This window comes from Rhizobium sp. P40RR-XXII, assembly GCF_012641405.1.
Classification (GTDB): Bacteria; Pseudomonadota; Alphaproteobacteria; order Rhizobiales; family Rhizobiaceae; genus Rhizobium.
The window spans coordinates 57187-114857 of sequence record NZ_JABAII010000018.1 but is presented as its reverse complement, the minus strand read 5'-3'; the positions used below and the strand labels follow the sequence as shown (position 1 = coordinate 114857).

Annotated in this window: 43 protein-coding genes and 3 pseudogenes (2 of these 46 only partly in view); 19 read left to right on the top strand and 27 right to left on the bottom strand. The window is 60.0% G+C overall.

Annotated elements, in window-relative coordinates:
• The 4 genes from HGP16_RS27045 to HGP16_RS27030 all read right to left on the bottom strand — a co-directional run.
• A protein-coding gene (locus HGP16_RS27045; protein WP_168843051.1) for a cellulose biosynthesis cyclic di-GMP-binding regulatory protein BcsB crosses the window boundary here: on the bottom strand, positions 1–1311 show its 5' portion. The gene continues 1215 nt to the left of window position 1, outside the view; the window shows 1311 of its 2526 coding nt (coding positions 1–1311); it begins with the start codon at positions 1309–1311; the stop codon falls past the left edge of the window.
• Positions 1311–3500, bottom strand: coding sequence for a UDP-forming cellulose synthase catalytic subunit (bcsA, locus tag HGP16_RS27040; protein WP_168843079.1), 2190 nt, complete (start codon positions 3498–3500; stop codon positions 1311–1313). The genes HGP16_RS27045 and bcsA overlap by 1 nt, the downstream gene beginning before the upstream one ends.
• Before the next feature lie 60 nt (positions 3501–3560).
• Positions 3561–4517, bottom strand: a complete 957-nt coding sequence (gene bcsN / locus HGP16_RS27035) for a cellulose biosynthesis protein BcsN (protein ID WP_409526866.1) — start codon at positions 4515–4517, stop codon at positions 3561–3563.
• Between the two features lie 277 nt (positions 4518–4794).
• Positions 4795–5697, bottom strand: coding sequence for an alpha/beta hydrolase (locus tag HGP16_RS27030; RefSeq protein WP_168843049.1), 903 nt, complete (start codon positions 5695–5697; stop codon positions 4795–4797).
• 300 nt (positions 5698–5997) lie between these two features.
• Between HGP16_RS27030 and HGP16_RS27025 the strand changes: the two genes are divergently transcribed.
• Complete coding sequence (locus tag HGP16_RS27025) at positions 5998–8181, top strand: TonB-dependent siderophore receptor (protein WP_168843048.1); 2184 nt, start codon at positions 5998–6000, stop codon at positions 8179–8181.
• Positions 8182–8559: 378 nt separating this feature from the next.
• Here HGP16_RS27025 and fhuB read toward each other — a convergent pair whose 3' ends face one another.
• The 8 genes from fhuB to HGP16_RS26985 form a co-directional block, all read right to left on the bottom strand.
• The gene (fhuB, locus tag HGP16_RS27020) at positions 8560–10545 is read right to left on the bottom strand and encodes a Fe(3+)-hydroxamate ABC transporter permease FhuB (protein WP_168843047.1); all 1986 of its coding nucleotides are present in this window, start codon (positions 10543–10545) and stop codon (positions 8560–8562) included.
• Positions 10542–11447: an iron-siderophore ABC transporter substrate-binding protein gene (locus tag HGP16_RS27015; protein WP_168843046.1), complete on the bottom strand. Its 906-nt coding sequence runs from the start codon at positions 11445–11447 to the stop codon at positions 10542–10544. The genes fhuB and HGP16_RS27015 overlap by 4 nt, the downstream gene beginning before the upstream one ends.
• Positions 11437–12249, bottom strand: coding sequence for an ATP-binding cassette domain-containing protein (locus tag HGP16_RS27010; RefSeq protein WP_168843045.1), 813 nt, complete (start codon positions 12247–12249; stop codon positions 11437–11439). The genes HGP16_RS27015 and HGP16_RS27010 overlap by 11 nt, the downstream gene beginning before the upstream one ends.
• 61 nt (positions 12250–12310) lie before the next feature.
• Positions 12311–12784: an N-acetyltransferase gene (locus HGP16_RS27005; RefSeq protein ID WP_168843078.1), complete on the bottom strand. Its 474-nt coding sequence runs from the start codon at positions 12782–12784 to the stop codon at positions 12311–12313.
• Positions 12785–12843: 59 nt separating this feature from the next.
• Positions 12844–13434: a sigma-70 family RNA polymerase sigma factor gene (locus tag HGP16_RS27000; RefSeq protein WP_168843044.1), complete on the bottom strand. Its 591-nt coding sequence runs from the start codon at positions 13432–13434 to the stop codon at positions 12844–12846.
• A gap of 165 nt (positions 13435–13599) precedes the next feature.
• On the bottom strand, positions 13600–14319 hold the full coding sequence (locus HGP16_RS26995) for a 4'-phosphopantetheinyl transferase superfamily protein (protein WP_312862952.1): 720 nt from the start codon (positions 14317–14319) through the stop codon (positions 13600–13602).
• Between the two features lies 1 nt (position 14320).
• The gene (locus HGP16_RS26990; RefSeq protein ID WP_168843043.1) at positions 14321–15640 is read right to left on the bottom strand and encodes a lysine N(6)-hydroxylase/L-ornithine N(5)-oxygenase family protein; all 1320 of its coding nucleotides are present in this window, start codon (positions 15638–15640) and stop codon (positions 14321–14323) included.
• A 32-nt stretch (positions 15641–15672) separates the two neighbouring features.
• Entirely contained in the window at positions 15673–19641 is a 3969-nt protein-coding gene (locus HGP16_RS26985) for an amino acid adenylation domain-containing protein (protein ID WP_246705598.1), read from the bottom strand.
• A 346-nt stretch (positions 19642–19987) separates the two neighbouring features.
• Here HGP16_RS26985 and HGP16_RS26980 point away from each other — a divergent pair, with 346 nt between their 5' ends.
• From HGP16_RS26980 to lysA, 4 genes are all read left to right on the top strand, one after another.
• Positions 19988–21145: a GNAT family N-acetyltransferase gene (locus tag HGP16_RS26980; protein WP_168843041.1), complete on the top strand. Its 1158-nt coding sequence runs from the start codon at positions 19988–19990 to the stop codon at positions 21143–21145.
• Positions 21142–22509: an MATE family efflux transporter gene (locus tag HGP16_RS26975; protein ID WP_168843040.1), complete on the top strand. Its 1368-nt coding sequence runs from the start codon at positions 21142–21144 to the stop codon at positions 22507–22509. The genes HGP16_RS26980 and HGP16_RS26975 overlap by 4 nt, the downstream gene beginning before the upstream one ends.
• Before the next feature lie 14 nt (positions 22510–22523).
• Positions 22524–23705: a PLP-dependent transferase gene (locus tag HGP16_RS26970; protein WP_168843039.1), complete on the top strand. Its 1182-nt coding sequence runs from the start codon at positions 22524–22526 to the stop codon at positions 23703–23705.
• A 106-nt stretch (positions 23706–23811) separates the two neighbouring features.
• Complete coding sequence (gene lysA / locus HGP16_RS26965; RefSeq protein WP_168843038.1) at positions 23812–25056, top strand: diaminopimelate decarboxylase; 1245 nt, start codon at positions 23812–23814, stop codon at positions 25054–25056.
• An 815-nt stretch (positions 25057–25871) separates the two neighbouring features.
• On the opposite strand, the gene HGP16_RS26960 is transcribed toward lysA, so the two are convergent.
• Both HGP16_RS26960 and HGP16_RS26955 read right to left on the bottom strand, forming a co-directional pair.
• A complete protein-coding gene (locus tag HGP16_RS26960; RefSeq protein ID WP_168843037.1) occupies positions 25872–26882 on the bottom strand; it encodes a zinc-binding alcohol dehydrogenase family protein in 1011 nt (336 codons plus the stop codon).
• Between the two features lie 144 nt (positions 26883–27026).
• Entirely contained in the window at positions 27027–28163 is a 1137-nt protein-coding gene (locus HGP16_RS26955) for a mannitol dehydrogenase family protein (RefSeq protein WP_168843036.1), read from the bottom strand.
• A 278-nt stretch (positions 28164–28441) separates the two neighbouring features.
• On the opposite strand from HGP16_RS26955, the pseudogene HGP16_RS26950 reads away from it, so the two are divergent.
• Positions 28442–29050: pseudogene (locus tag HGP16_RS26950) on the top strand (class II fructose-bisphosphate aldolase); the annotation flags it as partial.
• Between the two features lie 11 nt (positions 29051–29061).
• Here HGP16_RS26950 and HGP16_RS26945 read toward each other — a convergent pair.
• The 8 genes from HGP16_RS26945 to HGP16_RS26910 form a co-directional block, all read right to left on the bottom strand.
• On the bottom strand, positions 29062–30804 hold the full coding sequence (locus tag HGP16_RS26945) for a glycerol-3-phosphate dehydrogenase/oxidase (RefSeq protein ID WP_168843035.1): 1743 nt from the start codon (positions 30802–30804) through the stop codon (positions 29062–29064).
• Positions 30805–30863: 59 nt separating this feature from the next.
• The gene (locus tag HGP16_RS26940) at positions 30864–32393 is read right to left on the bottom strand and encodes an FGGY-family carbohydrate kinase (protein ID WP_168843034.1); all 1530 of its coding nucleotides are present in this window, start codon (positions 32391–32393) and stop codon (positions 30864–30866) included.
• A gap of 53 nt (positions 32394–32446) precedes the next feature.
• Positions 32447–33289, bottom strand: a complete 843-nt coding sequence (locus HGP16_RS26935) for a DeoR/GlpR family DNA-binding transcription regulator (protein WP_168843033.1) — start codon at positions 33287–33289, stop codon at positions 32447–32449.
• A 181-nt stretch (positions 33290–33470) separates the two neighbouring features.
• The gene (locus HGP16_RS26930; protein ID WP_168843032.1) at positions 33471–34418 is read right to left on the bottom strand and encodes a D-ribose ABC transporter substrate-binding protein; all 948 of its coding nucleotides are present in this window, start codon (positions 34416–34418) and stop codon (positions 33471–33473) included.
• 100 nt (positions 34419–34518) lie between these two features.
• Positions 34519–35571: an ABC transporter permease gene (locus tag HGP16_RS26925; protein ID WP_168843031.1), complete on the bottom strand. Its 1053-nt coding sequence runs from the start codon at positions 35569–35571 to the stop codon at positions 34519–34521.
• Positions 35572–35593: 22 nt separating this feature from the next.
• The gene (locus HGP16_RS26920) at positions 35594–37138 is read right to left on the bottom strand and encodes a sugar ABC transporter ATP-binding protein (protein WP_168843030.1); all 1545 of its coding nucleotides are present in this window, start codon (positions 37136–37138) and stop codon (positions 35594–35596) included.
• Positions 37135–37791, bottom strand: a complete 657-nt coding sequence (locus HGP16_RS26915; RefSeq protein ID WP_168843029.1) for a DUF2291 domain-containing protein — start codon at positions 37789–37791, stop codon at positions 37135–37137. The genes HGP16_RS26920 and HGP16_RS26915 overlap by 4 nt, the downstream gene beginning before the upstream one ends.
• Before the next feature lie 70 nt (positions 37792–37861).
• Positions 37862–38020 (bottom strand): hypothetical protein, encoded by a 159-nt coding sequence (locus HGP16_RS26910; RefSeq protein WP_168843028.1) that lies wholly within the window; start codon positions 38018–38020, stop codon positions 37862–37864.
• A 650-nt stretch (positions 38021–38670) separates the two neighbouring features.
• On the opposite strand from HGP16_RS26910, the gene HGP16_RS26905 reads away from it, so the two are divergent.
• The 7 genes from HGP16_RS26905 to HGP16_RS26875 all read left to right on the top strand — a co-directional run bounded on the left by HGP16_RS26905 (position 38671) and on the right by HGP16_RS26875 (position 45979).
• Positions 38671–40221: an FGGY-family carbohydrate kinase gene (locus HGP16_RS26905; protein WP_168843027.1), complete on the top strand. Its 1551-nt coding sequence runs from the start codon at positions 38671–38673 to the stop codon at positions 40219–40221.
• Between the two features lie 88 nt (positions 40222–40309).
• Positions 40310–41821: a glycerol-3-phosphate dehydrogenase gene (locus tag HGP16_RS26900; protein WP_168843076.1), complete on the top strand. Its 1512-nt coding sequence runs from the start codon at positions 40310–40312 to the stop codon at positions 41819–41821.
• 27 nt (positions 41822–41848) lie between these two features.
• Positions 41849–42781 (top strand): sugar phosphate isomerase/epimerase family protein, encoded by a 933-nt coding sequence (locus HGP16_RS26895; RefSeq protein ID WP_168843026.1) that lies wholly within the window; start codon positions 41849–41851, stop codon positions 42779–42781.
• A gap of 126 nt (positions 42782–42907) precedes the next feature.
• Positions 42908–43846: a sugar-binding transcriptional regulator gene (locus HGP16_RS26890; RefSeq protein WP_168843025.1), complete on the top strand. Its 939-nt coding sequence runs from the start codon at positions 42908–42910 to the stop codon at positions 43844–43846.
• 122 nt (positions 43847–43968) lie between these two features.
• A complete protein-coding gene (locus tag HGP16_RS26885; RefSeq protein ID WP_168843024.1) occupies positions 43969–44733 on the top strand; it encodes a DeoR/GlpR family DNA-binding transcription regulator in 765 nt (254 codons plus the stop codon).
• 8 nt (positions 44734–44741) lie between these two features.
• Positions 44742–45512 carry a triose-phosphate isomerase gene (locus HGP16_RS26880; protein WP_168843023.1) on the top strand — a complete coding sequence of 257 codons (771 nt, stop codon included), beginning with the start codon at positions 44742–44744 and terminating at the stop codon, positions 45510–45512.
• A gap of 11 nt (positions 45513–45523) precedes the next feature.
• Positions 45524–45979 (top strand): RpiB/LacA/LacB family sugar-phosphate isomerase, encoded by a 456-nt coding sequence (locus HGP16_RS26875; RefSeq protein WP_168843022.1) that lies wholly within the window; start codon positions 45524–45526, stop codon positions 45977–45979.
• Positions 45980–46055: 76 nt separating this feature from the next.
• On the opposite strand, the gene HGP16_RS26870 is transcribed toward HGP16_RS26875, so the two are convergent.
• Complete coding sequence (locus HGP16_RS26870; protein WP_168843021.1) at positions 46056–46547, bottom strand: MarR family winged helix-turn-helix transcriptional regulator; 492 nt, start codon at positions 46545–46547, stop codon at positions 46056–46058.
• A 55-nt stretch (positions 46548–46602) separates the two neighbouring features.
• Here HGP16_RS26870 and HGP16_RS26865 point away from each other — a divergent pair, with 55 nt between their 5' ends.
• Positions 46603–48117 carry an FAD-dependent oxidoreductase gene (locus HGP16_RS26865; protein ID WP_168843020.1) on the top strand — a complete coding sequence of 505 codons (1515 nt, stop codon included), beginning with the start codon at positions 46603–46605 and terminating at the stop codon, positions 48115–48117.
• Positions 48118–48138: 21 nt separating this feature from the next.
• Here HGP16_RS26865 and HGP16_RS26860 read toward each other — a convergent pair whose 3' ends face one another.
• A complete protein-coding gene (locus HGP16_RS26860) occupies positions 48139–48996 on the bottom strand; it encodes a glycerophosphodiester phosphodiesterase family protein (RefSeq protein ID WP_168843019.1) in 858 nt (285 codons plus the stop codon).
• Between the two features lie 241 nt (positions 48997–49237).
• Here HGP16_RS26860 and HGP16_RS26855 point away from each other — a divergent pair, with 241 nt between their 5' ends.
• Positions 49238–50365: an ROK family protein gene (locus HGP16_RS26855; RefSeq protein ID WP_168843018.1), complete on the top strand. Its 1128-nt coding sequence runs from the start codon at positions 49238–49240 to the stop codon at positions 50363–50365.
• A gap of 33 nt (positions 50366–50398) precedes the next feature.
• On the opposite strand, the gene HGP16_RS26850 is transcribed toward HGP16_RS26855, so the two are convergent.
• Entirely contained in the window at positions 50399–50773 is a 375-nt protein-coding gene (locus HGP16_RS26850; RefSeq protein WP_168843017.1) for a winged helix-turn-helix transcriptional regulator, read from the bottom strand.
• A gap of 84 nt (positions 50774–50857) precedes the next feature.
• Here HGP16_RS26850 and HGP16_RS26845 point away from each other — a divergent pair, with 84 nt between their 5' ends.
• Together HGP16_RS26845 and HGP16_RS26840 are read left to right on the top strand one after the other, a co-directional pair.
• Positions 50858–51475: an FMN-dependent NADH-azoreductase gene (locus HGP16_RS26845; RefSeq protein ID WP_168843016.1), complete on the top strand. Its 618-nt coding sequence runs from the start codon at positions 50858–50860 to the stop codon at positions 51473–51475.
• Between the two features lie 172 nt (positions 51476–51647).
• Complete coding sequence (locus HGP16_RS26840; protein WP_168843015.1) at positions 51648–52265, top strand: hypothetical protein; 618 nt, start codon at positions 51648–51650, stop codon at positions 52263–52265.
• 48 nt (positions 52266–52313) lie between these two features.
• Here the strand turns inward: HGP16_RS26840 and HGP16_RS26835 are convergent, their stop codons facing one another.
• The gene (locus HGP16_RS26835; RefSeq protein ID WP_168843075.1) at positions 52314–53282 is read right to left on the bottom strand and encodes a DUF1402 family protein; all 969 of its coding nucleotides are present in this window, start codon (positions 53280–53282) and stop codon (positions 52314–52316) included.
• A gap of 472 nt (positions 53283–53754) precedes the next feature.
• Here HGP16_RS26835 and HGP16_RS26830 point away from each other — a divergent pair.
• A pseudogene (locus HGP16_RS26830) lies at positions 53755–54663 on the top strand (glycoside hydrolase family 3 protein); the annotation flags it as partial.
• A gap of 299 nt (positions 54664–54962) precedes the next feature.
• Here HGP16_RS26830 and HGP16_RS26825 read toward each other — a convergent pair.
• Positions 54963–56081 (bottom strand): IS110 family transposase, encoded by a 1119-nt coding sequence (locus tag HGP16_RS26825; RefSeq protein WP_168843014.1) that lies wholly within the window; start codon positions 56079–56081, stop codon positions 54963–54965.
• A 66-nt stretch (positions 56082–56147) separates the two neighbouring features.
• Here HGP16_RS26825 and HGP16_RS26820 point away from each other — a divergent pair.
• Positions 56148–57671: pseudogene (locus HGP16_RS26820) on the top strand (glycoside hydrolase family 3 C-terminal domain-containing protein); its annotated part runs 84 nt beyond the window's last position; the annotation flags it as partial.

Below are 57671 nucleotides of genomic sequence, written 5' to 3'. Positions count from 1 at the left end.
GCGCCGCCCGGAGAATTCGGTGGTTTTGACCCCCAGCTGATCGAAGGAGAGGCTGGTATCGGAGTAGATCAGCGGCGCATCCGGGGCCGTCCAGCGCTGTGTCACCAGCAGATCGCGGCGGGTATTAGGGTCGCGGTCGGTCGGAGAAACCACCATATCGATTGCAGAGGAAATCGCCTGCCAGGATGGACCGCTGATAAGCAAGAGCTGCTGACCGCTACGCGGATCGGTCGCAAACGTTGCCAGAGCTCCATTTTGCGCCGCGGCCGGAACGGCAAAGACGGGTTGCAATTCCGCCGGCGTGCCGACGATAACGGCCATTTTGCCAGGACCTGGCAAGGGCAGCGCGTCCGTGTCGAACGAGAAGGTTTCGTTGGGCATTCCGCTGAGCAGGGCAAGGCCCTGCGCGAGGCGCAGGATCGGCTTGGTCGTCCCGGGTTGGGCAAGCGCCGGCACCACAAGATTGAACTGTGTCTTTCCGGCTCCGTCGACACCGATCGCGCGGATTGCATCGGTGGTCGATAGTCTTTCCGCCTCACTGCTGGCGAAGCTCAGATAGGTTTTCGCGGGATCGATGTCCGACCAGAGCTCGTAGGTCGAGGGGATATCGCAATCGACGCGGTGGCGTTGCGCTACCTCGAAGGTCAGCAGATTGGCGCCGGGTTGCAGAAGCCCGCGCGGCACGTCGAAAGTGACATCCGATTCGTTATCGGAGGAGCCGATCTGCTGCTGGTGCACGACGCGGTCGTTCAATAGGACGGTAAGCTGCGATGTTTCCGGAGCAACGACGACAGCGTTCTGATAGGCAAAGCTCAATTTCGCCGGTGCCGCTGCCTGTTCGGGCGTCAGATAGATCGACCAGGACCTGCGATCGGCCTCACCCTCCAATCGCAATTTGGCGAAAGGAACGACATAACGCCGAAACGCGGGAGTGGATGCAATGGCGGTCGCCGGTTTTGCCTTCGGCGTTGCCTGCGGACTTGCCTGAGCTGGGGCGACGGGTGTTGTGGCCTGCGGGGCAGCGGTTTGCGGCGTGCCGGCTGGCGGCGTTGTGACCAGAGGCGGGGTAACCTGTGGAGTAATGGTCTTAGGTGCAATGGCCTGGGGAATTGCGGCTGAAGGCGCCGTCGTCTTGGGTGGTTCGACCTGTGGTGTCGTCGTCTGCGGTATGATGGTCTGCGGTACTGTCGGCGATGCGCCCTTCGGCCGCTCGCCCGACATGTCGAAAGGTGCTGTCTGCGCCTGCGCGGCCGCAGCGCCAAGAAGAATAATAAGAGTAAGAAGAATATGGGTAGGCAGGATACGGTTCATCAGCTTCTCGCCTTCGCCTCCCGCCGCTGCTGGGGGCGATCCGAGCCCACGCCCCTGAAGAGATAGATCAAACCGCGGCTGGTCTGATAGAACGACAGGCTCAGGAACCAGATCGTTCCCCGGATGATGCCTGGGTTGCGCCGTCGCGCTTGCTGGAACTTCGTCCATTGATCGGAATTGGCGAAGACGAGATCGGCAATCAGGCGATGGTCGGCAGCGCCCTTCGGGATATACTGGCACCCAATGGCTGTGATGTCGCCCATATGCTCGATATTGCGGATCGCGACCGACAAGGTCACCATGTCGGCACCACTATAGGGCTGGAAGCGAATGGTGGCTTCCGAACCGACCTTGATCGATGCCATCCCCCTGTTGAAGACGTTCAGCCTGGCGCCATGGACGGAAACATCCTCGATGGATGCGGAGTTCCAGTTGCCGTCGGTCCCGAATTCGCTGCGCCGATCCACCCTGACGCGCCGAGAGGATGCCCGCTCCCCGCGTTCCGAGACGACGCCAAGTGCGCAGCCGGATAGGATGAGATTGATGAGGTTCCAGCCCCCGACGACGAGCGTCACATCCGCCTTATAGGGTTCCGCATAGACGCGGTATATGGTGACCGCCAGCGCAATGACCTGAACGGCGAAGATGACGAAGAACGGACGGCTGATCTCCGAGAGCCGGCTGACGGCGATCGATTCGTCCTTGGCGGTGACCTTGAAGGTCGGCTTACGCGGATTGAGCATGACCGAAACGACGGCGGGCAATAGATGCACCGTCTGGACATATTCATAGAGCTCGGAAATCCACGGCCAGCGGAACGAGCCATAGAGGTAATTCTGCATCATCAGGTTCACGAGCATGTAGGCAAGCGTGTAGGCGAGGAATTCGCTGCCCGACGCCGTAAAGATCTCGAGGTCGAAGAACAGATAGAAAAGCGGCGCGAACAGGAAAATGACGCGCGGGAATGGAAAGAGCCAAAAGAGCGTCGAAGACATGTAGCAGAGGCGCTGCGGCAGCGTCAGGCCGCGCTTCAGGAGAGGAAAGCGGAAGCGCAGGATCTGCATCATGCCCTGCGCCCAGCGGCTGCGCTGGCCGATGAAGCTGGCAAAGGTCGCCGGCTGCAGGCCGGCAATCAGCGGCTTGTCGACATAGATGCTGTTCCAGCCGGCTCCGTGCAGCGCAAGCGCGGTTTCGCAATCCTCAGTGATGCTGATGCCGCTGAAGCCGTTTTGCGATTCCAATGCCCGACGGCTGAGTACCGCGGCAGACCCGCAGAAAAAGGCCGCGTTCCATTTGTCCAGGCCGCGCTGAATGATGCCGTAGAACATCTCGTTCTCGCTCGGCATGCTGTCGAAGGTGCGCAGGTTGCGCTCCAGCGGATCAGGATTGATGAAGAAATGCGGCGTCTGCACGAGGAAGAGCTTTGGATCGTCCTCGAAATATCCGACCGTTTCGAGTAGAAAATCGCGCGCAGGCGCATGGTCGGCGTCGAAGACGGCAATCAACTCGCCGCTCGAATGCTCCAGCCCGTTGTTGAGGTTGCCGGCCTTTGCATGTTCGTTGCGCTCGCGCGTCAGATATTCGACGTCCAGATCGGCGCAAAGCTGCTTGAGTTCATTGTGGCGTGCGATCGCAGCCTGTGATTCCAGAACCTTCGTCGAGTTGCGCTTTTGCGCGGTGCCACCGTCGTCCAACAGCCAAACCCTGAGCTTATCGGCCGGATAGTCCATCGCCTTGGCCGAGGCGAGCGTATTGGCAAGCAGATTGGTATCTTCATTATAGGATGGTACGAATACGTCCACCGTCGGGAAATTCTGTGTCTTTGTCGCGCGTGCGGTGCGTGGAGGCAGGGGTGTTGCGACGATGAACAGGCTGAGCATCAGCATCGCGACATTGTACATTTCGGCGAGATAGAGCAGCAGGCCCGGGATGAAGTTTTCCGGCTGGTTGATCGGCGGCAGCGTGTAGGAGGTGCGCCAATAGACATAGCGCAGCACGATGGCGGTGCCGAAGGCCAGGGCGATCAGCCGCCAGGTACCCTGGCGCTTGAGGACCTTGATGACCGCCATGATGGTAACGACAACCGTGCCGGCAATCAGCTGGGTTTGAAGGTTGACCGGCAATGTGATCAGCACGATGCCGCATAGCGCTATCACGGCCCATATAAAGATGCTGCGTGCTGTGTGCATCGGTGTCCCTTCAAAGGTATTGCCAGACGCCATCCTGGCGTCTCCAAGCCGTTCCGCTTGCTAGCGGCACGCCTGGGATATGCCAGCTTCTGCGTTACAGTCCGGTAAAGGCACGATGATATTGCTTGCCGTATTTGTGGGTGGTGGCTGTACCATCGAGCTTGGCCCGCTTGCGCCATTCGTCTGTGGCTCCTTGCTCTGCCCCAACGGCAAGGGTACGCGTGGCCCGATCATTGGCGGCAAAGTCGGCTGGATCTGTGGCTTCGGCTGTGAAACGGCCGGGCGATGAATGACAACGGGACGCACTGCCGGAGGGCTGTTTTGATAGCCAACGCTGATCGGCGGTGTACGATAGGCCGTTGTGTCGGGATAGACCAGCTGGCCGGGCTTGCCGAGGACTGCATCGGCGCCGCGAGGCTCGCCGAAGGGGCTCAGTGCGGCACCGGTGAAATGGCCGGCGATTGTGTAACCATAGACCGTGCTCAGGAGCTGGCGTTCCGTCGCATGGGCGTCGCAGAGCCGGATGCGCACCTGCACCATGCCGAAATTGCGTTGCTCCTGCGATGGGGCTAAGCCGGCCTTCACCTGCTGCCAGGCATAGAGGCAGGTATCGCCGGCCCTGCTTTGGCCGGAGGCATAGCCAAAGGGTCCGTAGCCGTTCTGGACGAATATCGCCGAGCGAGCGAGCCGCACACCGGGGATCGCCGCCGCCATTTCACGAGCGATTGCACGCTCGCTGACCGTATCGAACGGCCTGCTTCCGAGCCCAGGATTCGAGCCGGTTATACCGAGAAACTGCACCTTGAGAAAATTCTGGCCGGGAACGGAAGAGGACGTGAAAAGAGAGATTGTCTGCTCGACGTCCTTGGCATGCCTGCGTTCTACGACATTGATGATCGCCGGGCCACCTGGGGGCGGGAAGGCCAGCGCCTTGTCGGCAGCAACAGTTTCCACGCCGATCGACTGGCGAACCTGGCCGGTTGTGGAGCATCCGACACCAAGACAGGCCAATATCATCAACGCTATTGCTTTTGAAAAATGCATCTCGGGATCGCGGCAATCGTGTGGTCACATTCATCGCAAATTGCGCGACGCTCTTTAGAATCAAGCCCTTGTATTCAGTATAGCAAAGAAAGGCGATTATGGTTAATCGAGGGTTAATTTCGCTTGATTGACTCTCCGAAGCGGCCGGAAATCCGCGCCGAATACAGCCTGTCGCGCCGACTGCGCGAGCAGGCGACACGTTGCGAAGAATGCGGTAGAGCCGCAAGCGGCAAGCGGATGAATTTTCTAACTATTTCATCCCGCGAAATGCGATCTGTACAGCCCGGTTCAAGGCGACCGGCAGCACCGACATATGGTTCTCTCCGGCATATTCCTCGAAGGTTACCGTTTCTGTGGACGAAGTCAGCTTAGCCCATCTGCGCGCCATCTCGCGGGCGAGCTGCACCGTGCGGGTTTCCTTTGCGCGTTCCAGTCGCTTTTGTTCCTCCGGCGTACCCTTGTGAAAGGGCGCAAGGGTCTCGCCTTCATATTGGCCGGCGGAAAGATGCAGTTCAATATCGAGAGTGTCCTGAAGTCCGTCGAGAAATGCACTCTCGGTCGACAGAATAGCGGCGTCTTCCCAGTAGATCGCCGGGCTTGCCGAAATCCAGCGGTTGAAGGCCGCGGGTTTCGTCAGCAGTGCGTAAAGCACGAAAAGGCCGCCGAACGAATGGCCGAAGAGCGTCTGACGCGATCGGTCGATCGGAACCTGCTCTTCGACCCAGGGCTTCAATTCGTTTTCGATCAGCGCCAGGAAATGCTCCCCGCCGCCTGTCCTCACATCGGGCGTGTCCGGAAAGAACGGTGGATAGACCCGGCCCGGCGGTGGGCTCAGGTCCCAGGAACGGCGAAGCGGATCATACGGCTCGTCCGTGGGATAGCCGATGGCGACGACGACGCCTTCGCCGACATTGGTTCCGTTCGGGTAGCTTGCCTGCACCTTCAGCGCATCGACGGCAGTGGCAAAGCAGGCGTTGCCATCCGTCAAATAGAGGACCGGCCATCCCTCCGGCGGAACCGGCTTGCTGGGGCGATAAAGAAAAATCCTGTGCGGCTGATCGGCATTCTCAAATTTCAGATCGGCGAACGTGCAGCCGGCAAGCGCGACGGACGCCGGGACTTCGGCTGCTTCAGGTAATGACGGTTGGGGCATGATATCTCCGGCTGACCGAATATTGGGAACGCCGGATTGCGTGGCGTCCCCAATGAAAAAGATGACGGGTTTCCTCATATTATCGGAGGTGCAATCTGACAAGCCGCTCAAATGAAGCGGTAATGCAAGGTATGGCTGTGCAATTTTGGCAGGCCCTGGATTAAGCAAGCCATTTTGCAACAAGGGTTCGGAATTCAACAAAAAAAAGATGATTTAAATACTCATGTATTCTTGACGCCGGCTGCACCCGCGAACTAATTTGCGCCATCTTTTTCAGGAACGGGTAGGCGAAAAGGGAATATGAAGCAGGGATCACATAATTATATCAATAACTTGATGCGTAAGAGGTTCCGCCTTGCGAGCAGTGCCACCGCACTTGCCACGGTCTTTGCGCTGAGCGGAAATGCTTTTGCGCAGGATTCTAATGCAAACAGCGGCAACGCGACCCAGCTCGCGCCGATCGTCGTCAGTGGTCAGTCGAGCGACGCAAGCGACAATACGACGATAGCGGCAAAGAAAAGCCAAGGCGCCACCAAGATCAGCACGCCTCTGGTTGAAACGCCTCGCTCCGTTTCAGTCATAACCAAAAAGGAAATGGAGGAGCGTGGTGCGCAGGATATCATCGAAGCCGTTCGTTATTCCGCCGGCGTTCAGACCGGCTCCTACGGCTTCGATCCACGCTTCGACCAGATCTATATTCGTGGCAATGACGTCACCACTAATGGCGACTATCGCGACGGATTGCGCCAGCCCTATATGAATTACGGGATGTTCCGGACCGATTCCTATGCGCTCGACAGGGTCGAGGTGATCAAGGGGCCGGTATCGGTGCTTTATGGCGCCGGCTCGCCGGGCGGTATCGTCAACAAGATATCGAAGCTGCCGACGGAGGAAACGATCAGCGAGGTTGGAGTTCTCTACGGAACATCGGATCGCGCCCAGACGATGTTCGATTTCGGCGGCCCGGTCAGCAAGGACGACGACACGATGCTGTACCGGATCGTCGGCCTGGCACGAAAGGGCGATACCAATTTCGATATTGCTGACGACCGCTATTTCATCCAGCCGTCCTTCACCTGGAAGCCTGACGACGCGACGAAATTTACCGTCTACGGATCGGCGCAGTCCACCGAGGTCGACGCCAATGTCGGCGCGCTGACCAGCCCCGATGGCAACGTCCTCAAGCTGCGCGAAAGCGATCCCGACTACGATTACCAGAAGACCCGCCAGCAGCAGGTAGGCTACCAGTTCGAGCACGAATTCGACGGCGGCTTCACCTTCCGCCAGAATCTTCGTTTCTCCCACCTGGACCTGAAAGCGCGCTATCTCGGTACCTACGGCTGGACCGGAAATGTCGCCCATCGCGGAGCGACTGCGATCAGCGATGCTATCAATGTCTTCCAGGTCGACAACCAGCTGGAATCCAAATTCGATACTGGGCCGGCCGCCCACACCATGCTGTTCGGCCTGGACTACACCCATATGAACGATTCCTTCGCATATGGGATGGATGCGACGGCCAACCCCGCCTACGATTTCGATATTGATAATCCGACCTATGGCGTATCAGGCCCAACGCCGGAGTACAATTTAAGCCGGGTCGATGCCAGCCTGCAGCAAATCGGCGCCTATGCGCTCGATCAGATCGAGCTCGACAAATGGCGCTTCACGCTCGGCGGGCGCCAGACCTGGGTCAAACAGTCGACCGACACGACTTTCGTTTCTTCCGGAACGACCACGGACGACAAACTCAGCAAGAACGCATTTTCCTATCAGGCTGGTGCGCTCTATCTCTTCGACAACGGCATTGCGCCCTTCACCAGCTATTCGACCTCCTTCAATCCGGTTACCCAGCGATCCGCATCCGGCAGCATCCTGGATCCCACCAAGGGCGAACAGTACGAACTGGGCGTGAAATACCAGCCGCCAGGCACCGACATTCTGCTCTCGGCCGTCGCCTATCATCTCGTCGAGAAGAACAAGCCCGTGCTGGTCGATCCACTGACGGGTATCTATGCCTCGCTCGGAGAGGTGACCAACAAAGGCATCGAACTGGAAGCCAGGGCAAATATTACCGATGGCTGGGATGTGATTGCCGCTTACTCCTACAACCATTCCGAAATCACCCGTGGCGACAACGCCGGCAATGCGCCTGCCGTGACGCCCAAGAGCATCGCCAGCCTGTGGTCGAATTATACCTTCCAGGATGATTCGGCAGCAAAAGGCCTCACCGTCGGCGCCGGCATCCGCTACACGGGCGAAACCTACACCAGCACGGCCAACACCGCCAAGAATGACGCAAGCTTCTATCTGGACGCGGCGCTCTCCTACGACTTCGGTGCGATCGACCAGAAATACAAAGGCCTCACCGCCTCCGTCGACCTCCGCAACATCGCCAACCGCCGCCTGGCGGTCTGCAATGAGGGTTATTGCTACCTCGGCCAGGGGCGCAATGTCACGGCGTCGCTGAAGTATCGGTGGTAGGTGTATGGCGGGCGTCTCGTTGTGGGGGCGGTCCTGATGTATCTCCAAACTCGGCGAGATCTGCTTCGTAGCTTACTGCTAACTGTATTGTGTAGGAACGGCCAAGATTATGGGCATCCACTCTCCTTTTTCGCCGTGCTCCAGCGGCTCCGGAGTGGGCACGGATGGTGGTGGAAGCGATTGATAACCCAGTCAAGGTCGGCTTTCTGCGCCAACGTGGTTAGAGCTTTCCGGTGCTTCTCGAAGCGGGATGGCTGCCAGCTTTCAATTTGCAAATCGGTTGCGTTGGACAATGGCAATGGCACACCTAATGCAAAGCGTCATTAGTGTACCATATTCACGATCTTACAAAGTGTACATATGGCAAAGGTGAAGGGGTCATTTCGATCGATTTATCAGCATCACCAGCAGCACTGGCGCCCCCACGAGTGCTGAGACGAGGCCGGCGGGCATTTGATATGGGAACGCGATCATTCTGCCGAACCAGTCCGCAAGCACCATCAGGCCACCGCCTGCCAGCGCTGCGCCGGCGAGTTGGGGCGCGGCGCCTTGCAATCCGAGCTCTCTTGCCAGATGCGGGCCCATGAGGCCGATGAAGCTCAAGGGGCCGAGGATGAGTGTGGCGGCGGCGGTCATGGTTGCGGCCAGCGCAAAGAGGCAGGCGCGGGCGAGATTGACGCGGATGCCGATCGCTTGCGCTGCTTGTGGACCGAGCGGTAAAAGATCGAGCCATCGATGGGCGAGGAATGCAAGTGCAAGGCCTGCCGCCGCTGCGGTTGTCGCGGCAATTGCCTTTGGTGTATCAACAAGATAGGTCGAGCCGCTCATCCATTGCATGACGATCATTGTACGAGGATCGCCGCCGGCGGCGAGCACGCTGATGAAGGCATCCAGCATGGCCCCGAGTGCGATACCTGTTAGAAGCACACGCTCGGGCGCGAAGCCCGATCGGACGCCGAAAAGGAAAATGGCGACGAGGACGGCGAAAGCGCCGAGACCGCCGAAGCCGAGCTGCGCGACAATGCCTGGAGCAGGCAGCAGAAAAAGCGCGGCGGTGACGCCCAGGGTCGCGCCCGCGGAAATGCCCAGCACCTCGGGGCTCGCCATCTCGTTGCCGCTCAGCCGTTGCAGGATGGCGCCGACAACGCCCAGCATCATGCCGGCGGCAAAGGCGCCGGCGATGCGTGGCAGCCGATAGGGCAGCACGTCGGGCCAATGCATATAGGTGAGGAACGTCCACGCGCCGTCCGGTGCGCGCCCGAAGAAGACCGCACCGGCTAGCAGAAGGGCGAGCGCCGGAATTGAGGCAACCAGCAGCGCTTTCGGTGTTCGCATGGCGCGGTTCGCATCCTGCGACGGGTTCGCAACATTGCGCTGCACCGTCTTCAGGCGCGGCAGCATCAGAAGCAGAAGCGGTGCGCCGAGCAAGGCTGTAATGGCTCCTGTCGGAAGGAAGGTCGAAGATGCGCCGGAAAGGAGCACCAATGCTTCATCCGTCAGAAGCAATAGTCCTGCGCCGATGAGGGGAGACCAGACGAGTTGGCTCTTCATCTGCCGGGCGCCGGCAATCTGGGTGACGCGCGGCGCGATCAAACCGATAAAGCCGATGACGCCGACGGCACTGGTGACGATGGCAGCAAGCGCAATCGCGATGCAGACGGCAGCGATACGTGTTCGTTTCACCGATAGCCCAAGTCCGCTGGCGCCGCTGTCGCCTAGCTCCATGAGCGAGAGCGGCCGCGCCATCAGCAGGGCTGCGGCGAAGAGGATGACGATCTTGGGAAGGAGAGAAAGTGGAATGGTCCAGCTTTGCTGCGCCAGCGATCCGGCGCCCCAGATGAAGAGGCCGGAAAGGTAGCGATCGTTCATCAGGACGAGAATGGCGGCGAGCGCGCCGCTCCAGACGCCGACGATCAATCCGGCAAGGACGAGCGCCAGGGGCGAGAAGCCGCGTCTTGCGCCGATGAGGAAAACAACGGCCGCGGCTGCGGCACTCCCGAACAGGGCGACCGCATCGCGGCTAAGGCCTTGTACGGCGGGGAAGGCGAGCATGACGGCCACCAGCGCAAGGTTGGCACCCGCGGAAATGCCGAGCGTCGAGGGAGAGGCCAGCGGATTGCGCAGCACCTGCTGCAACAGGCTTCCTGACAGCGAGAGCGCGGCACCGGCCAGCAACGCCGTCATAATTCTCGGCAGCGTCGAATAGAGCAGCAGCAGACGCTGCGGATCGTAACCGGCTTCCTGCGTCATCAGACGTGAAAAATCAGGGGCCAATTGATGCCAGGAGAGGAGACCGGCGAGTGCCAGCAGCGTCAGCGCCACGGCCGGAGCACCTAGGGGATTGTTTGCTTCGATGCGGGTCATGCGAATTTTTCCAGATGATCGAGCAGGATGCGCGCAAAGCGTTCCGCTTCCTGTACCATGCCGAACATCAAGGTGCCCGGCAGCACCGATACGCGCCCGGCCCGCACGAAGGGGAGGCTGGTCCACAACGGACTATCCCGCAGGTTGTCGAGGACGTTGGGTGGGAGCAGAGGTTCGAATGCGATCAGGCGCAGGCTTTGATCGAGCGTTGCCAATTGCTCCAGCCCGATTGTCTCGAAGCCCCAATAGTCGCCAGGCCCGGTCCACGCATTCTTCAGGCCGATCCTGGTCATGACGTTCTGGTAGAGGCCGGCACCGCAATAGATACGGGCGTGGCGGGTGTCGACAAAATTGATGAGCGCCAATGGCGGAGGGTTGAGCTTCTTCACCCGCATTGCGCAATCGTCGAAGAATTGCTCGGACCGGGCAAGGAAATCTTCCGCGTGGGACCGTCGCCCGATGGCGTCGGCAAGCAACCGTGTCGCCGTGATGGAACGCTGCAGTGCCTCGCCGCCATCGGCATAGATTGTCAGTTCCAAGACCGGCGAGATCGCTTCCAGCCGCGGCTTCAGGGGAGCGAGATAGGGCGTCGTCAGGATCAGTGCCGGCTTCACGCTGGCCAGAACCTCGAGATTGATCTCGCTGGTGGTGCCGAGATCGATGACGCCATCAGGCATTTTCGGTTCGACGACCCATGTGTTCCAATCGGCAAGGGAGGCGATTGCCGCCGGCGTGACGCCGAGTGCAAGCAGCGTCGAGGCCAGGCCATAGTCCAGCGAGACGATCGGGCCTGATATCGGCCCGGCTGCCATTCCCGCCCGTGGAACGGCACAAAGCGCTGCGGCGGCAAGAAGCGCGCGGCGGGATAACTTCAGGGTTTCGAAGCTGCGTTCAGATGACATAGGCAAGCGGCGTCCCATGCACAGGGTGGGCCGTGACGCCCATGTTGGCGCCGTAGATCGTATGCAGCGTCTCGGCTTTCATGAGGCTTGGTGAGGGGCCGGTTGCAATCAGGCGACCTTGCTTCAGCGCATGCAGATGATCGCAGAAATGCGCCGCGACGTTGATGTCGTGCAGGACGAGGATAACACTCAAGTCCTTTGTTCGGCAAAGCTCCCGCACAAGCCCGAGAATTTCCATCTGATGGGCGATGTCGAGCGCCGAAGTCGGCTCGTCGAGCAGCAGGCAGCGGCTGTCCTGGGCGACCAGCATCGCGATCCAGACGCGCTGGCGCTCGCCGCCGGAAAGCGTATCCACCATCCGGCCCGCAAGGGTATCGACATGCGTCAGCTTCATGGCCGTCTCTACCTTTTCGCGGTCGAGATCGGTGAAGCGACCGAGCGCTCCATGCCAGGGATAGCGCCCGCACGCGACAAGCTCCTCGACCTTCATGCCGGCAGCCGATGTGGTGTCTTGCGGCAAATAGGCGACGGCGCGCGCGAAAGCACGCGTGTCATAGGCGCTGACTGCTGCGCCGTCGAACAGGATGCGACCGCCCGTCGGCTGAATCTGCCGCGCCAGCAATTTGATCAGCGTGGATTTGCCGGAGCCGTTATGGCCGATCAGGCCGGAAATTTCGCCGGCTTTGAAGCTGATATCGAGCGGGTGAAGAATGGTTTTGCCATCGACCTCGAAACGCAAGCCTTCCGTCGTGAAAGCCGTTGCATGCTGCTGATCGTTTCGGGCAGTCGTTTCGTCTTTCATTATCGTTCCTGCTGAAGCGCTCCGGCTTCCCGAGATGTTGATTGCCGGCGAATCGGCTTTGTTAATTGATTGAAATCAATGGCTTGACGAAGAAAAGACAGGGGTCGCTCTCGCGCCAAAGCGTCGGAAAGATCTCCGCGCGGATGAAGCCGTTCCTGTCATAAAAGGCGCGCGTCTTTTCATATTGCGGCTCGTCTTTGCCACGCGGAGCGAGCGTCTTCACCGTCAACAGCTTGCAATTGGAGGATCGCGCGAATGTCTCGGCGGCGGCCAGCAATCGCTTGCCGACACCGCTGCGATGATATTGGCGCCGCGTTGCGATCACCAGGATTTCCATGGCCGCCGGCGGATGCGCGCGCAGCGAAACGAAGCCGGAGACGGTGTCTGCCTCGATGCAGCCGAACATCGGCAGGGTTTCGACTGCGCCTGCGCAGGCTTCGACGACATCGGGGTCGGTGAACCACTCCGTAAGTTCCGACATGATCGCACGACAGATCGTGCCTTTGAATTCGGTTATCTCGACAGCTTCCTGCATCTGCTTTTCCTTATCCTGTCGGTTGAGCGCCGTTTGCAGAGGATGGCGATGTACTCCCATCAGGCTCGCATCTCCCGTGCCCGCGCGGAGCGGTTTCGCCGGTGGTCGCTGCCGGCAGCACAATTATGATCGGCTTCAAGCGAGATGGCGGCGAGGCAACGCGAATGCGCCTCCCGCAGGAGGCCGCAAACAAGGGCACAGGACACGCCGGCTTCCTTGGCGATGATGTTCTGGGGAATGTCGTCGAAATAGTGCTCCTCGTAGAACTTGCGGGTTCTGGCGGGCATGGCTTCGACCGTGCAGCGAAAGGCCTTGTAGGCCTCGGCTTCATGGAGGTGTTCTTCAGGACTTCCATAGGCGGAGGTGTTGCCGCCGATCTCTTCTTCGACGAACAGGCCGCGTTCATATTGCAGGCGCCGCACATGGTCGGTGGCCAGATTGCGCACCATGCGCATCACATAGGATGCGGGTGCGGCTATGTCTTCCCCAAGCGGCTTGGAGACCAGCTGCAGGAGAACCTCCTGCACGACATCTTCGGCCAAAGTCATGTTACCCGTGATCCTGCGCGCGACGGAGAGAAGTTTCGGATAGGCGTGAAGTGCTGTCTGGAGTTGCTCATTGGAAGTCGACTGCGAATGGTTGGCAATCATGTCGGGCTCTCGCTGAAATCCAAAGTTGCATTTCGTCGTACCCCTCTTTTTGAGAGGGAACCTATAAAACATGATAATGAGAGTCAAGATAGTGAGGCGGAAAAGTGTAGCATCTCCTAAATCATGGCTTATCCGCCTGATTTTATTTTAACTTTTACATGCGATCTATAAGGAAATCCCGCCTATGTGATGCCGCCATTGCGGCTCTGTCGCGGCCCTTGATGTCGCGATAGCCCATTGAAAATCCGTGGTTTCTCCATCACCCATCCGGCCGGATCGGATGAAAATCGGTTCGTCAGACGCTTGGCAATTGATGCTGTAGGTTGTGTCGCCGGGCACGAGTATCACGCTTTGCGGGTCGGCAAGAAAGCCCTGGCCAAGGCATTTCAGCACAGCCTCTTTTTGAACCCAGCAGGCGACAAAGGCATCGTGGCGATCAAGTGCATCCAATTGATGCATTTGATCGAGCTCATGTTCGGAAAGGATCATCGGCATGATCTCGCGGGCCTCCGTCTCCGAAAATGCATCGAGACGTTCGATATCGATGCCGATAAGACCGCCGCGACAGATCGCAAGCGCCACTCGATCGCGCACATGGGAAATATTGAAGTCGATATCGGGATGGTCGGACAGGTAGGGTCTGCCCGACAGCGCAATCGCAATGGATAGCGCCTGCGGCGCGCAGCCGAGCAGATTGCCGAGGACGCGCCGACAAAGGAACCGTCCGGCAACAAAAAGACGCCGCGCTTCGGCCGATCGAAATGCCGCCGCGCGGTGTCTTTCCTGTTCGCTCAACATTCCGTCCGGGATATCAAGTCCGTCGCGCAGATGCAGGCTATGGAGCTCGACCTGCGCGACGCCATCTCCCTCTCGGAGAATGGCCACTTTATTCGGCCGCCTGTCCCATATGCGAAGAGATGTCCGACAAATGTCCGTGGGTTTCCCATTGAACGATGGGGTCAAGCTGGCCGATATTGAAATGCTCACGTCCGAGCAGGGCGTTGGCGATGACGGCGCTGCGCCACGCGGCCAGGCTGAGTTGCGGTTCCGCAATGCCGTGGCTATGGCGGCCGGCATTGAGAACGAAGATGCGGTTTTCACGCGGGCCGTCCCATGCCAGCGAGAAGTCGCTTTCCAGCACCGGCTCGCCGATGGAGCTCAGTTCGATGCGGTTTTCGAGCGAATGCAGGAATTCCGGAAGCACAAAGCGATAGCCGGTTGCAAGGACGATCATGTCGACCGCCAGCGTTTCGATACTGTCATCGAAGCCGTTGCGCATGGTCAGCCGGATTTCGGGACCATCCTGCTCGGCCGCGATGACGTTGCGGAAAGGGCGTAGCGATATGCCGTGATCCGGGGTGCCCGCAGTTTCGAGCTTGCGCTCATAAAGCCGGCGATAGAGCTTTTTCAAGGTGGAGGCGGAAACACCGTCGCTCGCCAGCACCTGCCGGCGCATATGGGTGAGGCGAAGTTCCTCCGGCAGCCCATGGAAGCGTTCCATATAGCCCGGCGTGAACAGTTCGTTGGTAAAGGGCGTGGCATCGAGCGGCTCGAAATTCGGCCGGCGGCTGATCCAGTGAAGGGTCGAGACGGCGTTCAGATCCAGGAGAGCATCGACGATCTCGGCGCCGCTCTGGCCGCCGCCGATAACGGCGACGCGCGGAGCCTTCACATCGCCGAGACGCTGTGTTGCCTCGCTGCTATGGAAAGTCATCGATTTCGGCAGCTGCTCGGCCCAGGCCGGGCGAGCCGGGATCTTGCCGACACCGACGGAAAGATTGCGGGCGTTGGCTAAGCCATCGTCGGTGGCGATGGAGAAGAAGCCGTCATTGGCGTGAACCTCGTGCACGCTTGCGCCGAAGCGAAGCGAGGTCAGCCCGCGTGCGACCCATCCGAGATAATCGGCGAATTCCTTGCGCGGAACGGCTTCATATTCCGCATTAAGAAACTGATAAAAACGTTTGTGAGCAACAAGATAGGAAAGAAAGCTCCAGGGGCTCGTCGGGTTGGTCGCGGTCACCAGATCCTTGAGGATGGAGGTTTGCATCTCGGCACCAGGCAGCATCATCCCCGGATGCCAGGCGAAGGATGGGCGCCGTTCGAAGAAGTGAACCGATAGTTCCGGGACGGAGTCGAGCTGGGCGGCAAGGCTAAGGTTGAACGGACCAATTCCGGCCCCGGCGAGGTCGAGCACGTGCGATGTCATGATGCAGCTCCAGATGATATCGAAGGAGGGGGTTACTTGATGATGCCGGCGGACAGAGAGCCCGGTGCAAAAGCGTGATCGAGCCGTCGCGCGAAACGCTGATGGAAGGGCGTCTTGCCGATGATCGTCAGATGATTGGTGCCGGTGACGATCTCCGAGGCGGTGGCGTTTTGCGAATAGCGCCGCCAGTCGATAACGTTGAGGGCACGTGTGAGGGAATCCTCGGCCGCAAAAGCGTGGATGCGGAAATCGGACTGCTCAAGGCGGTAGTTTCGGAAGATCATCGCATTGTCGATGAGGATCCAGAACGTGTGCTCCTCGGAGCCGATGTCCGGACCGTCTGTTGGCAGCTTGACGTTGTGCTTGACGACATGGTGGAGGAACTGCTCGTAGACTTCCTCGTTCATGGCGGCGAAAAGTCTCTTCCAGTCCTCGCGCATCGGTGTGGTTTCCAACCAGCGTTGAACGGCGGCATGGGTGAGGTCGCGGACCCCATCTTCAAAGCGTGGCATGATGCCGACGGTGAATTCCTCGTCCATGTCGCAGACATCGACCATGCCGATCATGCGCAGGTCGATGTCGCTGCCGAGCTGCTTCGCGGCCTCATAGGCAAGCAGCCCGCCCCACGACCAGCCGAGGAAGGCGCAAGGCCGACCCTTGGCTTTTCTGCGCACGGCCTCGGCGTAGCGCGCCGTGATATCTTCGACGCGGCTGCTGAGCGTCTTGGTTTCGGTCAGTGAATAGCAGATGAAACCCGTTGCCGGTTGTTCCGGGCCGAGATAGTCGACCAGGCGCATATATTCGCGCGTGCTGACGAGGAGACCGGGGAAGCAATAGAGCACGGGCCGATCGCCGTTTCGTCGAAGATAGACCACGTCGACACCGGCCTCATCGCGGTTGCCGTCGATCGCAAGCGCCAGATCGCGCACGGTCGGGTGATTGAACATGTCGGCGATTGTCAGCGGCCATTCGGGATGACGCATCTTCAGGCGCGAGACGATGCGCACGGCCGCCAGCGATTGGCCGCCGATATCGAAGAAATTCTCCGTGACTCCGATGTCGCCGATGTCGAGGATTTCCTTCCAGGCGTCGAGGATCGCCTTTTCCTTGTCATTGGCAGGTGCTGCCATCTCGCGTTCGATACGCGGCGCCGGCAAGGCGGCGCGGTCCAGCTTGCTGTTCGGTCCCATCGGCAGCTTGTCGATCAGCATGATCGTCTGCGGCACCATATAGTCGGGCAGGTCCGTCATGGCGGCGCGGCGCAGCTCGGTAATACCAAGGCTTTCGCCTTCGCGCGGTACCACATAGGCGACAAGCGCGCTGCGCCCGCCTTCATTGTGCAGCAGCACGACCGCTTCGGCCACGCGCTGATCGGAGCGCAGTACGGCTTCGATTTCACCCGGTTCGATGCGGAAGCCGCGCAATTTGATCTGGTGGTCGACGCGGCCGGCGAATTCGACAATGCCGTCCTCCCGCCAGCGGCCGAGATCGCCGGATTTGTAGAGCCGTCCGTTGGGTGAGAACGGATCCGGGATGAAGCGATCCGCCGTCAGCTCCGGCTGGCCGAGATAGCCGCGCGCAAGGCCGCTGCCGCCGATGTAAATCTCGCCGATCACACCGACCGGAACGGGCGCAAGATCGGCATCGAGCACATAGATGCGCCGATCGCCCACGCCGCGGCCGATCGGCGCGACTGTTCCCTCGAAGCGGGTTCCCGCGGGGATTTTCCAGATCATCGGGGTCATGATCGTTTCGGTCGGACCATAGCCGTTGATCAGCAGCCGCGCCTTCAGGTTTTCCGTGATCATATCGAACACCGCCTGCGACAGGGCTTCGCCGCCGAAGGAATAGAGCCGCAGCCGCGGTATCTCGCTGTTCTCGCCGGCATATTCGGCAAGGCCGCGTACATAGCTCGTGGGAAGGCTGGCATTGTTGACGCCGTGGCACTTCATCATCGCGAAGGCATCGTCGGGCGTGGCAAGCTTGTCCTGGGTCAGCACCACTCCGCCGCCGGCCATCAGCGGTACCATCCAGCGCTCATGGCCGCCGTCGGATGTGAAGGGAAGAACAGGATACTCGCAGGACTCCTCGCTCATCTCGTAGATGCGCAGGGTCGCCTTGCAATGATGCGCCAGCGGGTCGTGCTCGACGGCGACGCCTTTCGGCACGCCTGTCGAGCCGGAGGTATAGATGACGTAGGCAAGCTGCTGCGGCGCGATCACGGTCGCAGGCGCTTCGCTGCTTTCCGACGAAAGGTCGACGGTGTCGAGATTGAGGAAGGGCGTTGCAATATCGCTTGGAAGGTTTGCGATGTTCCGTGCGCGGGAAATGACCAGCGAGAGGCCTGGCGCCGCCAGAATATGGCGATTGCGCGCTTCAGGGTGATCGGGCTCGACCGGTGTGAATGCGCCGCCCGATTTCAGAACGGCTAGAATGGCGATGATGGCGTCGATCGATTTTTCGAGTGCGATGGCGACGCGCTTTTCTGGTCCGAGACCCAGCGCGATCAGACGATGCGCCAGCCGATTGGCGGCCGCTTCGAGCTCGCCATGCGTTACCGATTTCTCGCCCTGGGCCACAGCGAAGGCATTCGGCCGTCGTCTCGCCTGCGCGGAGATGACCTCATGGATTGGCGTGCCATCGTCCGGTTCCGGCGTGTCGGGATAGGGCGCGGAAAGCTTGTCCAGCTCTTCAGGCGAAACGAACGGAACTTGCTTGATCTGCTCGCCGGGATTGGTGTTCTGCCGCGCGAGCGCGATGGCGAGATCATCGGCAAAGCGAAGGATCTGCTTCCCGTCATGTTTTAGCGGATCGAAACCGAAGCCGATACGAAGCCTGTCACCGGAAACTGGAGAAACGGTGATGACCAGTTCGGCATCACGGCGTGCCTGGGGCTCGACGACGCTTCGGCTTGCTGCGCCATCGGGTATCTCTTCCGTGAAACGTAGAGCATGTCGCACATCGAGAAGCGTCTTGACGAGGCCGGTCGTGTCGAACAGCTCATCCCGGCGCAGCAGCGCATCGGCAAGCACCTCAAAGGGCAGGGCCTGCCGGGCGGCCGTCTCGATTTCCTCTGCGAATGCCGTGCGGACGTCGGCCAGCGTCATGGCGCCGCTGAGTTCCGTCGTCAGGATCAGCACATCCTCGCTGCGTGCGGCGACCGTCTGACTTTCCGGCCGAGTGACCAGGCCGATCCTTTGCGTACTGTGGCCGGAATGCCGGCGAAGGACGATCCCGAGTGCTGCGAGAAGGTCGCGGGACGTTTCTGCAGTCGCCGACGTCTGGAAAGACCGCCCCGTAACAGGCACTTCAAGCACATGCTCGAACCAGGCCTCGTCGACGATGTCTTTTCCCGCCGACGTCTGTGGCGGCAGCGATGCGACATTCTCTTGCGCTGTCAGCCGCTGGAACCAGAAATCGACCAGCTCCGGTGCCGGATTGCGCGGTGCGCCGTTGCCGGTCATCCAGGACGCTGCGTCGGCTAACGTGGTTTCGGCAATGCCGGCCGACCCGCTGCTGTCGATATTGCGAAGAAAATCCGTTGCCAGCAAATCCAGCGTCACCGCATCGGCAAGGATGGCATGCAGGGAAAACACGGCGCCGACGGCCTGACCGTTCTGCGTAGCGAGAATGAAGCGCGCCGGATTGCCGTTCGTCAGGTCGATCGAGCGGGCCTGTTCGGTGGCGGCGGCTGCGGTCAGTGCCGTGCTCAGATCGCCACCACCAGCCAGTTCCGTCTCGATGATATCGACCGTGCGATCATTTCTCAGGATCTGTTGAACGGTGCCACCCGGCCAGGCCTCGAATTCCGATGTGATGAGGGGATGCTGGCGCGAAAGCATCACAAGGGCCTGGTGCGCCATAGCAGGTGAGACAGGAGGGAAGGTGACGGCGAGTATTTGTCGGCCATAGACGGCTTCGTTACCCGTCTCGGACAGGAGCCAGATGCGCGATTGTGCCGGTGACAGCGAGCATTTGGCGACGTAATCGGAGTCATTCATAGCCTTGGCGTTCCGATCATGGATAGTCATTTCTTCGCCGATCTCCATCAATATTTCTGAATGCATGTTCGGTTTATCAGAATACAATAGGATATGCTTCACAATGCCTATAAATAGACATTGAGTTGAACTAGCCGATTATGCTGACTTTCCTATGCCGACAAATTCCGATGTTTTGGAAATTACCTGGATGTAGCTGCATGACGAATGGCTCCGCGCGAAATTCAGCGGAATCTCAAAAATTATTTTTGGAAAATATTTTGAATTTTTCCTGACGCCGTTCGTCACTGCAGAATTAGCGCCTTGTATTCTGGAGGGCGCGCGGTTTCGAAATATGGAGAAAAAGATGGATGCTTCCGCGGCGTTGAGGGGTGAAAGGACGACGGAGCGATCGTTTGATTTGCGCCTGCCGGCATCAGGTTTTGCAAGCCACGCACTCGCCTGTGTTCAGCCGCTCATCGTGTCGGCGGGGCAGGCATCGGGCAGTTTCCGCGTCCAGCAAAATGGCATTGAGGTTGCCTCGGGCTTTCTCTCAGGCCGCGCCGCCAAGCAGCTGGTCTTTGACACCATATCTTCAGCCGCTTCGCCTGCTTCCGGTGAGGATATCGTCAATGCCGTCTCGGAAGCCGTTCTGGCGTGCAATCCGCACGTGGATTGCCTCGAGATCGAGTTTGCAGACGATGGCCTTGCGAAGCGTCTGGTGGAAACGGGCGCGATCGAGCGCCGGGGTGATCGCTTGATCGTGCGCCCCGAATCCTTCTTTCAGCAGGCAAAATCCTGGGTTGGAAGCCTGCCCCCTGCCTTTCCGGAAGTGCCGGTCCTCACGAACAATGTTCTTCATCCGCAAAGGTCGCCGAAGCCTATTGGCGCCATATACAACCGCTTCATTCCCTGGCTGAACACGCAGCTTGGCTTCCACGTCGCCGATATCGAGGCTGATCTTGCGCATTTCCATCGCTGGATGAACAATCCCAGGGTGGCCGCCATATGGGAGGACAGCGGCGATCTTTCCTATCACCGTGATTTCATTGCAGTCCGCCTGGCTGATCCGCGGACGTTGCCGCTGATCGGAACGTTCGGTGGCGTGCCCTTCGGCTATTTCGAACTCTATTGGGCCAAGGAAGATCGGATCGGCCCGCACTACGAAGCCGAAGGTTACGACCGCGGCTGGCACGTGGCGATTGGCGAAGACGATTTCCGCGGAAAAGCCTTCGTCAGCGCGTGGCTGCCGTCACTGATGCACTACATGTTCCTGGCCGATCCGCGCACCAGACGCATCGTCGGCGAGCCGATCCATCATCATGCCCAGCAGATCCGCAATCTCGACCGCTCGGGTTTCGCCAAGGTCAAGCACATCCAGTTTCCGCACAAAAAGGCGCTTTTGGTCATGCTGTTGCGCGAGCGCTTCTTCATGGACCGACTGCTGTCGCCGGATCTCACCGGGCTGTTCGGTGAGGACGGCCTGCCCGTTCTGGGTTCACTGCCGCGAGATGCAGCGCGATGAAGGCAGCCGTCGACATGAACGATCCGCGCATCATGCGGCTCGTTCTGACGGTCGCGCTGCCGGCGGTGGCGGGATTGGCCGCCAGCGCCGGGCATCATGCGGTCAATGCGATCTTTCTCGGCGCTCTGGGGCCGAATGTGCTGGCCGGCATCAGCCTGGTCATGCCGCTTTTTCTGTTGGTCGCGGCGGCAGGTCAGGGGCTCGGCATCGGCCTTGCCACGTTTTTGGCACGCCATCTCGGCGAGGGTGATCTGAAAGCCGCGTCCTCCGTTGCCGCGACGGCGCTGGCGGCAACGATCCCGCTCGGCATCCTCCTCTCCGTACTGATCTATCTCGGACTGCCTGATTTCGTCGGAGCACTCGGCGCAAGCGACAATCTTCTTACCCCGGGACTGGACTACGGGCGGCTGTTCGCTTTCGGCGTAACGCTTGGACTTCTGCAGGCAGTCTGCGACTTCATCGCGATTGCCGAGGGGAATTCACGCTTCTCGATGATCGTGCTGATCGCCACCTTCGCCCTGAACGCCGTCCTCGATCCCGTTTTCATTTTCCTCTTCAAGCTCGGCGCATCAGGCGCGGCGCTGTCGACCATCATTTCCTCCATCGCGGCACTGGTCTGCTATTTTGTCTACTTTATTCGCAAGTGGGGAATGGTCAGCATCACCGGCGGCCTGATACGTTGGCGGTTGTTGCGGCCAATCGCGAGGGTCGGCATTCCCGCCGCCGCGACCAGCATCGTGAGCGGCTTCGGATTTCTCATCCTGATGCGGGAGGCCGCGGTTCATGGCGGCGATACGGGTGTGGCCGCGACAGCGATCGCCATCCGTCTGATGACTTTGGGGCAGCTTCCCTTGTTCGGGTTTTGCCTTGGCGCACAGAGCGTCGTCAGCCATGCCTTCGGTGCGGGCGATGCTCAGCGGTTGAAGGCCGTCATCCGCTTCATGCTCGCGGTGACCGTACCGGCGGCTTTGCTTTATTCCGTCCTGCTGTTCCTGGCGGCGGTACCGATCGCGCGCCTGTTCACCGATAGTCCGCAAGTTGTCGGCGAAGCGGTGCCCTGGCTGCGCGCGCTTTTTCCGGTCTTCCCGCTGGCAGCTTTTCAATTCGTACTGCTGGTGATGCTGCAATCACGGGGCAGGGCTGGCCTATCCGCCCTGGTCGGGCTCGCGCCGCAAGGCTATCTGCTGATCCCGCTTCTTCTTCTGCTGCCACTGTGGATGGGCTTTGGCGGCATTTCGGCAGCACCCGCGGTCGCTGCCATCCTCGCCGCAATTCTTGGCCTTTTCGTCGCTCGGCGGGAATGGCTCGCCATTTTGCCGGCGGATGCACCAAGCCTGGCCGGCCAATCGACACTTCACCCCTGACCATGAGGAACGTCATGAACGAGACCCCGAGATTCGATGCTTACAGACACGCCATTCCGGATGCGTTGATGCCGCCTCGCGACGATCCTTTTGATGCGGCGGTGCCGCCGATCTACCAGACATCTCTCTTTCTGTTCGATAGCTACAAGGAACTGGAGGATGTTTTTGCCGGCCGCTCGAAGAAGCCGATCTATTCACGTGGCGACAATCCGACGGTGCGGCTTCTGGAGCGCAAGATCGCCCAGATGGAGGGCGCCGAAGAAGCGCGCGCCTTTTCGAGCGGCATGGGCGCTATCGCAGCGGCGATCCTCGCTTTCGTCGGCCCGGGCGACCGCATCGTCACCGTGCGGCATGTCTATAGCGACGCTTTCCGCTTCTTCGAAAAGGTTCTGAAGCGCTTCGGTGTCGTCGTCGACTATATCGACGGCACGGATACAGAGGCGATGATCGAGGCACTTCCCGGCGCCAAGCTTGCCTATCTCGAAAACCCGACATCGATGGTTTTCGAGTTGCAGGATCTGCCAGCCATCGCCGAGGCGGCGCGCCGTCATGGGGTCGTGACGATGGTCGACAATTCCTGGGCAACGCCGCTCTACCAAAAGCCGCTCTCCGTCGGGGTCGATATCGTCATTCACGCCGCCTCGAAATATCTCGGCGGGCAGAGCGATACCGTGGCCGGCCTCGTTGCCGGCTCAAAGGTGCATATCGATCGCATCAACAGCGAAACCTATCCCTATACGGGTGCGAAGCTCGCCCCTTTCGAAGCGTGGCTTATCCTGCGTAATCTTGAGACCCTGCCGTTCCGTATGCGCCATCATCATGAAGCCGGCCTAGAAGTGGCATCCTGGCTGCAGGCGCATGGGGATGTGACCAATGTCATGCATCCGGCACTGGGCGATCATCCCGGAAAGCGCACTTTCAGCGGCTTCGGCGCGCTGTTTTCCTTCGAAGTTTCCGATCGTATCGACGTCGCCGATTTCGTCGACGCGCTGCGCCTCATCCGCATTGGCGTCAGCTGGGGTGGGCCGGAAAGCCTCGTGGTGCCGGCCAAGGCGGCGCTCAGCATCTCGCCAGAGACCAATGTCTTCGCGCGCTTCGGGGTCAGCGACCGCACGATCCGCCTCAATGTCGGTCTACACGCGGCAAAGGACGTCATTGCCGATCTCGAGCAGGCGCTCGTGGCCGCGAAACGTTAGTCGGCCTCTGTGCTTTCATATCGTAAGGCGGGCGGAGTGGCACTGTCGCTCCGCCCATACTATTATTCATTGTTGATCTATTCCCGCCCTGACCGATTGAGACAAGATGACCATTCCTTCCAATGAAACACTGAGCTCGCTTGCCGGTGAATATGGAACGCCGCTCTGGATCTACGATGCTGCCGCGATCCGTCGCCGTATCGCGCAACTCTCCGCCTTCGACGTCGTTCGCTACGCGCAAAAGGCCTGTTCGAACATTCATATCCTGCGGAAAATGCGCAAGGCGGGCGTGCGGGTCGATGCCGTCTCGCTCGGCGAGATCGAGCGGGCGATGCGGGCCGGCTTCGTCGCTGGCGGCGTGTCGGGTGCGGCGGAGCTGGTCTTCACCGCCGATGTCTTCGACCGGCCGACCCTTGACCGCGTTGTTGCCGACAAGGTCGAGGTGAATATCGGCTCCATCGACATGCTGCATCAGCTTGGCGAACGCTCGCCTGGCCATAGAGTCTGGCTGCGCATCAATCCGGGTTTTGGACATGGCCATAGCAAGAAAACCAATACCGGTGGCGAAAGCAGCAAGCACGGCATCTGGTTCGAGCAATTGCAGGAGGCCGTGGCGCTGACGCGCCAATATTCCCTGACGCTGGTCGGCCTGCATATGCATATCGGCTCCGGCGTCGATTATGGGCACTTACAGCGCGTCTGCGGCGCTATGGTCGGTTTTTGCCGCGAGCTTGATGTCGCTATCGAGGCGATCTCATCCGGTGGTGGTCTTTCCGTGCCTTACAGAGAGGGCGAGGAGGAGATCGATCCCGCTCATTATTTCTCGCTCTGGGACGCGGCGCGGCGCGAGATCGAAACGCATTTCGGCCATCCGATCCGGCTGGAAATCGAGCCGGGACGGTTCTTAACCGCCGATTCCGGCGTATTGCTTGCCGAGGTGAGAGCAGTGAAGATGATGGGCCGCAATCGCTTCGTGCTTGTCGATGCGGGTTTCAGCGACCTTGCCCGTCCGGCCATGTATGGCAGTTATCATCAGATATCGGTGATCCCTGGCAAGGCACCCCGCAATGCCGCAGGCACAATCTTTCCGACCGTCGTCGCAGGTCCCCTTTGCGAATCCGGCGATGTCTTCACGCAGACGGACACCGGCACTGTCGAGACCCGCGATCTCCCGGAAGCCCATGTCGGCGACTATCTCGTATTCCATGGCGCCGGCGCCTATGGAGCGACAATGTCGTCGAACTACAATAGCCGCCTCTATGCACCGGAGGTGCTTCTTGACGGCACTACCCACCGATTGATCCGCAGGCGGCAGACCTTGGATGAGCTGTTGCTGCTGGAGAAGGTTTAGGCGGGGTGGTTAGGGACCGCTACGGCGTCTTAAAGACGACAGTTCTCGATTTTATTGCAATAAAACAGCTGCTTATAGGTGAGAGTTAATGGAAATGCGCCTCACGGTCCAAGGTGCAATTTCTCCTACCATCATCGACAGCGTAAAAAGCGCCATAGCGCTCAAAACACCAAAGATAGGCAGAAGCGTTAGCATGATGCGACGGGCGAGCATTTTTCGCGGGAAGTCATGGTTGCTCTGCAATATCTGAAATCATTTGAAGCCTGGCAAACGTACGATCGGTACGATTTCGACGCATTTTAAACGACAACGACGCAAAATGTATAGTGCCTTTGCGAAAGCGCTCACAGCGCACTGATCGTGTATCCATTATATAGCGGGGCACCGCGGCCGCGCCGAAACGTCAGTGGAAATATTTTTTCATTGAGACGTTACTTACCTGTAATATCTGCCCTTGGGGCATTCAGGAATGGTGGACGCGATGAACGAAGATTTGCCTCATATCGAACCGGAATGGAAAAGCGCTCTGGCGGTCATTGTTGTAGCACTTGCCGGCATGTGTCTGATTATGGTGGCTTTTTTACTCTAACCCCGAGTAGTCGTCCGACTGCGCCTGGCTAATTGAGGTTTGTTAAGCGGTATGACAACGCCTCGGTCGACCTGGCAATAGGACTGGAGGCGATGTGTTTTTCGACAATTGCAAGATTGCATTTCGACTCGGCCGGCCGTTTTCCAATATTTATTGCCGAGACACAGTCGGTTGCGATTTCACTGTCCTGGAAGGCGCGAAGACGAACTGAACCGGTCCCGGGCATTTAGATATCCAGTATAGCCTTGATCACCCCAGCCTCGGGTCGCAGCCAATCCTTGAACAGCGAGGACCCATCAGCAAGCGACCCCCGGTGCGTGTTCAACGCTTTCGTCGGCACCCGGCCATTTTCCATTTGCTTCACCACCTCGGCAAAATCGTCCGGCTGCGCATTGCGGCTGGCGAAGAGGGTGGTTTCGCGCTTGTGAAATTCCGGGTCGGAGAAGGTGATGTCGTCGCGCACGACGCTGACGAGGACGTAACGGCCGCCGTGGGCGACGAAGCCGAAGCCGCGTTGCATGGCCTTGGTGTTGCCGGTTGCGTCAATGACGACGTCGAAGAAATCGCCGTCGGTGAGGCGTTTTGCTTGAGCTTCCGCCTCGTTATTGGCGATGAGCGTCCGATCGGCGCCAAGCGAGGTGATGGTGAAATTCAATCGGTCCTCACGGACATCCATGACGGTGACGTCGGCGCCGCGCGCCTTGGCGAATATGATGGCCGACATGCCGATCGGACCCGAGCCGACGACGAGAACGCGGTCGGCGTCGGTAATGCCGCCACGCTTGACGCCATGGGCGCCGATCGCCAGAAACTCGATCATCGCAGCTTCGTCGAGCGAGGCCTTGCCGGCGGAGATGACATTCGGCTCTGGCACACAGATGAATTCGCTCATGCCACCATCACGATGTACGCCAAGCACCGCGATGTTTTGGCAGGCATTGGTCACGCCGCGCCGACAAGCGATGCATTTGCCGCAGGCAAGATAGGGAACGATATAGACATTTTCCTCATTCTTAAGGCGGCTCGAACCATTTGCATCCTCCACCGTACCGGACAGCTCATGACCCATGACGCGCGGATATTCGAGAAAAGGATGCTTGCCTTGATAGATGTGGAAATCCGTGCCGCAGATGCCGACGCGTCTGATGCGCACCAGCACCTCGCCTTCGGCAGGCGTCGGGACATCGCGCTCGATCAGGGAGAGCCGGCCGGGTTCGTTGCAGATCAATGTTTTCATCGTGATGCACTCTCGAAAGGCCGGCGACGCCGGCCGTTGGTGTTTAAGAGGGGGCATTTGCCGACGTCGCCAAACGGCGAGCCGGGGCCTCGGTTCATTCATCATAGTCCCGCGCCAACTGCGCTTCGAAGCCCCGCATGGACATCACGGAGTCGTTTCGATCAAGGCATGGCGGGCTGCGATTTCTCTAAGGACCGGCGCATCTAAGGGACTGGCTGCCTTATCCGCCCAATCCAGGAAGGCCTGAATACGGCGAGCGACCTTCTCGCGGTGATGCTGAGCGATGTCGGCAATGCGATGCTCGAGAAAGGGATTAAGGAAGCGATCGAGCGTCGTCGCCACATAGGCCTTCGCCTCATCGCCCATGCCGTTTGCGGCAAAGCCGGGTAACACTTCGGTCTGATAGAGCGCATCCAGCCTTGCGCGTATTTCCTTGTCGGCCAGTATGGCACGCACCGTCTCGTTCTCCGGTCGGTTTTCACGTTGCCAGATTTCGGCAAGGACAGTGTGGCCGAGATTGAGGATATGCAGTTTCAGACGCTCGTAGCGGTCGAGATCGTCGGTTAGCACGATGCTCGGGTGGCTGCATGGCAGGCGGACGCCCGGAGCCCGCTTGATCGCCCACAGCGCATAGGGTTCGGCAACCGCGCCGATTGGTTCGATTGGCTGCGAAACGATCCGGTCGACCAGGGTCTCGGCAAACGCGACGTGGTCGTCGAGCCAGGTGACGAATTGTGTTGGCACAGCGTTGAGCTCAGCGCAGTTGATGACCGCCTGTTTCAGAATGCGGCCATTGCCTGTCACGAGTTCGCAGGGCAGCACGACCAACGGCCGGCCGGATGCCTGCCAGCGTTTGACGAGCAGTGCTGCAAGCTTGGCGGGAAAGGAGCGTGGAACCTGGCCATCCGCACCAAAACTGTCTTCGTCCCGCGATGTCTCATATCCGGTGTCGCCGGTATTGGAGATGACGAATTCGGCTTCCTTGACAAAGAGCCTCGATAGTTCGTCCCAATGCTCGACGGCCGAGAGGCCGCGATCGACGCTGGTCACTTGGACGGTGCGATCGACAGGTTGTCCGGACACCATGCCGCGGATGACGACCGGATATCCGCCCGTCTTGCCAAAGGCGCCGACACGTCCGCTGCGGCTGCTGGCGCCGGAAACCTGAACGACGGTGATCGGCCCGACATCCTGGCCTGATTGTCTTGCCTCATGCACGAAGAACGCCGCATGGGCTTGCAGAAACCGGCTGGTGCCAAATTGAATGATCCGCGCGCTCAAGACAGGCCTCTCTTGCCTTCAATGTTGATCGATATTGCCGCTTGACGGGGGGACGTGCAGACATCTAGCAATCCTCCCGGCATATTTGTTTTTTATCTATAGAAAACAGTTAAGCAAGCAGCCGTCAAATGTTTTTTATGTGGATAAACAGGCGATGGAGCAGCATGCCTTCAATCGAACGCGGCGTTCGTTGTCATATTTCACGATCAAATATTCATAGACGCGTGGGCACACGCCCCTTGGCATGAACGGCCGCGTTACCGAAGACGATGACCGATATGGCATATCTCGGCGGCATCTTCGTCGAGGGTGAGCTTGGCGTGCTGGGCTCGCTCGAAACCAGCATGGGCGAGGCTGAAGACGGTCATGGCGCGGAAGGCAAGCTGTCGCATGACCAGCTGCTCACCAATCTGGAAGAGGCCGTTCAGTTCGCGCGCGAGACCAGGGTCGATGCGCTGGCGATGAATGAGATCGAGGGTATCCATGGCAAGCTGCCCAACACGCATCTTGTCATGCATGGTTCCTCCTCGGTTCCCGAGGAATTGCAGGAGATCATCAACAAATATGGCGGGCAGATGAAGCCGACCTGGGGCGTGCCGGTCGAAGAGATCCAGCGCGGCATCAAGAACGGCGTGCGCAAGATCAACATCGACACCGACGGCCGCATGGCGATGACGGGCCAGATCCGCCGGGTGCTGCAGGAAGATCCGAGCGAGTTCGATCCGCGCAAATATATGAAGCCGGCCATGGCTGCCCTGACAAAGCTCTGCAAGGAGCGGTTCGAGCAGTTCGGAACGGCCGGACACGCCTCGCGCATCCAGCCGTTGACCGTCACCGAAATGGCCAGGCGCTACAAGTCCGGCTTACTCGATCCGGTTTTCTCTTGAAGCCTAAGTGATCAGCGTGCCGTGGGGCTGGCCGCCCGGCGCAGGCTTTCTTCGCTCAGCGTCCGACCGTGGAATTTCGACAGCGACGCGACGACATCGTCGATTTCGGCCGCCAGCCGCTGCGCATCCCAGTGCAAGGCTGCCGCCGCGATCGCGCCGATTTCGCGCAACCCCTGGATCGTCAGCAGGCCTTCGATCGCCATGGTCGTACGGCGGAAGACGATGTCAGACAGACGCACGACGAGCTCCTGCCGCGCGATCCAATCGATCTCCAGCGCGCTATAACGCTGCGCGTCGCTGATGCGCTGACTATCGCTATAGGCCGAAGAATGGGCAAGGATTGCCGCTGCGGTCGTGCCGTATCGGTCAAGCAGCTCCTCTGCTCTACTTACCTCTACCCCGGCTTTTGCTGCGATCGATCGAATCCAGCTGGCGCGCTCATTGGACGTGAGCGGAAAATCCCGGCCGCCGCCGATGGCGAGCCGCTCGGTCGACGTCTTGCGGCCGCGCTGAAGGCGTGTCAGCACGGTATCGGCCACTTCCTCGGCAAAACCCCGGAACGTGGTCCATTTGCCGCCGACCAGCGAGATGATCGGAAACGGGCGCCCGGCCTGCGGTTCGAAGACCGGTGCGGAATGATCGCGGCTGATCAGGCCCGGCGACGAGGCGTCCGAGGCGGGCAGGGGGCGAATGCCGCTATAGCTGTAGGTCACCTGGTCGCGGTCGAAGCGGAGGGTCGGCAGAAGCGAGCGTACGCTATCAAGGAAATAGTCGATCTCGGGTTCTTCGCAGCGGACATTGTCGGGATCGTCGCAGGGGATGTCGGTCGAGCCCACAAGCGCCTGGCCCAGATAGCCGTAGACAAGACAGATACGGCCGTCATCGGCTTCGAAATAGATCATATGGCCGTTCAGGCTGCGCACCAGCTCCGGGTGATCGAGCAGGATATGCGATCCCTTGGTGCCGCCGATCAGATGGGCCGGCGCGCCGAGGGCGGCGTTGACGTGATCGATCCACGGGCCTGCGGCATTGACGACGAGTTTCGGCTTGACCGAAAAGGCATGGCCGTCCGAGCGCTGGAAGGTCAGCAGGCCATCGGCTGCGGAAACAAGTCTTGTCGCATTCGCCGCCAGCGAACTCTCGTTCGCTTCCAGCCCGTCATGGATCAACTCATAAACAAGCCGTTCCGGCCGGCTGATCTTGGCGTCGTAATAGATGCCGCCTGCGACGATCTCGGGTGTGACATGCGGCATTTCCCTGAGCGCGCGGCCCTTCAGAAGGAACCTGTGGCGCGGCATGACGCGGTTGCGCGAGCCGAAGAAGTCATAGAGCGCAAGCCCGATCTTGATGAGCACCGCGCCACGGCTGCGCGGAGCGGTCGTCGAGCCCGTCAGCGTACGAAGAGCGGCCCAAATGCCCCGAGTCCAGGAAAAGATCGGCACGAATGTCGGCAGCGCCTCGACGCAATGCGGCGCGTTCTTCAGCAGCAGGTTCCGCTCGAGCGCCGACTGGGCCACCAGACCGAACTCGCCTGTTTCGAGGTATTTCAGACCGCCATGGATCAGCCGCGACGGTGCGGCGCTCGTTCCCGAGCCGAAGTCAGATTTGTCGACGATCAGGCAGTTGACGCCCTGCACCGAGAGATCGCGAAACAGACCGGCGCCGTTCACCCCAGCGCCGAGAATGACGACATCGACATCTCCGTCCTGGAGTTGCGAGAAGCGTTGTTTCAGATCGGCGGCGATAGCGGTCATAACATCTTCGTCCTGCTGAGCTGCCGCGATAGAGCCTGTCCGCGCGGCGCATTTTCGGTCTAGTCTTGGGAGTGTTGGGTTGCGAGATTGCCGATCCGTGGCCAGAGCGGCGTCATTGCTCCGGCAATATCGCAGAAGAGGTCGTAGCGGATGCGATAGTCGGCGCTACGGGCGGGCTCCGGGTGATAGGTCAGGGCGATCTTGCCGACATCGCGCGGATCGCTCTGCGGGCTAGGGTAGACGCCAATACCGGCGCCGGCGCAAAGTGCGGCACCCCAGGCGGCGGCTTCATCGGTTTCGGTGACGGTGACCGGCATGCCGAGCACATCGGCAAACATCTGAACGACGATCGGGTTGCGCGACACGCCGCCCGCCAATCTCGCCTGATCAAAGGAAAAACCGTCACTTAAGGCATCGACGTGAATCTTATGGTTGAAGGCGATGCCTTCGAGGACCGCCCGCAGCATGTCGCCGCGATCGTGCCAGCCACCAAGCCCGAAAAAGCTGGCGCTGGCATCGGCGCCATAGGGCGAGCCGAACAGATAGGGGTGGAACAGCGCGCTCGACGGCCGATTGAACGCGGCTTCGATTTCGGGACCGAGGACGGCATGTATGGACTTGCCCGCCGCTTCGGCGCTTGCAATTTCACTGCCGCAGAGCTTGTCCAGGAACCATTCATAATTCGCTGACGATGCCGGGGAGATCGACATGTTGTTCCATTGGCCCGGCGCGATGGCATTGCGGCAGAACCAGCGGCGATCGACGCGCGGTTCCGAAGAGAGCGTTTCGTTAATCGAGTAGGTGCCGGCGATGACGGCAACGATGCCGTCGGCATAGCCGCCGGCCCCAAGCGCCGAGGCGGTCACATCATGCAGGCCGGCAACGACGGGCGTGCCCTCGGCAAGGCCCGTCCGCTTTGCGACGGCTTGGGTCACGTGTCCGACGATTTCATCCGATCGCGAGGCATGCGGCAGGGCACCAGTCATCTCGCTAAGGCCGAAGAGCTTCAGCGCATCCGATGAATAGTCTTGTGTCGAAACATCGGTAAAGGACGTGCTGGCCTCGGTCCGGTCGGTGCCTTCAACGCCAGTCAGGCAGAAGCGCAGCCAGTCCTTGCAGGAGAGGATACGGCCGATTTCAGCAAAGCGCTCTGGCTCATTGGCCTTGATCCAGGCAAGCAGCGCCGACGGCGCCGAGACGTGCGGCAGCTGGCCGGTCAGCGTCAGGGCCTCGTCGGCAATCGGGCTTTTCAGCCATCGTTCCACGACCGGGCCGGCGCGGCTGTCGAGCGAGAGAATGGCGCGTCCGAGCGGTTTCTTTGCCCTGTCGAGCAGATAGATGCCGTCGCCATGGGCGGTGGCGGCAATCGCCTGAATATCGCTGGCGGGACGGTTGCTGAGCTTGATCGCCTCGGCAATGGCATCGGCCGTCTGCGTCCAGAGTTCGTCTATGTCGCGCTCGACATGGCGGGCCTTCAGCATGAACTGGGTCACGCGGCGCCGCGCGACGGCAAGCGGCGTTCCATCGATGTCGAAGATGACGGCCTTGGTGACGGTCAAGCCACTGTCAATTCCGAGCAGACTCGGCATTCTCGATACTCCTGATCGTGAAAGATCCTGGGCCGACCGCCTGGGCCTGGCCGTCAGGACCGCTCCTTGTCGCCTTTGGCGACGACAACATTGATATTCTTGTTGCGTATGCGCTCCAGATGAGCGGCAGGCGTCTTGTCGTCGACGATCACGACATCGAATTCGCTCAAACGCGCGAAACTATGCAGCGCCCGTCGTTCGAACTTGGTATGGTCCATCATCAAGATGCGCTTGGCGGCGCTGTCGAACATCGCCCGCTTGATGTCGACGATCTCGGGCGATTGATGGAAGACGACGTCATCGATGATGGCCGACATCGAGATGAAGGCGACATCGGCCCGCAGGCGATTGATTTCGTTGATCGTCATGCGGCCCATGAAGGCGTTGCACCAATTGTAATACTGCCCGCCGAGCGCCAGAAGCGTCACGTCATGCATGTCCTTCAGCGCATTCATTAGTGTCAGCGAGTTGGTGATCGCCGTCAGCGGAACCTTGGCGGACAGCTGCGATGCCATCTGCAGGACGGTGGTGGAATCGTCGAGGAAGATCGCCTGGCCGGGTTCGATGAACTGCATTGCGGCCGCCGCGATCATCTTCTTTTCGCTCGCCTGCCGGTTGGCGCGGTAGACGTCGCTTGATTCGATCAGGCTGGTGGCGGCGGCCGAAACGATGCCGCGTGTCTTTCGGAACAAGCCTCGGCTGACCAACTCGTCGACATCGCGATGCGCCGTCATCAGGCTGATGCCGAAACGGTCGGTCAGATCCTCTATGCGCATGGAGCCTTCCGTCATCACAGCTTCGGCGATCATCTGCCGCCGGGCGATCTGACGGGAATGCCGGCTGTCGCTCGGCAGTTCGTTTTGCAGGAATGATACAGGGCTTGTCTTGTCTGTCACGTCGGCCTCTAGCGCTGAGCCTTGCGGATGTTCCCGTGCCGCAGCGAATGCAATGCTATGGGAAAAGGCATAAAAAGCAATTCGCTAACAGGAGTTCTGCAAGTCATTCCTCACGTTCGGCCGGATGTCGCCGATGGCGGGCTAAGGGTGGGAGCGCCGGCGTCCGGCGCCCCCAATGGCATTATTCGGACAGAACGAAGGGTGCCGTGTACTTGTCGACATTGTCCTTGGTGATCAGGATGCAGTCGAAGAGCTGCTTTTCGCTCGTGGCACCGGTCTTGCCGGTCTTGATGAAGCTGTCGGCCTGCTTGACGGCTTCCGCCGAGAAGGTGGCGACCGGCTGCAGAACGGTGTACTGCAGCTCACCGGCCTTGATGGCGGCAACAGCGTCCGGCGAGCCGTCGAAGCCGCCGACCTTGACGTTGGCGAGCTTGCCGGCTTCTTTAAGAGCGGCAATCGCGCCGAGCGCCATTTCGTCATTGCCGGAGATCACGCCGATAATGTCCGGGTGAGCCTGCAGGATCGACTGCATCTTGTTGTGGCCCTGGGTGCGGTCCCAGTTGGCGACTTCCTTGGCAACCTTCTTCAGGTCGGGATACTGGGTCAGAACGGTTTCGTAGCCGTTCGAACGGGTAGCGGCGTTGTTGTCGGAGGGCGAGCCGAAGAGTTCGGCATAATTGCCCTTGTCGCCAATGGCTTCGACCCACTGCTGTGCGCCGATGGCAGCGCCCTGGGCGTTGTTGGAAACGAGCTGAGCCTTGGCGAGACCTTCCTGGTTGATTTCAGCATTGACCAGGAAAACCGGGATGCCGGCGGCAACGGCCTTCTTCACCGCGCCGACGGAGCCATCGGCGTTTGCCGGATCGAGAATGATGGCGACCGACTTGTTGGTAATGGCCGTATCGATCAGGTTGCTTTCGGTGTTGGTATCGCCCTTGTGGGCGCCGACCGTCGCCGTATAGCCAAGCTTTTCGGCGGTCGCCTTGGCGACGTTGCCTTCCGTTAGCCAGTAGGGGTTGGACGGATCGTTGACGATGATCGTCATCTGACCGGCAGCCCATGCTGCTCCCGTCAGAAGCGGCGCCACGGCAACCGCTGCCATGACGGTACGCAAAGCTTTCTTGAACATTAGTCTCTCTCCCTTTTGATGAGCTCAGTGGTGCCGGCAAGCCGGCGGTTCTTTCCCCGATCGATGTATTCACCGGCCGGTGACAAGCTTGTGTGCGGCGTCAGCCGGATTTGGTCCGGCGTCCGTACTGGATGCTGTTCATGAGCACGGCGAGCACGATGACGGCGCCGGTAAAGACCGTCTGCCAGTAAGCCGACACGCCGATGATGACGAGCCCGTCCGACAGGAAACCGATGACGAAGGCGCCGAGCATGGTGCCGCGCACGGTGCCGCGACCGCCCGTCAAGGCGGCGCCGCCGATGACGACCGCGGCGATCGCCGTCAGCTCGTAGGTGGTGCCGGCGGTCGGGCCGGCGGATGTCAGCTGCGAGGAAAGCACCAGGCCGGCGACGGCCGCGCAGACGCCCGACAGCACATAGACGATGATCTTGACGCGCTTGACCGGAACGCCGGAAAGATCGGCGGCGCGCTCGTTGCCGCCAGAGGCATAGAGCCAGCGGCCGAAGGCGGTGCGGCTGAGGACGAGACCGCAGATGATCGCAAGCACGGCAAGCACGATGACGCCGATCGGGATGCCGGCGAGGCGGTTGAAGCCAAGCCAGTCGAAGCCGGTATTGCCGAGTTCGGGACGTCCGCCGAGATTGTTGTAGGTGAGGCCGTTGGTCATCAGCAATGCGATGCCGCGGGCGACATAGAGCACCCCGAGCGAGGCGACGAAGGCCGGGACGCGCAGGTAAGCGATCAGCACGCCGTTGACGGCGCCGACCACCGCGCCAAGCGCGCAGGTTAGTACGACGACGGCCCAGACCGGCGGATAGAGAATGACGCCGAAGCTCGACAGCGTGACACCCTGCATCAGGAAGCCGGCGATACAGCCGGCAAGGCCGAGCGTCGAGCCGACCGAAAGATCGATCCCGCCATTGAGGATGACCAGCAACATGCCGATGGCGAGAATGCCGAAGATCGCCACATGCGAGGCCATCGTCAGGAAATTGCTGAGCGAGAAATAATAGGGCGACAGGAAGGAGAAGACCGCGATGATGACGATCAGCGCGAAGAAGGCGCGCCCTTCCAGGATCAGCCGCACGAGATTGAAGTTCCGCCGCTGTCCGTTCGAAATTGGTTTCTTTTCTGTGATGTTCGTGACTGACATAATCAGTGCTCCATGAATGCGGCTAGTGCGCGACCACTGCTTCGCCGGAGGCGGCCATGATCTTCTCTTTGGTGACGTCAGGCCCGAATTCGGCAGAGATCTTGCCGCGGTGCATGACGATGATGCGATGGGCGATGCTCAGGCATTCGGCGACTTCCGACGTCGAATAGATTACTGCAAGACCTTCCTTGGCGCGCTCGGCGAGCAGCTTGAAGACTTCGGCCTTGGCGCCGATATCGATGCCGCGGCTCGGCTCGTCGAGCAGGATCACTCTCGGCTGCGTCGCCAGCATCTTGCCGATGACGACCTTCTGCTGATTGCCGCCCGACAGCGAGCCGATTGCGGCCTCACCACCATCGGTCTTGATGTGAACCTTGCGGATCGCGTCGTTCACCAGCGACCGCTCGCGACCGCCTGAGGTGAACAGACCTTTGGTGAAGGCGCCGATGCTGGCGAGCGACAGGTTCGAGCCGACGCTCATCGTCTGGACGAGGCCGTCGCGCTGCCGGTCTTCCGGCACCAGCACCAGGCCTTGTGCGATGCGTCCGGCGATGCTGAGGCCGCCGACATCGTTATTGCCGAGCAGCACACGGCCGCCGCTCGATCTGAGGCGTCCGGCCACGCATTCGAGCAGCTCGGTGCGACCGGCGCCCATCAGGCCGTAGATACAGACGATCTCGCCGGCGCGAACTGCAAGCGACATGCGATCGACCGCATTGTAGGCAGCTCCTGATGGGCCCGGCACGGTGAGATTGTCGATCGTCAGCGCCACGTCGCCTATTCTATGGCCGGTCGGCGGACTGCCAAGGTCGAAATTGTCGCCGACCATGTTGCGCACGATCCATTCGAGATCGATGTCCTTGCGCTCGGCGTAGGCCGTCATGTTGCCGTCGCGCAGCACGACGGCGTGATGGGTGATCTGCAGCGCCTCTTCCAGGTGATGCGAGATATAAACGATCGAGACGCCACGGTTCGTCAGGTCGCGAATGACCTTGAAGAGGACTTCGACTTCGCTGGCGCTCAATGCCGAGGTTGGTTCGTCCATGATCAAGATGCGGGAATTGACCGATAGCGCACGCGCGATCTCGACGATCTGCTGCTGGCCGAGACGCAGGTCCTCGACGGGAGTGAGCGGATCGATATTTTCCTCCAGCTCCTCCATCAGGGCACGGGTCTGGCGCTCTTCCTCGGCAAAATCGACCACGCCGCCCTTCATGATCTCGCGACCCATGAAGATGTTGTCGCGGACGCTGAGGTTTGGCGCGAGGCTCAATTCCTGGTGGATGATGGAAATGCCGCAGGCGCGGGCATGCGTCGAGGAGGCAAAGCTGATCGGGTTGCCGTCGAGGATGATGTCCCCTGAGGTCGGCTGAATGACGCCGGATAGGATCTTCATCAGCGTCGACTTGCCGGCGCCATTTTCGCCGAAGAGCGTGGTGACTTCACCGCGGCGAATGTCAAAATTCACGCCCTTCAGCGCATGGACGCTGCCATAGGATTTGGCGACGTTGCGGGCGGCGAGAACGACTTCGCCCGTGGTCACGCCGTTGTGCTGGACCTGGCTCATTTTACGTCGACCTTTACGGGGGTGATGAGCCAGTTCTTCGGGTTGATCAGCTTGAAAACGCCAACGACAGTCGCCGTCTTGCCGGTCAGCTTCTCAGGATCCAGGCTGCCGAGGGTCGCCTTCTTCATCTCATTGTTGATGGCGGAACCAGCGTCCTGATATTCGATCTGGTTGGTGAACTGCCCGAATTCGATCTTGCCTGTGGCGTCGCGGAGATCGGTGCCGTTGATTGCGGGACCAGTTTGTACCCGGATGGTGACACCGTCAGGCATGCCGTCGACCTTGAACTCGTTGAGATTGGCCTTACGCTCGCCGAAGGTTCCGGTCAGCGAAACGGGAAGAACGGGTCCGGTGGTGGTGGCGACACCGTATTTCGTGCCGGCGGCCTTCTTGTCGGCCAGAACGGCATTGGCAAGCGTCACGGCATCGACGGCGCGCTTTTCGACATCGGCCTGGACTTTCGGGAATTCTTCCGCGCCGTAGGCCTCGGGTTGGAAACCTTGCTCGCGAATATCGTGAGTCGAGCCGATTCTGACGACTTTGGTATCGGCCGCGATGGCGCCGATCACGATCACCGCGACGGCAATCCCCGCCACGATCTTGAGCTTGGATCCCGCCGGCTTGGCAGTTGCATACTGAGTCTGGGTATTCATGTTCAAACGACCTTCGGCATATCAGCCGGATTGCCTGATGGAGAGGGAGGAGAAGGTGCTGCGATCCAGGCTAGCGGAAGTGCAGCCCTTGTTTTGAGGCCCGCAGGCGCTCCGCTCGGCTTTCGACGGTGCTGTCGCCGGAATGGAAATTCAACATCAGGAGCCTCCTCAGCATGTGGACGGCTGTCTCCTCAGTCGTCCATTTCGGCTTCACGATGACCGCATCCATGCGGGTTTCGTGATATAAGTATGTTAATAACTCCAATTTATATGTTATAAATATTTCGACCTGTCAACCGCGATTTGGGATGCCCTGCCCATCGCCTGCCCTCATGCACGTCAGTGTTATCCTTCCTCGATGGCCTACAACTTTCACTTTGCATGCGCTATTCGAGGCTTTGCCGCCGGTGCTCCTCAGCGAGAATTTCTCTAAAGAAATTGCAGTAAGTTACGGATCTTTATCAGGAAAGAAAGAACATTTTTGCGATGTTCCGATCAAAGCATTGCTCTTGCCTGTCGATCGCTCGCTAACGAACTTCTTTCCTTCCGCAGCTTCTCTCGGGAGCGGCTGGGGAATTGACAGCACTCATTTTATATGAAAAAAATTACAAGACCAGAAAAATATTACTGCAACAGTGATATCTTTGTGTTATAAGTTAGCGCAGTGATTGAGGGCTCGCTATTGCGTCGGGTTCAGCTGTTCAGGGTATTGAATGTGCGAAATGGCCATTCGCGGGTGCTCCTGTGAGCTTGGGATGTGGCAGCGATGCGCGCGAGTTGGCAAAACTGTACTCGTGACCGGGTGGGGAGGAATGAAGATGTTCGTGATGTATGCCAAAGCCCCCGCCGTAAGGCGCGTGATGGTGGAGCCGGCCTGCAATGCCTAAAAGTGACGGGATCATCATCGGCATCGACGCAGGTACCTCCGTTCTGAAGGCGGTTGCCTTCGAATTGTCCGGAAAGCAGATCGTGTCCGCCTCGGCGCGCAATCGTTACGAGATGGGGGAAGATGGTTCGGTCACGCAGTCGCTTGGCCAGACATGGTCTGATTGCGTCAGCGCGCTGCGCGGACTTGGCGAGAAGGTCGAGAACCTTGCCGCCCGAACGGCAGCGATCGCGGTCACGGGGCAGGGTGACGGCACCTGGCTTGTCGGCTCCGGCAATATTCCGGTCGATGATGCCTGGCTCTGGCTCGACGCCCGAGCCGCATCGACGGTGACGCGGCTGAGCGCCATGGCTGGCAACCGCGCGCGTTTCGAGGCGACGGGCACGGGTCTCAATACCTGCCAGCAGGGCGCGCAGCTCGCGCATATGGACCGCTTGATGCCGGAGCTTCTCGATCGGGCCGAAACTGCCTTGCACTGCAAGGACTGGCTCTATCTCAATCTGACAGGGGTACGGGCGACCGATCCGTCTGAGGCCAGTTTCACCTTCGGCAATTTCCGCAATCGCCAATATGATCCGGTCGTCATCGATGCGCTCGGTCTTGCCGGCCGGCGCTCGCTTCTGCCTGATATTCTCGACGGAAGCGAGACCAGCCATCCCCTGACGGAGGCGGCCGCCAAGGCGGCGGGCCTGCTTGCCGGGACACCGGTCTGCCTCGGCTATGTCGACATGGTCATGACGGCGCTCGGCGCCGGCGTTCGCACCGGCGGCCAGAATGCGGCCTGCTCGACGATCGGGTCGACGGGCGTGCATATGCGCGCCAAGGCCGTGCCCGATGTCCAGCTCAACGACGAGGGGACGGGATATGTGATCGCCCTGCCGATCCCCGGCATCGTCACGCAAGTCCAGACCAATATGGGCGCGACCATCAATATCGACTGGATTTTACGGGTCGCGGCGGATCTGATGTCCACAGGCGGAAATCAGGTTTCCTATTCGGATCTCATTCCGCGCATCGATACCTGGTTTGCCGAGGCGCGTCCGACGAACCTTCTCTATCACCCCTATATTTCCGAGGCGGGCGAGCGCGGTCCCTTCGTCAATGCATATGCGCGCGCCGGCTTCACCGGGCTTTCGACGCGGCACGGCTTTGCCGACATGTTGCGGGCCGTGGTCGAAGGCCTCGGCATGGCAACGCGGGACTGTTACGCGGCCATGGGCGACTTGCCCTTAGAACTGCGCCTCACCGGAGGAGCTGCGCGTTCGCGCGCGTTACGAGGTTCGCTCTCTGCCGCCGTCAAGGCGCCGGTCCGCATTTCGGAGCGGGAAGAGGCGGGTGCTGCCGGTGTCGCAATGATGGCCGCGGTCGCGATCGGCGCCTACCAGGACATGGACAGCTGCATTGCCGATTGGGTGACGCCGCTGCTCGGCACGGCCGAGGAGCCGGATCCGGAAAACGTCGAGCGCTACGACCGTTTGTTCGACGCTTACAAGGACGTGCGGCAGGCGATTGCGCCTGCCTGGGACAAGCTGGCCGAGCGCTAGCCCGTTGGCGGCCGGCGAGCGCCGCCATTGAAGATTGATTTGATGATGCCCGAGGGCATTCGAACCAGGGCATCCGAAGGAGCATGACATAATGGAACCGGAAATCTTTGATCTTTTCGTGATCGGCGGAGGCATCAATGGTGCCGGCATTGCCCGCGACGCGGCCGGCCGCGGTCTTTCGGTTGTCATGTGCGAGAAGGGCGATCTGGCAGAAGGAACCTCTTCGCGCTCCGGCAAGCTGGTGCATGGCGGCCTGCGCTATCTTGAATATTACGAATTCCGTCTTGTGCGCGAAGCTTTGATCGAGCGTGAAGTGCTGCTGAACTCGGCAAGCCATATCATCTGGCCGATGCGCTTCGTGCTGCCGCACAGCCCGACGGATCGTCCGGCCTGGCTCGTTCGCCTCGGCCTGTTCCTCTACGACCATCTCGGTGGCCGCAAGAAGCTGCCCGGCACGCGCTCGCTCGATCTCCACCGCGACCCGGAAGGCGCGCCGCTCCTCGACCAGTATTCCAGGGGTTTTGAATATTCCGACTGTTGGGTTGATGACGCCCGGCTCGTCGTCCTCAACGCTCTCGATGCGTCCGCCAAGGGCGCGAAGATTTTAACACGCACGGCTTGCGTCAGTGCGCGACGCGATCAGGGCAACTGGGTCGTCCAGACCCGCGACCAGCGTTCCGGTGAAGTGCGCACCGTTCGCGCCCGTGTATTGGTGAATGCCGCCGGACCCTGGGTCAATGACATTATCGGCCGTGTCGTCGGCTCAAACAGCCAGCGCAGCGTCCGGCTCGTCAAGGGCAGCCACATCATCGTCCCGAAATTCTGGGCCGGCCAGCAGGCCTACCTCGTCCAGAACCACGACAAGCGCGTGATCTTCATCAACCCTTATGAAGGCGACAAGGCGCTGATCGGCACGACCGACATTCCCTATGAAGGCAAACCGGAAGAGGTGGCGGCCGACGAGAAGGAAATCGATTATCTGATCACGGCGGTCAATCGCTACTTCAAGGAGAAGCTGCGCCGCTCCGACGTGCTCGAGAGCTTCTCCGGCGTCCGCCCGCTGTTCGACGACGGCAAGGGCAATCCGTCGGCCGTGACGCGCGATTACGTCTTCGATCTCGACGAGACCGGCGGTGCGCCGCTGTTGAGCGTATTCGGTGGCAAGATCACCACCTTCCGTAAGCTCTCGGAACACGCGATGCAGCGGCTTGCCAAGTTCTTCCCGAAGATGGGCGGCGATTGGACGCGGGGCGCCACGCTTCCAGGCGGCGAGATTCCGAATGCCGATTACGTCGCCTTCGCCGACACGCTACGGGAAGCCTATCCCTGGATGCCGCGCGCGCTTATCAATCACTACGGCCATCTCTATGGCGCCCGCACCAGGCAGATCGTCGGCGAAGCCACGTCGCTGGCCGCACTCGGCCGCCATTTCGGCGGCAATCTCTATGAGGCCGAAGTCCGCTATCTCGTCGCTTCCGAATGGGTCCAGGCGCCCGAGGACGTGCTGATGCGTCGCACCAAGGAAGGTCTGCGCATGACGGCGAAGGAGAAGGCGGATTTCGCGGCCTGGTTCGATGCCGAACTGGCGCTGGCTGCCTGAAGAACAGACTTTGCCGGGAGAATAGGCATGCCCTTAACGCTTTCACTCAACACCAACCCGCTGGTGAACCGCTTTGCCGAGCCGGCTGATCTGATCGAAACCGTGGCGCGCGATCTGCGTATCCGCGATCTGCAGCTGACGCACGAGTTCATCAATCCGAGCTGGCAGGCACCGGTCATCCGCCGGCTGACACGGGACATGCAGGCAGCGTTGAAGCGTACCGGCGTTCGCGTCACATCAGGCATGACCGGCCCCTACGGCCGTCTCAACCATTTCGGTCATCCAGATAAGGATGTTCGCCGCTACTATATCGACTGGTTCAAGACCTTTGCCGATATCACCGCCGATCTTGGGGGGCATTCCGTCGGCACGCAGTTCGCGATCTTCACCTATAAGGACTATGACGATCAAGCCCGGCGCGAGGAGCTGATCGAGATCGCAATCGAATGCTGGGGCGAGGTGGCCGAGCATGCACGTGCTGCCGGTCTTTCCTATCTATTCTGGGAGCCGATGAGTATCGGCCGCGAATTCGGCGAGACGATCGAGGCATGTCGATCCCTGCAGGAGAGATTGACGAAAGCCCCATTCGCCATTCCGATGTGGATGATGGCCGACATCGACCACGGCGATGTCACCTCGGCCAATCCCGACGACTATGATCCCTATGCCTGGGCACGCGCCGTGCCGAAGGTTTCGCCGATCATCCATATCAAGCAGAGCCTGATGGACAAGGGCGGCCACCGTCCCTTCACGGCGGAATTCAACGCCAAGGGCCGCATTCAGCCGGAGCCGCTCTTGAAGGCATTTGCCGAAGGCGGTGCCAAGGACAACGAAATCTGCCTCGAACTGTCGTTTAAGGAGCGTGAGCCCAACGATCGCCAGGTCATCTCGCAGATTGCCGAAAGCATCGCCTTCTGGGCACCTCATATCGACACGGGTGCCAGTGACTTGCATATCTAGCCGCTGGAGTGGCCGAGACTCGATTCCACCTGAGCCCCACCCTTGCGGAAGGGGACGGATTTGGGGGCATGGTCAGATAAAAAGCAGGCGAGGGGCCATGCGTGACGAAATGAAAAGGAACGGTCGATGACGGATGCGGATGATTCGCTCGCCGTGCGAGCGGCGTGGCTGCACTATGCCGGTGGACTGACGCAGTCCGAGGTGGCAAAGCGCCTCGGCGTTCCCTCGGTGAAGGCGCATCGCCTGATCGCGCGCGCGGTCGCCGACGGCGTCGTCAAGGTGACGATCGACGGCGATATCGTCGAATGCGTCGAGCTCGAAACGGAGCTTGCCGCGCGCTTTGGCCTGCAATATTGCGAGGTTGCGCCCGATCTCGGCGAAGAGGGCTTTGAGTTTCGCGCGCTCGGGCAGGCAGGCGCCGGTTTTCTGCGGCGTGAGATCGAAAGCGGCAACAACAAGGTCATCGGCCTCGGCCATGGGCGAACGCTCTCGTCCGCAGTTCATCACATGGCGCGCGTCAGCGCCAAGGACCTGCGCTTCGTCTCGCTGCTCGGTGGTCTGACGCGAAACTATGCGGCCAACCCCTATGACGTGATGCATCGCATTGCCGAAAAGACCGGTATGCAGTCGCATGTGATGCCGGTGCCCTTCTTCGCCAACACCCGCGAAGATCGCGATGTGCTGCTTGCCCAGCGCGGTGTGAAGGAGGTTTTCGATCTCGCCAACGGCGCCGATCTCAAGCTCGTCGGTCTCGGCACGGTCGATACAGATGCGCAGCTCGTCTTGTCCGGCATGGTCGAGCCGAAGGAGATCAAGGAGATTACCGCGGCCGGCGGCGTCGGCGAAATCCTCGGTCATTTCTTCGATGCGGATGGCAAGATTCTGGAGACGACGCTGACCGCGCGCACGCTTTCCGCCTCCCTGCCGCGCACCGAGAACGAACGCCTTGTTGCATTGTCCGGCGGGTTGCCCAAGGTCGAAGCCATTCGCGCCGTCCTGAAGAGCCGCTGTCTTTACGGGCTGATTACGGATGAGAAAACGGCGAAAGCACTGCTGAAAGCATAAGCCTGCTACCAACTGGGTGGAAACATAAAAGCATCTCAATCTAACAATAGGAATGTTGAATTGTGAGATTTCGATGTTATGTTTTCTCTAGTTCCATTTCTGGTTAGTGGCCGGAGCGCAAGGTGAAACGGGAAGAGCGTCAGCAATCGATCATCAATCTGCTTGTCGAGCACAAGACCGTCGATCTCGACGATCTGGCCGACCGCTTCACCGTGTCCAAGATGACGATCCATCGCGATCTCGATGATCTCGAGCAGGCCGGCGTGCTGCGCAAGGTTCGCGGCGGCGCGACCATCGATGCCGGGACGCAGTTCGAAAGTGATTTTCGTTTCCGCGAGCGGCAGGGTCATGACGAAAAGCTGGCCATGGCGCGCTCTGCGCTCGAGCTGGTCGAGCCTGGCATGACGGTCATGATCAATGACGGCTCGATGGCGGCCGTTCTCGGCGAGATGCTGCTGCAGAGGCGGCCGCTAACGCTGATCACCAACAACGCCGCGATCATCGACCGCATGAAAAACGAAAGCGGTATTACGCTGATCGCGCTCGGCGGCGTCTATTCCGCGAAGTTCAACGCCTTTCTCGGTGTCGTCACCGAGGAGGCGCTGTCGCGACTAAGGGCCGATATCGCCTTCCTGTCGACGCCGGCCGTTTCCGGTAAGCTTGCCTATCACATGGACGATAACGTCGTGCGCACGAAGCGGGCAATGATTGCGTCGGCGACCAGGAGCTGCCTGCTCGTCAGCCATCAGCGCATCGGGCATACGGCCTTGCATGTGATGGCCGACCTTACCGATTTCGATGCGGTGATTACCGATCACGCACCCGATGACGCCATTCTCGAGCAATTCCGCCGGGACGGTGTCACCCTCACCATTGCCTCGAACTAGGATATGACATGACAGAGAAGCCTCGCTATTGGATTGGCACGAGCTGGAAGATGAATAAGACGCTTGCCGAGGCGCGCGTCTTCGCCGAGGCATTGCGTGCTGCCGATGCCCTGCGCGATGCCCGCATCCAGCGCTTCATCATTCCGCCCTTCACGGCCGTGCGTGAGGTGAAGTCGATCCTTTCGGACAGCTCCGTCAAGGTTGGCGCCCAGAACATGCATTGGGCGGACCAGGGCGCTTGGACGGGCGAAATTTCGCCGCTGATGCTGAAGGATTGCAATCTCGATATCGTCGAACTCGGCCATTCCGAGCGTCGCGAGCATTTCGGCGAGACCAACGAGACCGTTGGATTGAAGACCGAGGCGGCAGTGCGCCATGGCCTGATCCCGCTCATCTGCATCGGCGAGACGCTGGCAGATCGCGAAAGCGGCCGCGCAACCGAGATCCTGAGCCAGCAAGTCATCGGCGCGCTATCGAAGCTCTCCGATGCCCAGAAGCAGGCTGACATTCTGCTGGCCTATGAGCCGGTCTGGGCGATCGGCGAAAAGGGGATCCCAGCCGAGCCCTCCTATGCCGATGCCCGCCAGGCCGAGATCATTGCGGTCGCGCAAAAGGTGCTTGGTCGGAAAATTCCGTGCCTCTACGGCGGATCGGTCAATCCGCAAAACTGCGAAGAACTCATATCCTGCCCGAACGTAGACGGGCTCTTTATCGGCCGCTCCGCCTGGAATGTCGAAGGCTATCTCGACATCCTCGCCAAGTGCGCCGCCAAACTCTGAGGAGACATATCATGAAGCTTGCTATTGCTGGAGACAGCGCCGGCGAAGGCCTGGCCAAGGTTCTCGCCGACCACTTGAAGGATCGTTTCGAAGTGAGCGAAGTGTCGCGCACTGAGGAAGGCGCTGATCCGTTCTACGCCAATCTCGCCGACCGCGTCGCTTCCGGCGTCATCGACGGCACCTACGACAAGGCGATCCTCGTTTGCGGCACCGGTATCGGCGTCTGCATCTCGGCCAACAAGGTGCCGGGCATCCGCGCGGCGCTGACCCACGACACCTATTCGGCGGAGCGCGCCGCGCTGTCGAACAACGCCCAGATCATCACCATGGGCGCTCGCGTCATCGGCACTGAACTTGCCAAGGCCATCGCCGACGCGTTCCTGGCGCAGACCTTCGACGAGAACGGCCGCTCGGCCGGCAACGTCAAGGCTATCGACGAGGTCGATGCGAAGTATAACGCCCGTTAAGCCCCGTCTCCCAAGACGCGGACAAGCCCGCCCGATCTTTTCGATCGGCCGGGCTTGTTTGTATTTGCAGCGCGCTTCAACGCGCGCCACCTGGGGCGCCTGGCTTATCGCTTTTGATGTCTTCGGCGAATTTGCGCATGAGCCGTACCAGGTCTTCGATGTCCCGTTCGTCCCAATTGGCGAAGATAGATAGGCCGATTCTCTCACGCGCCGCGTCGACACGATCAGTCATTGCCTTTCCCTGTGTGGTAATGACAGCCTCGCGAATGCGGCGATCTTGCGTGCTTTCCTGGCGGTCGACCAGCCCGAGGCCCTCCAGCTTGGCGACCTGCCGGCTGACGGTGGTGTAGTCGCGCCCGACGCGGTCAGCCAGTTCGACAACTCCGATGGGACCGAGCCTTTCCACCAGAACAAGCAGTGGGAACAGCGCACGGTCGAGCGATATGCCCGCTTCTCGAACCATCGCTTCGTCACGCTGGGGTCGGTTCATGACGCCGACGATTTCGAGCAACGCGCCATGAAGCTCACGCAGCTGCGTGGTAATATGTGTATTTTGCACCTTTTTCATTGACGCCGAACCATCTCTCTCTTAATGTGTGCATATTACACATATGGAGCCTGAGATGACAGAGAAATTTGCAGCCGATGTGCTAATTTGCGGCGCGGGCGCAGCCGGTCTGGCGCTGGCGATCGACCTGGCGCGGAGAGGCGTTTCCTTCCGCCTGATTGAGAAGATGGAGGGCCCGTTCCACGGCTCGCGCGGCAAGGGCATTCAACCGCGAACACAGGAAATATTCGAAGATCTCGGTATCCTCGACCGGCTCGTCGCGGTCGGCGGGTTATATCCGTCCGAACGCCGACACCGCGACGATGGCGGCTATGCCGACGCCGATGTGACGGAGCACGAGCCTCCGACCGCCGCCGAGCCTTATCACCTTCCGCTGATGGTGCCTCAGTTTCTGACCGAAGGCCTGATGCGCGAACGTCTTGAGGAGCTCGGTCATCGGCCCGAATTCGGCTGGGAACTGGTTGGCTTCGAGCAGGACGCGGACGGCGTGACGGCGCGTCTTACGGGCAAGGCCGGCGAAGAAACCTTGCGCGTGCGCTGGCTCGTCGGCGCCGACGGTGGCCGCAGCTTCGTGCGCCACGTGCTCGGCATCGATTTTCCGGGCAAGACCCTCGGGGTCCGCGCCGTCGTGGCGGATGTTATGCTGACGGGTCTTGCACGCGATGCCTGGCATCGCTTCAACGATGGAAACATGGTGCGGCAGATCTCGTTTTGCCCGCTCGCAGGGACCGGAATGTGCCAAATTCAAGGCCCGATTCCTCTTGAAGGCGATATCGAACTCTCCGCTAGAGGGCTGGAAGCTATGGTGGCGGGGCGCACCAATCGCGACGATATTCATATCCAATCCGTATCCTGGGCATCGGCATACAGCATGAATGCGCGATTGGCCGATCGCTACCGCGTCGATCGCGTGTTCCTCGTCGGCGATGCGGCTCACATTCATCCGCCGACGGGCGGTCAGGGCCTCAACACCAGCGTGCAGGATGCCTATAATCTGGGCTGGAAGCTGGCCGCGGTCGCCCACGGTGCGCCTGAGGCGCTGCTCGATACCTATGAAGAGGAACGCAGGCCGGTCGCCGCGGCGATGCTCGGCCTGGCGACAAAACTTCTCGATGCCTTAAAGCGTGGCGACATGCGTCGCGGCCGCGACGTGCATCAGCTCGATATCGGCTATCCCGAATCCTCGCTGGCGCTGGAGCAGTCAAGCCGGGTTGGCGGCCTCCTTGCCGGCGACCGTGCGCCGGATGCACCGATCCACGGTGCAGCCGGGCAAGCTGTGCGGCTGTTCGATTTGTTCCGAGGGACGCACTGGACCCTGCTCGGCTATGAGGTTGAGCGAGGGTCCGTGCGTCCGCGTCAGGGCGTGCATATTCATATATTCGGTCCGAAGGGCGATGTGCTCGATGACGGAGGTCACTTCCGTGACGCCTACGCCCCTGCCGTCGGTGATTGGGTCCTGGTACGTCCGGACGGCTACATTGGTGCCATTGTCGCGAGCGGCGATGTGGTGATCCTAGAGACCTATCTCGCGCAGGTAGGGCTCGGCTTGGTCCATACCGGTTGCAATTAGCGCGGCTCTATTCGGTCCAGCTTAGCGGCCTGCCAACCAGCGCTTGAATTCGACGTTCGTGTCGGTCTGGATCGCACCCACGCCGGCCGCGACAAGTGTTCCCCAGACGCTTTCCGGATCCTTGAGCGCGCGGCTGTCGTTGAAATTAAGATTGTGGGAGACATCGAGCGTATTCACCCACAGTCTGATGTTCTGGCGTTCCAGTTCTTCGCGGCCGGTAGCAAGATCAGCGACGTCGGCAAACTTGACTTCGATCATCGGCGCGCGCAGCGGCTCGATCAACCGCAGATCGTCGGCGAATTTGCCTGGTCTTGCGGGAAACATCGGCATATGCGGGATAGAGCCGAACCAATCGGCATCGAGAACCGAAAATTGAGGGCTTTCCGGGTCGATATCGGATTTGATGATGACGTGATCCTCGGCGCCAAGGCGTCGAACGGCAGCAATGACCAGCGGCAACTCATGCGGAAACTTCGTGTCGATATTGACGAAAACGCGCCCGCGCGCCTCTTCAAGCGCTTCTTCGAGCGTCGGCACGCGCTCATCCATCAGGGGCGCGGTTTGCCCACCGGCGCCGGCGCGCAGCCGCGCATCGCGGACCGTTGAGAAACTGCTTGCGCCGACGACACCTTTGGCCGACGTGGTGCGGTCCAGCGTCTTGTCGTGGATGACGACGAGATGGCCGTCGGCCGTTGCCTGCGTGTCGATCTCGACGAATTCGACGCCGAGTTCGGCGGCGGCGCGGATGGATGCCAGCGAATTTTCCGGCGCTGCCGACCAAAGGCCACGATGCGCGATCGTTAGAATGTCCGGATTGGCGCGGGACAGGAGATCATAGATATCGGCAAGGCGAGGCGAGGCGGCGGTCTGGCTATGCATGGGAATGGCTTTCGTGTGCGGATCGATCGTTCTGACGAAATGCGCCGCTTGATGTCCGGGACAGAATCCAGACGCCAATGGCTGCGCGCCGACGCGATGCTATCGGCATCGGTCGCCTGGATGGCTATTAATACACATAAAGTGTAATATTTGTGACAGGTCACCTTGAAGATGCGGGTGATGCGGATTGCATCCACGGATACGAGAGGCTAAGGCGGCTCAAAGGGTTGGAATTGCAGTCATGACAGCGCTTGAGAAATCCCCGCTGGCGAGCGAAAACGAACGCCTCATCCTCGATATCGTTCGCCGACATGAGCCGATCCCGCGCGCGACCATAACGACCCACACCAATCTGACCCAGCAATCGGTGTACCGCCTGGTCGAAACCTTAATGGCGCGCGGTCTGCTTCGCGCCGGTGCGCCCCTCAAGGGAGCACGCGGGCAACCGAGCCCAACAATCGAACTGGCAAGGCAAGCTGCTTACTCGATCGGCATTTCCGTCAATACCGACGCCGTAACCCTTTCGGTCGCCGATTTCGGCTGCGATATCGTCAGTCAGGAGACGCTTAGGAGCGTGCCAGGTGATCGCAAGGCAACGCTGGCCGCGCTTGCCCGAAAACTGAACTCGATCTTGATGCGACATGAGATACCGCGCAAAAACCTCATCGGGCTCGGCTTCGCCATGTCCGGCTTCTTCGTCGGCGATGCTCGCCACTTCAATGCCCCGGAGCCTTTGCGGGACTGGTCGCTGATCGATCTGCAGCCGGAGCTCGAAGATGCGTTCGGGCTGCCAGCGTGGCTGGAAAACAATGCGACGACCGGCGCCATCGGCGAAAGCCTGCGCGGCGTCGGGCGTTGGTGCCAGACCTTCGCTTACCTGTCTTTCAATTACGGATTTGGCGGTGGCCTTATTCTGGAGGGCAGGCCCCACCTAGGGTTCCATGGCAATGCGGGGGAGTTCAGCGTGATCTATGATCCGGAGGAGGCGCCGCGACGGCCGGCTCTGCAATATCTTATCCGCATATTGCGCAAGAACGGTATCGAGATTGGCTCCATCGAGGAGCTGAAGCAAGATTTCGATCCTTCCTGGCCGGGCGTGGAGAGCTGGCTCTCGGAGACCATGCCGATGCTCGATCGCCTGATTGCGACGCTTACCGGAGTGATCGATCCGCAGGCGATCGTCTTCGGCGGTCAGCTGCCGCCGGGGCTCGGGCAGATGATGATCGAACGCGCGAAAGTGCCCTCGCAGCGCCCGCATCGTTATGGTGTCGCACCGCTCGGGCCGCGGTTGGTTCTCAGCGAGACGAAGGGCGATGCCAGCGCGGTCGGAACCGCGCTGCTGCCGTTGAAGTTCCGGTATTTCTTATAGGCATTTGAAAGAATTACTGTCGCAACGCCGCACCTACCGCTTGTCGTATTGAGCGCGCGCCTCGTGAATGACATCCTGATTAGCGGTTGCCCATCCCACCAGCGCCATCACCGGACCAAGCAGTTCCCGACCGGATTTGGTAAGTTCATAGTCCACTCGGGGTGGAATGGTGGGGAATAGCGTGCGCGTCACCAGCCCGTCGCGCTCCAGCCCGCGTAACGTCAATGTCAGCATTCGCTGGGAAATGCCATCGATCCGCCGTCGCAATTCGTTGAACCGTAAGGGACCGTCCTTGAGCACGGCGATGATGTACAGGCTCCATTTGTCGCCGATGCGATCGAGAATTTCCCGCACCATCCGGCAATCGTCGAAATGAGGGATGGGAAAATCAATGTCATTCAGTGTCATGAATGTGCCTTCTTGCGGAGAGCGAAATAGTTACATTAATAGTGTTGGTCACAATTAATTACCACCCTTATCAGGAGTCAGCAAATGACCAACATTCTCGTCGTAACCTCGAGCCCGCGTGGGGCAGAAGGCTTGTCCACACGCTTCGCAACCGAGATCGCGGAGGGGCTCAAGGAGCGCTTGGGTGGAACACTCGTGATACGCGACTTGGCGGCCCGGCCACTGCCGCATATCACGCCGGCGTATATCGAAGGCCGCATGGCGCCCTCGCAAGCGCGGACACCGGAACAGGCTGAAGCCGTGGTGCTTGCAGAGACATTGGTGAACGAGGTCAAGGCCGCCGACGTGATCGTCATCGGCTCCGGAATGATCAACTTCAGCCTGTCTTCACAACTCAAGGCCTGGATGGATCATATCATCTGGCCCGGCGTAACCTTCAGCTACGATGCGAGCGGTGTCCGTGGCCTTCTAAGCGGCAAGAAAGCCTACGTTGTGACGGCCAGCGGCGGCGTCTTTTCCGAGGGTGCCCATGCGGCCTTCGATTTTCAGACGAACTATCTCGTTCATCTGCTCGGCTTCATGGGCGTGACCGACATCGAAACCATCCGCGTCGAAGGGACGGCCTACGGCCCCGAGGCGACACATGCGGCCATTGCCAAAGCCGAAACGCAGATACGTTCTGTGCTCGAACGGGCGGCGTGATTTTAGCCGCAACGGTCCATGCGGAATGGGCTTGTGCCTTGTGGGCGGAGCCCATTCTTCCTTCAGCGCGCAGCCCGTTCGGGGGGCGCATTTCATTTCCGCATCATCAATGCTTCAGCGCTTTGTCAGACGCCATTGCTAAAGCACGGCCTCTTTTTTCCGGACGACAGCATTGGCGCGCAAGACCGCAATCATCATTGGCAATGGCAAACTCGAGCGCGATCTCTCAGGGATCGTGGACGATGCGCAATTCGTCATGCGCTTCAACGAGCCGAACCTCGCCGGGGGCATGAGCGGCGAACGGACCGACATGATCATGCTGGTCGCATCGAGCAAGACCTTGTATCGGCGGCTGATCGATCCGGACTTTCTGGACAATGCAGCATTGAAGGCGGTGAAGGTGCTGATGCTCGCCTACCATCCGAACATCATCCGCAAATATCATCCCCGCCCCAACATCTTTCAGCGCCTGCAGGGCAGGAGGGCCGACTGGACGATGCAGGCGATCGAACGGATGGGCAAGGCCGGCAAGGAGATCCGCATCATGCCGCCGCAGACCTATATCGACGGTTGCAACGAGCTCGGCATTTCCAGGCCTCGCATGCGGGACGTCTTTCCCAGCACGGGCTTCCTCGGCATCTGTTATACGCTCGCAAACTTTCCGGCGTCCGAATGGGACGTCAAACTATGCGGCTTCAGCTGGGAAGGATGGAAGCGGCACGATTGGCAAAATGAGCGTGTCTGGGTCGAAAACAAGATCGCCAACGGCCGCGTCAGCCTGCTCGCGTAAGCTATTCGATGCGATCGGCTTTGAGAGCTTCGCAGACCTCTCCCGCGATCACTGTTCTGCCAGCAAGCCACGCAGCTCCGGCAGCCGGTCGTTCACCAGCCAGCCATAATAATTCTCTTCCGGCAGCTTTTTGCCGCCTGAAGCGTCCGCGGCCTGCCGCAAGGCAAGTGCGCGGCGCCGTGGCTGCCCGACATTGTAGAGCGTTGCCGTCAGACCGGGATTGTCGGTGATGTCGAAACCCTGGGCGCGATAGGCGTCGATCGCATCCCTGACGATCGCGGCGATATAGATCACGCTGCGATCGGGATCCATGATGTCACGGTAGATTGCCTGCGGATCATCAACGGACAATTTCGGCAAACCGCTGGTCGCATGCACGAGGTCGGTGGCCTCGAGCGCGGTCAACGGACTGATCTGACCAAGACCGAAGGTCTGGCCTGCGAAGAAGGGCTGGAAGAAGGCACGCTGGAACGTCATGTTTTCATAGATAGCGCCATCGATGAGCTTGCCACGAAAACTCGTGTCCCAGGTTTCATCACGGCATTCCCATAGCTCAGCGCTGCTCGTGAAGGCATCGCAATGGGCGAATTCCGGCTTCTTCAGGAAGGTCTGGACGGTCACGTCCTTATAGGCAAACTTGAAATTGGATTGCGAATAGGCAAGTGCCTTGACGTAATAGGACTTCACCCTGTTCACGATGGTGATGTTATAGGTGTGCTCGCCGACAAGCGCGCCGATTATGTGGATGGGGTCGATCTGATAGGCCGTTGCGGCCTTCCTGATCGAAGCCATCAGGTCCTTGTCCTCGCGAAACACGCTGACGATCTTCTGGTATTTTTCGTCATATGTCGTGTTGAACGCCTTGGCCCGCAGCACCGAAGTGTTGGGTATCGGGGGCTGAACGCTGTTGCGATTGCCCGGGGGGACGCGCACGAGTTCATACGCGAAGCAGGCATTCGTGAGCGCAAAGACAAAAAGGAAACCGAGTGCCGGGAGTGTCGACAGGCGTGTTCGCATTGACAAGATGACTTTCAAAATATTCCCCGGCACGGGGACAATCTTCATACGCGATCGATATACGAAGGCAAGGGCGGCATCTTCTGCCCCCGCGCGAATCACAATGTGGCCGTCGAAAACAACAGACCGGCAATACACAGAAAGCTCGCAGCGACTAGGAACGAACGCACACTCGGCTCCATGAGCTGGGCTCATGACATCCGATGCGGTCAAATTTATTCGAAAGAAGATTATTCGTATTTTTAGCGAACCGGTTCTTTTTGCCATCGTGCGGGGGAAGGAGTCCAATCAACCGTGGAATTTATGATTTCTGACTGTTATGAAGTTGAGCGCGGATAAAAAGATATGTTGTTTCATGAGCATAGCAGATTAGCAGAAGATCATCGGGCGCGTTGATGATTTGTTTGAATTAAAAGCGAATCTCCACCAACTCATGGTTGGGGAAACGCTAGCACATAGTTCGGGAGGCCTTATGATTGATAATATTCTCGACCGGATGACGCTTGAAGAGCAGGCTTCGCTGCTGTCCGGCGCCGACTTCTGGACCACGGTGCCGGTCGAGCGTCTCGGCGTTCCGAAGATCAAGGTCACGGATGGTCCGAACGGTGCGCGCGGCGCCGGCTCGCTGGTTGCCGGCGTCAACGCTGCCTGCTTTCCCGTCGCCATCGCGCTTGGGGCCACATGGAATCCGGCGCTTGTTCAACGCATGGGCGTGGCGCTCGCCGGCCAGGCCAAGAGCAAGGGGGCATCAGTGCTCCTGGCGCCGACGGTCAATATTCATCGTTCCGGCCTGAATGGCCGCAATTTCGAATGCTATTCGGAAGACCCAGTGCTGACGGCCGAACTCGCCGTCGCCTATATCCAGGGTGTGCAAAGCCAGGGCATTGCCGCCACCATCAAGCATTTCGCCGGCAATGAATCCGAGATCGAGCGTCAGACGATGTCCTCGGATATCGGCGAGCGGGCGCTTCGCGAAATCTATCTGCCGCCGTTCGAACAGGCAGTGAAGAGGGCGGGGGTCATGGCTGTCATGTCCTCCTATAACAGGCTGAACGGTACCTATACCAGTGAGCATCCCTGGCTGTTGACCAAGGTTCTGCGCGAGGAATGGGGTTTCGATGGCATTGTCATGTCCGACTGGTTCGGCTCACATTCGACCGTTCCGACGATCAATGCCGGACTTGATCTGGAAATGCCCGGCCCGACGCGCGATCGCGGCGACAAGCTCGTGGCGGCTGTGCGCAACGGCGAGGTCAAGGCGGAGACGGTGCGCGAAGCCGCCCGCCGCATATTGACGCTGCTCGAACATGTAGGCGCTTTCGAAAAAGCACCTGATTTGAGCGAGCAGGCGCTGGATCTGCCGGAGGACAGGACTCTCTTATGTTCATTTGCAAGCTCTCTAGCCGCGTTTTTTCTTTCGCCTTTGACGACGAGGTCATGCGTGAAGCTGATGCACAAAGCAGGAGACAGGGCATTTAGACGACGGCTGGCATACTCTTATGCGCGGGCTGGATACCGCATTTCCGTGTGTTCGTCTGGGGCTGTCTCTGTCTAATTTCGGGCATGGATGTATCCGCCACATAGAGTCCGCGAGGGTTCCCCACCGGAGCCCTGCCTCCAACTTTGCACATCAGACAGATGATTGGGTTTCTCGATAATTTTCCGCCGACGGTCGGCGCTTTAAACCTTTGTTGCCGGAGCGACCTCCTGCCCGATTGCCCACAGGAACGCGGCCATTTCTCTGGCAATGGCTGTGACAGCGATGACTTTCGGCTTGCCTGCCGCCACCAGCCTTCGATAGCGCGCGCAAAGGCGCACTTGACCTTTCCAGGCAATCTCGCGAACCGTCCTTGGCAGTCCTTCCAGCCGTGCCTGGATCGTTGGGCTTACCCGTGCGGGGAAGCGATATGTCCAAGCGCCTTCTATGAGCACTCTTCTGGCTCTTGTGTTGCCTGCCTTGGTGATCCCACCACGCTTGACCCGTTCGCCCGTCGAGCTCTCCGACGGCACGAGACCGAGATACGCCATCAACTGACGGGGATTATCAAAGCGCCTGACATCGCCGATTTCGACGACAAAGGTAACCGCTGTCATCAATGCAACGCCGCGCATCGCTTGGTAGGCGGCCACAACCGGGGCCATCGACCAGGATGCCGCGGTTTCCACCACCAGCTGGGTCAGCCGGTCCAGACGCACGCCGGCATCCTCGATGGCCTGGCAATATTCTGCCAACAGGATCTGGTGGGCGGGGTGATCAAATGCCTGGCACGTCAGCCATCTTGTATGGGCGCGCGTCCATGGTTTGCGTCCGGTATAGATGCGGCCGTGACGCAACAAGAAAGATTGAATCTGCTGGCGCGCCTGTTTCAGCGCGTCGCTGGCAGCTTCGCGGGCTCGCACCAGGTCGCGGATCGCCTCATGGCCTTGATCCGGAACCCAGACCGGGGTCAGCTCGCCGGCCCGGTGCAGGCGCGCCAGGCTTACGGCGTCCCGGCGGTTCGTCTTCACCCGGTCGCCCGCACGCTTGGGCACCAACGACGGCGCCACGACCACGCAGTCATGCCCCAACTCGACAATCTGGCGGTAAAGACCATAACCCGTGGGACCGGCCTCATAGCAAAAATGAAGCTTGGCGCCGCGCTTGGAAAGCTTACTGACCATCGATGCCACGGACGCCGGCTCCGAGGAGATGTCGCCAAAAAACCGCACCTCGCCGTTGCGCGCTCCTTCGGCAATCGCAACTGAAATCTTCGACTTGGATGTATCCAGGCCAATGAAAATTACGCTACCTTCTTTCATGGTTCGCCCTCGCTAAGCTTGGGGCTCGGCTCCGGCCAATCCAGAGCAACCCCCGAATTCAGCTTACTGCGGGGGCGGGCCACGCTCACCCCGAGAACATACGGTCTGATCCGTCAGCTAGGCGCCGAAGGCGCAGTCCTTTTGAAGAATGACGGCATTCTTCCTCTGCAGAAAACAGGGCTCGGGCATGTAGCCGTCATCGGCCCAAATGCGGCCGAAGCCCGTGTCATGGGCGGCGGCAGTGCCCAGATTGCCGCGCATTATAAAGTCAGCCCCCTTGAGGGCATTCGCGACGCGCTGTCAAATGCCAACAGCATTCACTATGCAGCAGCCTGCCGTAACAATCGGCTGATCAACGTCTTTTCCGGCGAGATGCGGGTGGAGTACTTCAAGGGCCGCGATTTTGCCGGCCCGGCAATGGCCATCGAAACGGCGAACAAGGGCGAGTTCTTCTGGTTCGAGCTGCCGTCTTCCGAGCTCGATCCCAGCAATTTCTCCGCCCGCATGACAGCCTCCTATATTCCGGCGGAAAGCGGCGAGCATGTATTCGGCATGACCAATGCCGGCCTCGCCAGGCTCTATGTCAATGGCAAGCTTGTCGTGAATGGCTATGACGGCTGGTCGCGCGGCGACAATTATTTCGGCACGGCCAATGTCGAACAGCGGCAGGCTATTCATCTTGAGGCCGGCCAGCGATATCAGATGATCGTCGAATATTGCTCGCCGGCGACGAGCGAGGAGGGGATCAACCTCACGGCGGTCCGTTTCGGCGTCGAAAAGCCGCTCGGTGAGGCCGATATGCTGGATGCCGTCGCAAAGGCCGAGAACGCCGATGTCGTCCTGCTCTTTGTCGGTCGTGACGGCGAATGGGATACCGAGGGGCTCGATCTACCCGACATGCGCCTGCCCGGCCGACAGGAGGAATTGATCGAGAGCGTGGCAGCCGTCAACGCCAATGTCGTCGTCGTATTGCAGACGGGCGGTCCGATCGAAATGCCCTGGATCGGCAAGGTCAGGGCGGTGTTGCAGATGTGGTATCCCGGTCAGGAATTGGGGCATGCCGTTGCCGATGTGCTGTTCGGCGATGTCGAGCCCGGCGGCCGCTTGCCGCAGACCTTCCCGAAACGTCTCTCGGACAATTGCGCCATGGTTGGGGATCCCAAGGTTTATCCTGGCAAGGATGGGCATGTGCGTTACGCCGAAGGCGTCTTTGTCGGCTATCGTCATCATGATACCCGCGGTATCGAACCCCTGTTTCCGTTCGGCTTCGGTCTTGGCTACACGCGCTTTTCCTGGGGCGAGGCAAAGGCGTCGACGACGCGGATGAGCGCAGAGGGTGTCACCGTGACGATCGATGTCACCAATGTTGGCGAGAGAACCGGCTCCGAACTCGTGCAGCTTTATGTGCGGCCAATCGATTCCACGATCGAGCGTCCGGAAAAGGAACTGCGCGCCTTTGCCAAGCTGCGGCTGGCGCCCGGCGAAACGGGCACGGCTTCTCTTGTCGTGCGGCCGCGTGATCTCAGCTATTTTGACGAGGGGACGAAGGCGTTCCGCGCGGCCGCCGGCCGCTACGAGCTCGTTGCCGCC

What these genes read in the sequence shown, in the direction of transcription:
- HGP16_RS26835 (WP_168843075.1), bottom strand. Translation starts at nt 53,282, where the DNA reads ATGCGAACACGCCTGTCGACACTCCCGGCACTCGGTTTCCTTTTTGTC.
- HGP16_RS26930 (WP_168843032.1), bottom strand. Translation starts at nt 34,418, where the DNA reads ATGTTCAAGAAAGCTTTGCGTACCGTCATGGCAGCGGTTGCCGTGGCG.
- HGP16_RS26880 (WP_168843023.1), top strand. Translation starts at nt 44,742, where the DNA reads ATGACAGAGAAGCCTCGCTATTGGATTGGCACGAGCTGGAAGATGAAT.
- HGP16_RS27025 (WP_168843048.1), top strand. Translation starts at nt 5,998, where the DNA reads ATGAAGCAGGGATCACATAATTATATCAATAACTTGATGCGTAAGAGG.
- HGP16_RS27000 (WP_168843044.1), bottom strand. Translation starts at nt 13,434, where the DNA reads ATGATTGCCAACCATTCGCAGTCGACTTCCAATGAGCAACTCCAGACA.
- HGP16_RS27010 (WP_168843045.1), bottom strand. Translation starts at nt 12,249, where the DNA reads ATGAAAGACGAAACGACTGCCCGAAACGATCAGCAGCATGCAACGGCT.
- lysA (WP_168843038.1), top strand. Translation starts at nt 23,812, where the DNA reads ATGACCATTCCTTCCAATGAAACACTGAGCTCGCTTGCCGGTGAATAT.
- HGP16_RS26895 (WP_168843026.1), top strand. Translation starts at nt 41,849, where the DNA reads ATGCCCTTAACGCTTTCACTCAACACCAACCCGCTGGTGAACCGCTTT.
- HGP16_RS26855 (WP_168843018.1), top strand. Translation starts at nt 49,238, where the DNA reads ATGACAGCGCTTGAGAAATCCCCGCTGGCGAGCGAAAACGAACGCCTC.
- HGP16_RS27030 (WP_168843049.1), bottom strand. Translation starts at nt 5,697, where the DNA reads ATGCCCCAACCGTCATTACCTGAAGCAGCCGAAGTCCCGGCGTCCGTC.
- HGP16_RS26915 (WP_168843029.1), bottom strand. Translation starts at nt 37,791, where the DNA reads ATGAATACCCAGACTCAGTATGCAACTGCCAAGCCGGCGGGATCCAAG.
- HGP16_RS26825 (WP_168843014.1), bottom strand. Translation starts at nt 56,081, where the DNA reads ATGAAAGAAGGTAGCGTAATTTTCATTGGCCTGGATACATCCAAGTCG.
- bcsA (WP_168843079.1), bottom strand. Translation starts at nt 3,500, where the DNA reads ATGCACACAGCACGCAGCATCTTTATATGGGCCGTGATAGCGCTATGC.
- HGP16_RS26925 (WP_168843031.1), bottom strand. Translation starts at nt 35,571, where the DNA reads ATGTCAGTCACGAACATCACAGAAAAGAAACCAATTTCGAACGGACAG.
- HGP16_RS26990 (WP_168843043.1), bottom strand. Translation starts at nt 15,640, where the DNA reads ATGACATCGCACGTGCTCGACCTCGCCGGGGCCGGAATTGGTCCGTTC.
- HGP16_RS26875 (WP_168843022.1), top strand. Translation starts at nt 45,524, where the DNA reads ATGAAGCTTGCTATTGCTGGAGACAGCGCCGGCGAAGGCCTGGCCAAG.
- HGP16_RS27005 (WP_168843078.1), bottom strand. Translation starts at nt 12,784, where the DNA reads ATGCAGGAAGCTGTCGAGATAACCGAATTCAAAGGCACGATCTGTCGT.
- HGP16_RS26985 (WP_246705598.1), bottom strand. Translation starts at nt 19,641, where the DNA reads ATGAATGACTCCGATTACGTCGCCAAATGCTCGCTGTCACCGGCACAA.
- HGP16_RS26845 (WP_168843016.1), top strand. Translation starts at nt 50,858, where the DNA reads ATGACCAACATTCTCGTCGTAACCTCGAGCCCGCGTGGGGCAGAAGGC.
- HGP16_RS26960 (WP_168843037.1), bottom strand. Translation starts at nt 26,882, where the DNA reads ATGAAAACATTGATCTGCAACGAACCCGGCCGGCTCTCCCTGATCGAG.
- HGP16_RS26980 (WP_168843041.1), top strand. Translation starts at nt 19,988, where the DNA reads ATGGATGCTTCCGCGGCGTTGAGGGGTGAAAGGACGACGGAGCGATCG.
- HGP16_RS26945 (WP_168843035.1), bottom strand. Translation starts at nt 30,804, where the DNA reads ATGACCGCTATCGCCGCCGATCTGAAACAACGCTTCTCGCAACTCCAG.
- HGP16_RS26910 (WP_168843028.1), bottom strand. Translation starts at nt 38,020, where the DNA reads ATGGATGCGGTCATCGTGAAGCCGAAATGGACGACTGAGGAGACAGCC.
- HGP16_RS26970 (WP_168843039.1), top strand. Translation starts at nt 22,524, where the DNA reads ATGAACGAGACCCCGAGATTCGATGCTTACAGACACGCCATTCCGGAT.
- HGP16_RS26890 (WP_168843025.1), top strand. Translation starts at nt 42,908, where the DNA reads ATGACGGATGCGGATGATTCGCTCGCCGTGCGAGCGGCGTGGCTGCAC.
- HGP16_RS26870 (WP_168843021.1), bottom strand. Translation starts at nt 46,547, where the DNA reads ATGAAAAAGGTGCAAAATACACATATTACCACGCAGCTGCGTGAGCTT.
- HGP16_RS26865 (WP_168843020.1), top strand. Translation starts at nt 46,603, where the DNA reads ATGACAGAGAAATTTGCAGCCGATGTGCTAATTTGCGGCGCGGGCGCA.
- fhuB (WP_168843047.1), bottom strand. Translation starts at nt 10,545, where the DNA reads ATGACCCGCATCGAAGCAAACAATCCCCTAGGTGCTCCGGCCGTGGCG.
- HGP16_RS26860 (WP_168843019.1), bottom strand. Translation starts at nt 48,996, where the DNA reads ATGCATAGCCAGACCGCCGCCTCGCCTCGCCTTGCCGATATCTATGAT.
- HGP16_RS26905 (WP_168843027.1), top strand. Translation starts at nt 38,671, where the DNA reads ATGCCTAAAAGTGACGGGATCATCATCGGCATCGACGCAGGTACCTCC.
- bcsN (WP_409526866.1), bottom strand. Translation starts at nt 4,517, where the DNA reads ATGATATTGGCCTGTCTTGGTGTCGGATGCTCCACAACCGGCCAGGTT.
- HGP16_RS26850 (WP_168843017.1), bottom strand. Translation starts at nt 50,773, where the DNA reads ATGACACTGAATGACATTGATTTTCCCATCCCTCATTTCGACGATTGC.
- HGP16_RS26940 (WP_168843034.1), bottom strand. Translation starts at nt 32,393, where the DNA reads ATGCCGAGTCTGCTCGGAATTGACAGTGGCTTGACCGTCACCAAGGCC.
- HGP16_RS27015 (WP_168843046.1), bottom strand. Translation starts at nt 11,447, where the DNA reads ATGTCATCTGAACGCAGCTTCGAAACCCTGAAGTTATCCCGCCGCGCG.
- HGP16_RS26975 (WP_168843040.1), top strand. Translation starts at nt 21,142, where the DNA reads ATGAAGGCAGCCGTCGACATGAACGATCCGCGCATCATGCGGCTCGTT.
- HGP16_RS26920 (WP_168843030.1), bottom strand. Translation starts at nt 37,138, where the DNA reads ATGAGCCAGGTCCAGCACAACGGCGTGACCACGGGCGAAGTCGTTCTC.